The sequence below is a fragment of the Streptomyces sp. NPDC005574 genome (assembly GCF_040605435.1).
GTDB lineage: Bacteria > Actinomycetota > Actinomycetes > Streptomycetales > Streptomycetaceae > Streptomyces.
Genome location: NZ_JBEXCW010000027.1, coordinates 1 through 57,671 on the forward strand (window position 1 = coordinate 1; position 57,671 = coordinate 57,671).

Here is a 57,671-nt window from a genome sequence, read left to right on the forward strand (position 1 = left end):
TGTCCGCAGACGCCGGGGCCTCGGGCCGGCCCTGAACGGGCCTTGTCCTCAAACGCCGGACGGGCTGGATTTGGCGGGCCTTGTTCGCACGTGCCGACGGGTTGGGTTTGGCGCGGCCTTGTCTTCGAACGCCGGTCGGGCTGGGTTCGGCGGGTCTTGTCCGCAGACGCCGGGGCCTCGGGCCGGCCCTGAACGGGCCTTGTCCTCAAACGCCGGACGGGCTGGATTTGGCGGGCCTTGTTCGCACGTGCCCTGCGGGCTGGATTCGGCGGGCGTTGTTCGCACGCGCCGGACGGGCTGGATTTGGCGGGCCCTGTTCGCGCGTGCCCGGCGGGCTGGGTTCGGCGGGCCTTGTCCGCGCGTGCCCGGCGGGCTGGGCGTTGTCCGCGCGTGCCCGACGGGCCGGACGGTCGGCTCCGTGTGGGTTCTTGGCCACTTAGACTCTCCAGGTGACCGACCCCCTGCCTCCGGCCGAACGTCTGCGTGCCGCTCTCGCCGGTCTGCTCGACGGGCTACCGCCGCGGCAGGCCGCCGGGGCCGTGGAGCGGCTGATCGCCAGCTACCGGGGGAGCACGCCGACCGACGCCCCGATCCTGCGGGACCGCGCCGACGTCGCCGCCTATGCCGCCTACCGGATGCCCGCGACCTTCGAGGCCGTGCGGGCCGCGCTGGAGGCGTTCGCGGACGCCGTGCCGGAGTGGGTGCCCGCCGGGCATGTGGACGTCGGGGGCGGGACCGGGGCCGCGACCTGGGCGGTCAGCGCGACCTGGGCCGGCGACCGGCCGGTGACCGTGCTCGACTGGGCCGAACCGGCGCTCGCCCTCGGCAAGGAGATCGCCGCCGCCGACCCGGCGCTGCGCAACGTCCGCTGGCAGCGCTCCCGGATCGGGGCGGACCTCACTCTCGACCCCACCGACCTGGTCACCGTCTCCTACGTCCTCAACGAGCTGACCGCGCCCGACCGCGCCCGTCTCGTCGACACGGCCGCCACCGCCGCGCAGGCCGTGGTGATCGTCGAACCCGGCACCCCCGACGGGTACGCCCGCGTCATCGAGGCCCGCGACCGGCTGATCGCCGCCGGCTTCCACGTCGCCGCGCCCTGTCCGCACAGCGCCGCCTGCCCGATCGTGCCCGGCGAGGACTGGTGCCACTTCTCGGCGCGGGTCAGCCGTTCCTCCCTGCACCGGCAGGTCAAGGGCGGCTCCCTCGCCTACGAGGACGAGAAGTTCGCCTACGTCGCCGCCACCCGCCTCCCGGTCCGCCCCGCCGGCGCCCGCGTGGTCCGGCGCCCGCAGATCCGCAAGGGACAGGTCCTGCTCGACTTGTGCGAGGCCGACGAGCGGCTGCGGCGCACGACGGTCACCAAACGGCACGGCGAGCTCTACAAGGCCGCCCGGGACGCAGACTGGGGCGACCCCTGGCCGCCGTCCACCGAGCCGGCGTGAGCGGGGCCGGCCCGCGCCCGCCGTGCACCGAGCCGGCGTGAGCGGGGCCGGCCGGGCGCACGGCGGCCAGGGGCTCGCGCGCCGCCCGGGAGTTCTTCGTCTCACCCCTCGCACCCCGGTACGCACCCGCCGGACAGATCGGGAAACCGGGGCAAAGCGGCTGATCGCAGGCCGTCCCGTGCCCGGTACGCCCCGCCTCGCCCACCCCGGTTGCGGGCTCCGGCCCCCCGCGGCGCAGGATGGTGGGACGATGGAGCGAGCTGTTCGGCACGACAGCGAGGCGAGGAGATAGATGAGCGCGGAGTTCGACGGTCGGACCGGCCGGCAGGGCAAAATCTCCCAGTGGCTGCGCGGACGCCGCCCGAAGGAGGCCGCCGACGACAGCGGCCGGGAGGCTCTGCTGCTCGCCGCCGCCGGAGCGGGACTCCCACTGGCGCCCGCCGCGCACCCCGCTCCCGGCTACCGCTGCTCCTGCGACCGCGTGGGCTGTCCGACCCCAGCCCGGCACCCGGTGTCGTTCGCCTGGCAGACCCAGTCGACCACCGACCGCACCCAGATCGAGCGCTGGTCCCGGCATCAGCCGCAGGCCAACTTCATCACCGCGACCGGCATGGTGCACGACGTCCTGGACGTGCCGCTGGAGGCGGGCAGCGAGGCCATGGAGCGGCTTCTCGCCGCGGACATCGAGGTCGGCCCGGTCGCCGAGAGCGACGACGGGCGGCTGCTGTTCTTCACCCTCACCCGCGGCACCCCCGAGGACGAGGACGAGTGGTGGCCCTGCGAGCTGGACTGCCACCCCGAGACGATGGACGAGCACCCGGGCCTGCGCTGGCACTGCCGGGGCTCGTACGTCCTGGTGCCCCCGGCCCGGCTCCCCGGCGAGAACCAGTCGGTGCACTGGGTGCGCGGCCCCGAACACCCGCTGCCCGACCCGCTGACGCTGCTGGAGATCCTCACGGAGACCTGCGCCCGGCACGGCACGGAGCCGGACTACGAGGGCGCCGCCTGGCCCACGCGCCTGTGAGGCCCTGAACCGGCGGCGGCGCCCCGTGCCGTCTACGAGCCCTCGGCCGAGGTCAGCCCCTCGATGCGGCCCAGCACCGACACCTTGCCGCCGCCCGCGCCCCGGGGCGGGTCCAGCGCCACCTGGTTGGAGACGAACTCCATCGTCAGGGACTGCTTGATCTCGCCGGTCGTCAGGGCCCGCACGTTGTCGTTCTGGGCGGGGATCGCCGTGCCCGCCGCGGCGGTCTGCTTCTCGTAGCGGCGGGTGGTGAAGAAGACCAGCGCGCCGCCGTCCGCGGTGCGCAGCGCAAGCGGGGCGTAGTCGCCGCCGGTCAGCGGCTGGTCGATGTACTGCGTGGCGAGGCCGGGCTTGCTGCCCGCCGCCTCGCGCTGCGCGCGCCACGCGCTGGTGTGCGCGCCCGCGGCGAAGGACTTCCCGCCGCTCTTGAGGTAGCTCGCGTAGTCCTTGCTCAACGTGCCGGGGGCGAGGGCGAGTTGTGTGGAGTTGGCGGGCACGGCCTCGGCCCAGCCGTCCGCGTCGTGCTTGAACTTCGGTACGTCGGCCGGGGCGACCAGCGTCAGGTACGCCACCTGCCACGGGTCGCTCAGCTCGCCGCGGGTGAACACCAGCAGCCAGCGCAGGTCGCCGCCCTTGTTACCGTGCGCGTCGGCGACGAACCAGCGCGGCCAGCCGGCCTTCTTGGGGATCGTGAAGCGCGCGTCCGACAGCTTCAGCGGTGAATGCCCGGGATTCCCGGCCGGGTTGTTGATGTGCCCGGCCTTCAGACGGGCCGCGTCGATGTCGCTGAGGGCGCCCGTGACGTGGTCGGCGTCGAGGGAGGTGTCGTACTCCTCGTCCGCCTTGTTGTACGCGGCGGTGAACTGCCCGAGCGCCTTCGCGGCCTCGGCGCGGGTGGTGGCGGGGAGTACTTCCTTCTCTCCGTGCACCACGACGCAGCCGCTCGCCGTCAGCGACAGAGCGGTCAGCGAGGCCGCCGTCAGGGCGCGCCGGTCAAGCCTGCGAAGCCTTCGAGGGCTGCGATCCCTGCTCATCAGGTGCCTTCACCTTCCCCTTCCCGGAGGCGAACCCTACCGGGGCGAGGAAGACCGCGAGCGTCGGGACCAGGTACAGCAGCCACACCGTGACCTGGAGGACCGTCGGGTCGGGCTGGAAGTTGAAGACGCCCTTCAGGAGCGTGCCGTACCAGCTGTCCGGGGCGATGGTGTCGCTGATGTCGAAGGCGAGATGCTGAAGTCCCGGGATCCAGTCGGCCTCCTGGAGGTCGTGGACGCCGTACGCCAGCACGCCCGCCGCGACCACCACCAGCATGGCGCCGGTCCAGGTGAAGAACCTGGAAAGGTTGATCTTCAGGGCGCCGCGGTAGAACAGCCAGCCCAGGAGGACCGCGGACGCCAGGCCCAGCGCCGCGCCGATCAGCGGGCGCGGGGTGCCGTCACCGGCCGCGTGGACGGACGTCCACACGAACAGGGCCGTCTCCAGGCCCTCCCGGCCGACCGCCAGGAACGCGGTGGCCACCAGCGCGCCGGTGCCCATCGACAGGGCCGCGTCCAGCTTCCCGTGCAGCTCCGACTTCAGGTGCCGGGCGGTGCGCCGCATCCAGAACACCATCCACGTCACCAGGGCGACCGCCACGATGGACAGGCTGCCGCCGAGCGCCTCCTGCGCCTTGAACGTGAGCTCCTGGGAGCCGAATTCGAGGACGCAGCCGAAGCCCATCGCGATGAGCACGGCGATGCCCACGCCGGTCCAGATCGGCCGCAGGGCGTCCCGGCGGCCGGTCTTGACCAGGTAGGCGATCAGGATGCAGACGACGAGGCTGGCTTCCAGGCCCTCGCGCAGACCGATCAGGTAGTTGGAGAACACGGCTACGCCTCCTTGGAGAACAGCGTCCGGCCCCACCAGTCGTCCTTGTCGCGGACGCCCGGCGGGACGGCGAAGTGCGCCGAACCCACGTGCTGGATGTACTCGTTGAGCGCGTCGGCGCCCAGGCTGCGCTGGATGGGGATGAAACCCGTGCGGACGTCCCGCTGGTAGGCCAGGAAGAACAGGCCCGCCTCCAGCCGGCCGAGGCCGTCCGTACCGTCGGTGAAGGAGTAGCCGCGGCGCAGGATCGTCGCCCCGTGGTTGGAGTCGGGGTGCGCGAGCCGGACGTGCGCGTCGGGCTTCATCGCCTTCAGGAACGGCTTGTCGCGCTCCTTGGCGCGGCCCACGGGGGCACCCTCGCCCTTGTCACGGCCGAACACGTCCTCCTGCTCCTGCAGCGAGGTGCGGTCCCAGGTCTCGATGTTCATGCGGATACGGCGGGCGACGAGATAGGAGCCCCCGGCCATCCAGTCCGAGCCGTCCTTCGCGTCCGCCCACACGAACTTCTCCAGGCGGCCGGTCTCGGTGCCCGCGATGTTGCGGGTGCCGTCCTTGAATCCCATCAGGTTGCGCGGGGTCTGGGCGTCGGGGGTGGTGGAGGAGGTCTTGCCGAAGCCGAGCTGGGACCAGCGGATGGCGACCTTGCCGAAGCCGATGCGGGCCAGGTTGCGGATCGCGTGCACGGCGACCTGCGGATCGTCCGCGCAGGCCTGGACGCACAGGTCGCCGCCGCTGCGGTTGCGGTCGAGGTTCTCGCCGGGGAACTTCGGCAGGTCCACCAGCGCCTCGGGCCGCCGGTCGGCGAGGTCGAACTTCTCGAACAGGGACGGCCCGAACCCGATCGTCAGCGTCAGCCGTGAGGGCTTGAGGCCCAGCGCCTCGCCGGTGTCGTCCGGCGGCGCCTCGGCGAGCCCGCCGTAGGCGCCCTCGCCGACGGTGTGGCCGGCTGTCATCCGCCGGGCGGCCGCCGTCCAGTCCTTCAGCAGCTGGACGAACTCGGCGCGGTCGTCGGTCTTCACGTCGAACGCGGCGAAGTGCAGCCGGTCCTGCACCGGCGTGGCGATGCCCGCCTGGTGCGCGCCGTGGAAGGCGACGGCCGCGCCCGACCCGGCGGCCGTCGGGTCCGCGTCGTCACCGGTGCGGGCCATCGCCACGGTGCCGCCGGCCGCGGCGGCACCGAGCGCGAGCCCGGCACCGCCCCAGCCGATCAGCGAACGCCGGGAGGGGGCGGCCGGAGTGGCTTCCTGAGAGGTCGTGTCCGTCATGGTCGTCCCCCTACTTCGCGACGGCCGCGGCGAGCTTGGACAGCGGCTCGGCGAGCGCGTTCACCGCGTCCGAGAGCTCCTTGCGGTCGTCCTTGCCGACCTTGTCGTAGGACTCGAAGTCGTACGACGCCTTGTCCGTGCGGTACTTGTCCAGCAGCGTGTTCAGCGCGGCGAACTGCTTGTCGAGCTCGGTGGCCAGCGCCGCGTCGTTCTCCTTGGCGACCGGCTTCAGCAGCTCGTACGACTTCTGCGCGCCCTCCACGTTGGCCTTGAAGTCGACCAGGTCGGTGTGCGAGTAGCGCTCCTCCTCGCCGGTGACCTTGCCGGTGGCGACCTCGTCGAGGAGTTCCTTGGCGCCGTTGGCCATGGAGGTGGGGGTGATGTCGGCCTTGCCGACCCGCTTCTGCCAGTCCGTCAGGTCGGTGACCAGCCGGCCGGCGAGGGTCTTCTCCTCGGCGCCGATCTTCTTGTCCTGCCAGAGGGCCTTCTCCAGCCGGTGCCAGCCCGTCCACTTCTGGCCGTCCTCCAGGCCGTCCGCGCGGACGTCGACCTTCGGGTCGATGTCACCGAAGGACTCGGCGACCGGCTCGGTGCGCTCCCAGCCGATGCGCGAGGGCGCGTACGCGGCCTTGGCGGCCGCCAGGTCGCCGGCCTTGACGGCCTTCACGAAGGTCGCGACCTCGGGCAGCGTCGCGTCCGCCTGCTCCTGCGCGTACTCGCGGTAGGCGGCGACCGCCGCGTCGAGGCGCGGGTCACGCTTGACGGTCTTGCCGCCGGTGGCCTTGACCGCCTGGCGGATGCCCTTGCCCTTCATGCCGGGCTTGCAGGCGATCGTGTAGTCGCCGGCCTTCACCTCGGCGGTGACCGTCTGCCGGGTGCCGGGGCCGATGTTCTCGCGCTCGCTGACGATGCGGTCGTCGGGGAAGAGGATGTAGACCTCGGTGACCTTGGAGCCCTTGTTCTCGATGTCGAGCTCGACATGGCCGGCCGGGAAGTCCTTCTTCGACACCTCGCACGTGGAGTCGGTGGCCGTCACTTGGATGGCACCGGCGCCCTTCCCGTCGCTCTTCTCGGCACACCCCGTGACGGCGGTCAACGCCGCCGCGGTGGCGACGGCGGTGACGACGGAGAGTCTGGCGGCTCGCATTCGGGCTCCAAGAGGCTCAAGTGCTGGCGAAAAATCGCGTGTCGGGATTCACATCAGGATGGTGAGGCTCGCCTAACTTATCTAAGGCTTGCCTGCCTGATACCCACCCGCACGGTGATTCAGCTCTCATGGGCGGCGTAGGGGCACGGAACGATCACGAGAACCCAAAGCGGACCCCATGGAATGGTCAAAGGAAATTCAAGGACTCCGCTCCTGGCGGGAGGGGGAGCGCCGGTGCCGGGCTGCTGAAACACCTCCACCGGCTGGTCGGAGGCCCCCGGAGACGGCCGACCGGCGCCGGGTCCGATGGGCGGCCCCTCGGACGCGGCACGGTCGGCGCACAGGATCGCGGCCCGGTGCGCGCGGAGCGCGGCGGACGCCGGGCGCGGCCCGCCGGTGACGCTTTTCGGTCACCTCCACAACTTCAGTCCCAGGTCGCCGACTGCTTCAATGCCCGCGTGACTGATTACGACGTGCTCCGGGTCTTCTGCGGACCCGGCGGCGGATACGGCAACGAGCTCGGCGTGGTCCGCGAGGGCTCGGTGATGCCGGACCCCGAGGAGCGGCAGGAGTTCGCCGCGAAGCTCGGGTTCAGCGAGACCGTGTTCGTCGACGACCCCGAGCGCGGTGTCATCGACATCTACACGCCCACGCTGCGCCTCCCCTTCGCCGGCCACCCCTGCGTGGGCACCGCCTGGCTCCTGGACGTGCCCGAACTGGTCACCCCCGCCGGGGTGGTGGGCGTCCGCCTCGACGGCGAGTTCAGCTGGATCGAGGCGCTCGCCGAGTGGGTCCCGCCGCGCACGCTCCGCCGGCACGCCACCCCCGCCGAGGTCGACGACCTGGCGGTGCCGCCGACGGGGGAGTGGATCTACGCCTGGGCCTGGGAGGACGAGGCGGCCGGCCGGATCCGCGCCCGCGCCTTCCCCGGCCGCGACGACGGCATCGACGAGGACGAGGCGACCGGCGCGGCGGCCATCCTGCTGACGCAGCAGCTGGGGCGCGCCCTGAACATCACGCAGGGCGCGGGCTCCCAACTCCTGACGGCTCCCCAGCCGGGGGGCTGGGTGGAGGTCGGGGGACGCGTCCTCCTAGAGCGCTGAGCACGCCGGGCCCGCCCTCTGCCGAGGGCGGGCCCGGGCGGCGCGAGGGGCTGCGCTACGGCAGGGTCAGGATGTCCGCGCCCGTCTCCGTCACCACCAGCGTGTGCTCGAACTGGGCGGTGCGCCTGCGGTCCTTGGTCACGACCGTCCACCCGTCGTCCCACATGTCGTAGTCGTGCGTCCCCAGGGTCAGCATCGGCTCGATCGTGAACGTCATCCCGGGCTGGATGAGGGTCGTCGCGTGCGGGCTGTCGTAGTGCGGGATGATCAGGCCGGAGTGGAACGACGAGTTGATGCCGTGGCCCGTGAAGTCGCGGACCACGCCGTAACCGAAGCGCTTGGCGTAGGACTCGATGACCCGGCCGATGATGTTGATCTGGCGGCCCGGCCGGACCGCCCTGATCGCGCGGTCGAGGGACTCCCGGGTCCGCTCGACGAGCAGCCGGCTCTCCTCGTCCACGTTCCCGACCAGGTAGGTGGCGTTGTTGTCGCCGTGCACCCCGCCGATGTACGCCGTCACGTCCAGGTTGACGATGTCACCGTCCCGCAGGACCGTCGAGTCCGGGATGCCGTGGCAGATGACCTCGTTGACGCTCGTGCACAGCGACTTCGGGAAGCCGCGGTAGCCGAGCGTCGAGGGGTAGGCGCCGTGGTCGCACATGTACTCGTGCGCGACCCTGTCCAGTTCGTCGGTGGTGACGCCCGGCGCGATCAGCTTCGCGGCCTCCGCCATCGCCCGCGCGGCGATCCGGCCGGCGCGGCGCATCGCCTCGACGGTCTCGGGCGTCTGCACCTCCGGGCCGGTGTACGGCGTCGGCGCGGGCTTGCCGACGTACTCGGGGCGGCGGATGTTCCCGGGCACGGAACGGATGGGGGACAGCTCCCCTGGGACGAGCAGCGACTGGCCAGACATGCCAGCGAGTCTAACCAGCGGCGATGGGGGAACATGTCGGTGGCGAGAGGAGCTGGTCATGCCCCTGTTCAAGAAGCGGACGGTCGGTAAACCGGGCGAGTGGTTCTACTGCCTGGAGCACAAGAAGGTCGAGGAGGGTCCGGACTGCCCCGGCAAGGACCGTTTCGGCCCGTACGCCACCCGTGCGGAGGCCGAGCACGCGATGGAGAGCGCCCGGGAGCGCAACCTGGAGTGGGAGAACGACCCCAAGTGGCACGACGCGCCGGCGGGCGGCGCGGACGAGGGCTGAGCGGACCCCCTCCCGGGGGACGTCAGCCCCGCACCGGTGCGGCCGCCTTCCGCTGGTCGCGCAGCCGCACCGCGTGCTCGTTCGTCCGTACGTCGTACGTCATCAGCCCGGGCAGGCACAGGGCCAGCAGCCCCACCGCGCCCGCGCACAGCAGGCCGCCCGACCACACCGACGTCCGCACCCCGGCCCACGCGGCCGTACCGCCCGAGCGGACCTGGCCCAGCTGCGGGCCCACCGAGTAGGACAGCAGCTCGATCCCGGCGAGCCGGCCGCGCAGTTCGTCGGGGATCGTCTGGTTCCACATGGCGCCGCGGAAGACGCCGCTGACCATGTCGCAGCCGCCGCCGACGGCGAGGAACAGCAGCACCAGCCACACGTTCCCGCAGGCGCCGGCCGCCGCGATCGCCAGGCCCCACAGCGCGGCCGAGAGCACCACCATCCGCCCGTGCCGGTGCACCCGCGAGGTCCAGCCGCTGGTCAGGCTCACCACCAGGGCTCCGGCCGGGACGGACGCGTACATCAGGCCGAGCGACCACGGGGCGTGCAACTCGTCGGCGAGGAACGGCAGCACGGCGAGAGGCATCGCGAGGAACATCGCCGCGAGGTCGATGGCGTACGTGCCGAGGAGCTCCTTGCGGCCCCACGCGTACCGGGCGCCCTCGGCGATCGACCGCAGGGACGGCTTGGGCGAGGCGTGGGAGGCGGGCGCGGCGGCGATACGCAGCACGAAGGCGACCGAGACGACGAAGGTCAGCAGGTCCACGGCGTACGCCCAGCCCAGCCCGGCGAACGCGACGACCACGCCCGCCACCGCGGGACCCGCGACCCCACCGACCGTCCAGCGCAGCGAGTTGAGCGAGGCCGCGGCCGGCAGGTGCTCGTGGGCCACGATCCGCGGGGTCAGCGCGTCGAGCGCGGGCCGCTGCACGGAGCCGAGCGCCGAGGACAGCGCGGCGACCACGTACAGCGGCCAGACGGCGGGGCGCGGCATCAGCGCGTTCAGCAGCAGCGCCGCGCACAGCAGGCCCTGGCCGGCCTCCGTCCACACGATCAGCTTCCGCTTGTCCCAGGCGTCCGCGAGCGCGCCGCCGTACAGCCCGAACACGATCAGCGGCAGCAGCTCGACCGCGCCGATCGCTCCGACGGCCGCCGCGGAGTTCGTGAGGTCCTTCATCTGCACGGGCAGCGCGACGAAGGTCAGGAAGCTGCCGAAGTTGGTGATCAGCCCGGACAGCCACAGCCGTCGGAAGTCCACGGACGCCCGCCAGGGCGCCAGATCCGGCAGCAGGGCGCGCAGCCCGGAGGGAGGGGAAGCGTCGGAGGGGCCACCGGAAGGGCTGTCGCCGTCGTGCGTCACGACGGGCCATGCTCGGCCCGGACGACCGCGGGGGGCAACCGGTTTTCTCCGACGCTAGGTACCGGGGGCTGGTTCGGGCTACCGCCGGGTGACTGCCGGCGGATCGCCCCCCGGCTGCCGGCGGGCAGTCACCGGCGTGGCTACCAACGGGCAGGTGGGGGCGCCGTCAGGTGGTGGGCCAGGGCCGCGAGGTGGTCGCGGAGGCGGCGCCGGCCGCGTGGGGCCGGCAGGAAGTTCTCCCCGGCCGCCGCGGGGGGCTGGTTCGGGCTACCGCCGGGTGACTGCCGGCGGATCGCCCCCCCGGCTGCCGGCGGGCAGTCACCGGCGTGGCTACCAACGGGCCGGCGGGGGTGCCGTCAGGTGGTGGGCCAGGGCCGTGAGGTGGTCGCGGAGGCGGCGGCGGCCGCGTGGGGCCGGCAGGAAGTTCTCCCCGGCCGCCGCGCTCACCAGGTGCTGGACACTGTCCAGGTCCAGCTCGGATCCGTCGGTCACGGTCAGCGACTCGTGCGCCATGGCCGTCAGCTCGGCCCCGCCCGCTCCGAGCGCAAGCACCGTCGCGCCGGCCCGCCGGGCGTCGTGCACCCCCTCCAGCAGGTCCGCGTCGGGCCCCCGCTCCGCCACCACCAGCAGCGTCTCGCCCCGCCGCGCCGCCGCCAGCCGCCCCGGCCCGACCGCCAGATGCGCCGGGTCCGAGGGGCGGGCATCGTGCCGGACCAGCGTCGGTGCCAGCTCGGGCGTCCCGGACCAGGCGGCCTCGTCCACCAGGTGGGCCGCCAGATGCCACGGCTCGTAGCGCGGGGTGCCCACCAGTAACAGCCCGCCCCCGTGCGTCACCACCGACCCCCGCAGGACCCCCGCGAACCGGCGGGTGGCCCCCAGCAACTCGGTCCCGGCGAGCACCTCGCGCAACAGCGCCACCCGTACGGCATCCATGGCCCGGCATCCTGCCGCAACCGGCCACCCCGGACCGGCGGTTCACCGCGCGTTCCCCCGAACCGGGCAGTCCGGCAGGCATCGCGTCCGCCGAACCGGGCAGTCCGGCAGGCACCGCGTCCGCCGAACGGGGCAGTCCGGCAGGCATTGCGTCCGCCTGGACGGCCCCTGGCCTCCGATGCGGTCCGCGACCCTGAGCCGGGTTCCTGACTTCCGGTCCGGCCCTCGGCCGCCGGTCCGGTCCCCCGGAGCCGGGTTCCTGGCTTCAGCGTCGGGTCGACTCTCCGGCCCCTGGTCCGGTTCCCGGCCCGGAATCGGGCAACCAGCCTTCCCCGAGCCGGGCCCCGGCCCCCCGGTCCGGTCCTCGGTCTCGGGTCGGCTCTCCGGCCCCGGTCCGGTTCCTGGCCCCGGAACCGGGCTTCCGTCCTCCCCGAGCCGGGTCTCGACCCCCGTCCGGTCCTCGGCTTCCCGAACAGCCCCCCGCCTCCCCGAGCCGTCCCCCGCCTCCCCGAGCCGTCCCCCGCCTCCCCGAGCCGTCCCCCGCCTCCCCGAGCCGTCCCCCGCCTCCCCGAGCCGTCCCCCGACCCCCGAGCCCGCCCCTGATTCCCGAACGGGCCTGGTTCCCGAACGGGCCTGGTTCCCGAACCGGCCTGGTTCCCGAACCGGCCCCCGGCTCACGAACCGGCCCCCGGCTGACGCCGTCCGTCCGGATCCGGACACCTGCCCGACGGCTTCCCGGGCACCCTCACCGACAGGTCGCCGGGCCTGCCGCACAGCGACCCTCCGCACCTCCCGCACCCCCGCGCGGCCCGCGTTCGTGACGCGGCTCACCTCGCCGGTGAGGGGCGGTCGGGGGACCGTAAAGTCGGCCCATGACCTCTAGCGACAGTGCACAGCAGCCCGCCGGCGCCCCGGCGAAGGCCCCCGCCAAGGACCCCTGGGACCTCCCGGACGTCTCCGGGCTCGTCGTCGGCGTGCTCGGTGGCACCGGGCCGCAGGGCAAGGGCCTCGCCTACCGGCTCGCCCGCGCCGGGCAGAAGGTGATCATCGGCTCGCGGGCCGCCGACCGCGCGCGGTCCGCCGCCGAGGAGCTCGGGCACGGCGTCGAGGGCGCCGACAACGCCGAGACCGCGCACCGCAGCGACATCGTGATCGTCGCCGTGCCCTGGGACGGTCACGGCGCCACGCTGGAGTCGCTGCGCGAGCAACTGGCCGGAAAGCTCGTCGTCGACTGCGTCAACCCGCTCGGCTTCGACAAGCAGGGCGCCTACGCGCTCAAGCCGGAGGAGGGCAGCGCCGCCCAGCAGGCCGCCGCGCTGCTGCCGGACTCGCGCGTCACGGCCGCATTCCACCACCTGTCGGCGGTGCTGCTCCAGGACCCGGAGATCGCGGAGATCGACACCGACGTGATGGTCCTCGGCGAGGAGCGCGCGGACGTCGAGATCGTCCAGGCGCTGGCCGGCCGTATCCCCGGCATGCGGGGTGTCTTCGCCGGCCGGCTGCGCAACGCCCACCAGGTGGAGTCGCTGGTCGCGAACCTGATCTCGGTCAACCGCCGGTACAAGGCACACGCGGGACTGCGCGTCACGGACGTGTGAGCCGATGGGGGACACTGGTCGGCACGAGCTGTTCCAGCAGTGCCAGCAGTGTCCCCCGACAGGAGCCGACCAGATGCCCCGCCTCGCCCTCTACGCCCTCGTCGTCTGTCTGCTCGCGGTGACCGCGGCCGTCGTGTCGTTCGCCCGGGGCAGCTGGCTGGGCGTCGTGTGGGTCCTGCTGGCCGGCCTGTCGTCCAACATGTGCTGGTACTACCTCAAGCGGGGCACGGCCGGCCGGCGGGGACCGTCCGTCAGGGGCTGACCTGGCAGAACTCGTTGGTGCCCTGCCAGAAGCGGTAGAGCTCCTGGCCGCAGTACGAGTCGAAGCCGTCGATCCCCAGGGACCGCAGGATCGCGTCGATCACGTCGAAGAACACGGTGTTCACCGACGGGACCCACAGCAGGGCGAACACGAACAGCAGGCCGAACTGCGCGAACGGCTCCACCTGCCGCCGCACGCTGTACGACAGCCAGGGTTCGATGACGCCGTAGCCGTCCAGGCCCGGGACCGGCAGGAAGTTCAGCAGCGCCGCCGTGACCTGGAGCAGTGCCAGGAACGCCAGCGCGAAGCGGAAGTCCCGCGGCACCCCGTCCAGCGCGTGCAGCCAGAACGGCGCCGTGCACGCCACCGCGAACAGCACGTTCGTCAGCGGTCCGGCCGCCGAGATCAGGCTGTGCTTCCAGCGGCCCTGGATCCGGCCGCGCTCGATGAACACCGCCCCGCCCGGCAGACCGATCCCGCCCATGATCACGAAGATCACCGGCAGGACGATGCTCAGCAGGGCGTGGGTGTACTTGAGCGGGTTGAGCGTCAAGTAGCCTTTCCCGCCGACGGAGATGTCGCCGCTGTGCAGGGCGGTGCGCGCGTGCGCGTACTCGTGCAGGCACAGGGAGACGATCCAGGCAGCCGTCACGAACAGGAACACGGCGACGCCCGGCTGCGCGGCGAACCCGGTCCAGGTGGCCCAGCCGGTCACCGCCGTGACAGCCATGATCCCCAGGAAGACGGGGCTGACCCTCCGGTCGCTGTGGCGGGTGGTGGCGGTGGTCATGGGGCTCCCTGGACTCTCGGACACGCGGCGGGACTGCCCGACCGTACCGGGCGCGTCAGGAAAACGTCTCGCGGTGGCCCGGGGGTTCCGGGAAAGCTGGGAGGCTTCGGCCCGGCTGTGACCGGCTGCGGCAGCGCGGGGACCGGTCGCACCGCGTCCGGCACCACGCGGCTTCGTCCCGGCAGGACCCGCCGACCGCCCCAACCCCGTGACCGGTCCCGACGCCAACGGAGACAATGGACCCCGTGCGCTACCGCATCCTCGGCACCACCCAGGCACTTCGCCCCGACGGCACGGCCGTCCCGGTCGGCGGGGCGCGGCTGCGTGCGCTGCTGGCCGTGCTCGCCCTGCGGCCCGGCCGGACCGTGCCCGCGCGTCTCCTGGTCGACGAGGTGTGGCGGGACGAACCGCCCGCCGACGCCACCGGCGCGCTCCAGGCGCTGGTCGGCCGCTTGCGCAGGACCCTCGGCGCGGACGCCGTCGCCTCCGCGGACGGCGGCTACCGCCTGACCGCCCCGGCCGACGACATCGACCTGTACCGCTTCGAGCGCCTGGCCGGTGAGGGCACCCGCGCCCTGGCCGACGGCGACCCCGCGAAGGCGGCCGTCGTCCTCGACGACGCCCTCGCCCTGTGGCGCGGCCCGGTCCTCGCCGACCTGCCCGACCGTGCCTTTGAGGCGGCCCGCTGGGAGACCCGGCGCCTGGCAGCCCTGCGCACCCGTCACGCGGCCGCCCTCGCCCTCGGGCACGCCGACCAGTCCCTGCCCGAGCTGACCGCGCTGTGCGACGCCCACCCGCTGGACGAGCCCCTCCAGGCGCTCAGGCTGCGCGCGTTGCGCGACGCGGGCCGTGCGGCGGAGGCGCTGGCCGCCTACGAGGACGTACGCCGCTCGCTCGCCGACCGCCTCGGCTCCGACCCGGGACCCGAACTGCGGGAGCTGCACGGCCAGTTGCTCGGCTCGGGCGACGCGCCGGCAGGGCGACCGGCAGCACGGCCGGGACCCGGGACCGGAGGGGCGGGAGAGGCCGGGGCGGGGGGGCCGGAAGTCCCCGTTCCGCCGCCCGGCAACCTGCGTGCCCGCCTGACCTCCTTCGTGGGCCGGGAGGCCGACATCGAGGCCATCCGGGGGGATCTCACGGCCGCCCGGCTCGTCACCCTGCTCGGACCCGGCGGCGCCGGGAAGACGAGGTTGTCGCAGGAGGCCGCCGAGACCGCGGGGGACGCGGCCCGGGACGGGGTGTGGCTGGCCGAACTCGCGCCCGTGGACGATCCCGACGCCGTACCGGAGGCCGTGCTCACCGCCGTGGGCGCCCGCGAGACCGTCCTGTACGGCGCCGGCGCCGAGGCGATGCGCGCGGGGGCAGACCGCCACGACCGGCCCGTCGACCGGCTCGCCGAGCACTGCGGCAGACGCCGGATGCTGGTCGTCCTGGACAACTGCGAGCACGTCGTCGAGGCCGCCGCCCGGCTCGTCGAGGAACTCCTCGAACGCTGTCCCGGTCTGACCGTGCTGGCCACCAGCCGTGAACCCCTCGGTGTGCCGGGGGAGTTGCTGCGCCCGGTGGAGCCGCTGCCCGAGCCGGTCGCGCTGCGGCTGCTCGCCGACCGGGGAGCCGCCGCCCGGCCCGGTTTCCGCCTCGAGGACGATCCGGAGGCGGCCGCGGAGATCTGCCGCCGCCTCGACGGACTGCCCCTCGGCATCGAACTGGCCGCCGCCCGGCTGCGGATGCTCACACCGCGGCAGATCGCCGACCGGCTCGACGACCGCTTCCGGCTGCTCACCTCCGGCAGCCGTACCGTCCTGCCCCGCCAGCAGACGCTGCGGGCCGTCGTGGACTGGTCCTGGGAACTGCTCGACGAGGACGAACGCGACGTCCTGCGCAGGCTGTCGGTGTTCGCGGGCGGCTGCGACCTGGCCGCCGCCGAGGCCGTGTGCGGACCAGTCGCCCTGGAGGTGCTCGGTTCCCTGGTCGACAAGTCCCTTGTGGTGGCCGCCCCTTCGGCGGACCAGGGGCCCGAGGGCGAGATGCGCTACCGGCTCCTGGAGACCGTCGCGGAGTACGCGGGGGAGCGGCTGGACGAGGCCGGCCGGCGTGCCGACGCCGAACGCGCGCATCTGACGTACTACCGCGAACTCGCCCGCGTCACCGACCCGTTGCTGCGCGGCTCCGAGCAACTCGCCGCCATCGGGCGGCTGCAGCGCGAGTACGAGAACGTGCGCACCGCGCTGCGCCGCGCCGTCGCGCTGCGCGACGAACAGGAGGGCCTGTGCCTGGTGCTGTCCCTCGCCTGGTACTGGCAGATGCGCGACCTGCGCATCGAGGCCCGCAACTGGTCCCTGGAGGTGCAGGCCCTCGGCCCCGACCCCTTCACCCCGCCGGCCCGCCTCGCCCCGCCCGTGTGGGAGCGCTGCACGGAGGTGCCCTTCCCCTGGACCGGCGAGCTCCTCCAGGAGGCCCGGCGCGGTGTCCACCTGGTCCATCTCGCCTGCATGGACACCGACCTGGAGGCATGGCAGAACCCGCGGGCGCAGGAGAAGCTGAAGGTCATCGCGGGCACCTACGCGCCCGGGCTTCCGCAGGCCTGCCGCAGCCCGGGCTCCCTGTGGTTCTTCGCGGTGATCCTGACCGGCGACATGGACCGGCTCCGCGCCATCATCGACGGCAGCGTCGACACCACCCGCAGCGCCCCCGGCTACGAGTGGGAGCTCGCCGCGAGCCTGCACATGCGCGCCAACCTCCTCGCCAACCGCAGCGACTGGGCCGGGGACGCCGCCCGTGACGCGGACGAGTCACTGGAGATCTACCGGCGCATCGGAGACCTGTGGGGCACCGCCGAGGCCCTCTCCGCGCGCGGCGAGGCCCACGAACGCCAGGGCCGGTACGTTGCCGCCGCCGCCGACTACGAGGCCGCGCGGGAGTGCGCCGGACGGCTCGGCGCCCGCGCCCAGCAGGGCGTGCTCACCGCCCGGCTCGGCAGCGCCCTCCTGGAGGCCGGTGAGTTCGAGCGGGGCGAGGCGTTGCTGCGCGGGGTGATCGCCGAGCGGACCGGCCCGGCTAGCGAGGCGGTGTCCGCGGCCCGGCTGTTCCTCGCGGCCCGCCTCGGCATCACCGGCCGGATCGCCGAGGCCCGCGAGCAGGTGCGCCTGCTGCGGGAGGAGTTCTCGATCGCGATGTTCGTCCTCTTCGACTCGATCATCCTGGGCGCGGAAGCCGCGCTGGACGCGGCCGACGAATGCCACGAGGAGGCCCTCACCAAGATCCGGCAGGCGCTGGAGCGGGCCGCCGACCCGCTGTCGCGGGCGATAGCGCCCCATATGCGCCCCGGGTATCTCGCCATCGCCGCGCTGGCGCTGGCCGGTGCCGACGGCGGCAGCCGCGCCCGGGACGCCGCCCTGTGCGTGGGCGCGGCCGACGCGGACCTGCCGCCGTCGTACGTGTCCTCGGCGCTGGAGCGCGAGGTGCGCACCCGGGCCGAGGCCGCGGCCCGCGCGGTGCTCGGCGACCAGGCGTACGAGGCCGCGTACGCGGAGGGCGGCGGCCTCTCCGTGGAGGAGGCCACCGCCCTGGTCTGACGCCCGCCGGCGCACGGCACGCGCGTGCCGGTCAGCTCTTGGTGCGGAACTTGTGGATGGCGACCGGCGCCATCACCGCGGTGAGCGCCACCGACCAGCCGAGGGTCACCCACAGCCCGTGCGCGACCGGGCCGCCGACCATCAGTCCGCGCGCCGCGTCGGCGAGCGAGGACAGCGGGTTGTAGTCGGTGAAGTTCTGCAGCCAGCCGGGCATGGACCGGGTCGGCGCGAAGATGGAGGAGCCGAACTGGAGCGGCATCAGCACCAGGAAGCCCATCGCCTGCACGGACTGCGCGCTCTTCATGATCACGCCGAGGGTGAGGAACACCCACATCAGGGCGGAGCCGAACACCGCGGACAGGCCGACGGAGGCCAGCAGACCCGCCCAGTTGGTGATGTGGAAGCCGACCAGGACGCCGATGACCATCAGTACGGCGGTCGCGATGAGCATCCGCATCAGTTCCACGGCGATCTTCGCGAACAGCACGGAGCCGCGCCCGATCGGCAGGGACCGGAACCGGTCCATGACCCCGCTGTTGAAGTCCGTGTTGAAGCCCGTGCCCACGCCCTGGGCCATGTTCATGCCCATCATGGCCATCAGTCCGGGCACGACGTACTGGACGTAGGCCTCCTGGCCGCCGCCGAGTGACTGCCCGATGGAACCGCCGAAGACGTACACGAACAGCAGGGTGAAGATGACCGGGAACAGGATGGCGTCGAACATCGACTCCGGGTCCTGCCGGATCCACAGCAGGTTGCGGCGGATCAGCGCGCCGGTGTGCCGCAGATGGGCGCGCGGCGAGATGGGCGCGTCGGCCTGGGAGCCGGCGGGGGTGAGAGTGGCGGCGCTCATACGGCGACCTCCTCGCGGTCGAGAGCGGGCGTGGTGTCCTGCGGGGCCGAGGCGCGGTGGCCGGTGAGGGACAGGAACACCTCGTCCAGGCTGGGGAGTTCGGTGGTGATGGAGGCGAGGGTGATGCCCCGCGCGGTGACCGCGCCGACGACGGCGGTCAGCTGTTCGTCGCTGAGGATCGGCACGAGCACGTCCCCGCGTTCCACGTCCACGGTGGTGGTGGCGAGCCCGGTGATGCCGAGCGTGTCGAGGGCGGCGGCGAGCGGGCGCAGCTGGAGCGGGTCGGCCGGGCGGACCCGCAGGGCGCGGCCGCCGACCTTCGCCTTCAGGTCCTCGATGCGGCCGCCGGCGATGACCTTGCCGTGGTCGACGACGGTCAGCTCGGAGGCGAGCTGCTCGGCCTCCTCCATGTACTGGGTGGTCAGCAGCACGGTCACGCCGTCCCCGACCATGCGCTTGACCTCCTGCCACACCTCGTTGCGGGTGCGCGGGTCGAGGCCGGTGGTCGGCTCGTCGAGGTAGAGGACGGCGGGCCGCCCGATCATGGAGGCGGCCAGGTCGAGCCGGCGCCGCATACCGCCGGAGTACGTCGACGCCGGGCGCTTGGCGGCCTCGGTGAGGGAGAAGCGCTCCAGCAGCTCGTCGGCGCGGGCGCGGGCCTCCTTGCGGGGCAGGTCGAGCAGCCGCCCGATCATGTACAGGTTCTCCCAGCCGGGGAGCTTCTCGTCCACGGAGGCGTACTGTCCGGTCAGCCCGATCACCCGGCGCAGCTGCCGCGGCTGCCGCAGGACGTCGTAGCCGGCCACGGTGGCCTGCCCGGCGTCCGGGACCAGGAGGGTGGAGAGGATGCGCACCAGGGTGGTCTTGCCGGCCCCGTTCGGGCCGAGCACACCCATCACGGTGCCCTCACGGACGTCCAGGTCGACGCCGTCCAGCGCCTTGGTCTCGCCGTAGTGCTTGACCAGCCCCCGCACGGAGACGGCCACTCCGTCGGCGTTGTTGTCGATTCGCGTCATGCCGATGACGGTGCCAGGGCCCACCGACAACCCGCCGACAAACGACCGACAGGCCGCCTACGGCGCTCCGGGTCCACCGACAGGCCGCCGACACGGCCGACGAGCGGTGTCCCGCCGCGCGGGAGACGCGACAGCCCCGCCGACGGGGGAAGATCGGCGGGGCTGTGTGGTGCCGCGGTGGCTCAGTGGACGGAGTGCTCCTCCGACGGGAACGTACCGCCGACGACGTCCTGCGCGAACGCCTTCGCCGCGCCGCCCATCACCTCGCGCAGGTCGGCGTACTGCTTCACGAACTTCGGCACCCGCCCGCCGGTGAGGCCGAGCATGTCGGTCCAGACGAGGACCTGCGCGTCGGTCTCGGAGCCCGCGCCGATGCCGACCGTGGGGATGTGCAGCACGCGCGTGACCTCGGCGGCCAGCTCCGCGGGGACCAGCTCCAGGACGACGGCGAACGCGCCCGCGTCCTGCACGGCCTTCGCGTCCCGCAGCAGCTGCTGCGCGGCCTCCTCGCCACGCCCCTGGACGCGGTAGCCCATCGCGTTCACGGACTGGGGGGTCAGGCCGATGTGCGCCATCACCGGGATGCCGGACTCGACCAGCAGACGGATCTGCTCGTGCGAGCGCTCGCCGCCCTCCAGCTTCACCGCCCCGACACCGGCGTCCTTGACCAGCCGGGTCGCCGAGCGCAGCGCCTGCACCGGGCCCTCCTGGTAGGAACCGAAGGGGAGGTCGCCGACGATCAGGGCGCGCTGGGTGCCGCGGACGACCGCGGCGGACAGCATGGTCATCTCGTCCATGGTGACGGGCACGGTGGTCTCGTACCCGAGGTGACAGTTGCCCGCCGAGTCCCCGACCAGGAGCACCGGGATGCCGGCCTCGTCGAAGACGGACGCGGTCAGCGCGTCGTAGGCGGTGAGCATGGGCCACTTCTCGCCGCGTTCCTTGGCGAGGGCGATGTCGCGGACCGTGATGCGGCGTGTGCCCTTGCCCCCGTACAGCGCCTTGCTGCCGTCGGAGGGCTTGGTCTGGGCAGCCGAAAGCTGCGTCATTGCAACGGCTCCTTCGTCATCTCGAGGCGCCCTGACGGCGTCCCCGGATCACGTCCATGGTGGCACCTCGTGCCAGGGACGGCTAGGGGACCCCGGTGTGACGGATTTCCCGTCCCGCTGTGTAAGACCTCGGTAAAGGATTTCCGATACGGATCGGTCTCGTATCGTAATTGCCCTAAACTCGACGCCATGAGTACACCTGCCCCTGCCGCCTCCACGATCTCGGAAGCGGTGCACCGCCGTCGCTGGGCGATTCTCGGCGTCCTGATGCTGAGCCTGCTCATCGTGGTGCTCGACAACTCGATCCTGAACGTCGCGATCAAGACCATCTCGACGCCCGCGCCGACCGGTCTGGGCGCCACGCAGAGCGAGCTGGAGTGGGCGATCAACGCCTACACCCTCGTCTTCGCGGGCCTGCTCTTCACCGCCGGCCTGCTCGGCGACCGGCTGGGCCGCAAGAAGGTCCTGCTCGGCGGCCTCGCCGTGTTCGGGGTCGGCTCCGCCCTCGCCGCCTTCTCCGGCAGCCCCGACGAGCTCATCGCCTTCCGCGCGCTGATGGGCCTCGGCGCCGCCTTCGTGATGCCGGCCACCCTCGCCGTCCTCATGAACGTCTTCGAGCGCGACGAGCAGCCGAAGGCCATCGGCATCTGGGCCGGCGGGGTCGGGCTCGCCATCGCCATCGGCCCCATCACCGGCGGTCTGCTCCTCGGCCACTTCTGGTGGGGCTCGGTCTTCCTCATCAACGTGCCGATCGTGCTCCTGGCGCTCGGACTGATGGTGTGGCTGGTGCCCGACTCCCGTGACCCGAGGCCGGGCCGCGTCGACCCCGTCGGTGTCGTGCTGTCCGTAATCGGCCTGGTCCTGCTCGTCTACGGCATCATCAAGGGCGGCCAGCTCGCCGACTTCACCGACCCGAAGGTCATGGCGACCATCGGCGCGGGTCTCGCCGTGCTCGTCGGCTTCGTCGTCTTCGAGAAGCGCAGCGACCACCCCTCGATCGACGTCACCTACTTCAAGAACAAGGTGTTCTCGGCCGCGATCGCCGCCATCGCCCTGGTCTTCTTCGCGCTGATGGGCGTGACCTTCTTCTCGGTCTTCTACACCCAGAGCGTGCGCGGCTACTCGCCGCTGCAGACCGGTCTGCTGATGCTGCCGCTGGCCGCCGCCCAGATGATCTTCGCGCCGCGGGCCCGCCTGCTCGTCGACCGCTTCGGCAACCGGGCCACCACCACCGCGGGCATGGCGCTCATCGCCGCGATGCTCGCCGCGTTCGCCATCCTGGACGCGGACACCCCGATCTGGCTCCTGGAGGTCATCTTCTTCCTCATGGGCACCGGCATGGCGCACATCATGACGCCGACCAGCGTCGTCATCATGCAGGCCCTGCCCCGGGAGAAGGCCGGCTCCGCCTCCGCCCTCAGCAACACCTTCCGCCAGCTGGGCGGAGCGCTCGGCATCGCCGTCCTCGGCTCGGTCCTGTCGACCGCGTACCGCAACGGCATCGAGGGCAAGCTGGGCCCGGTCCCCGCGGGGCTGCGGCACACCGCCGGCGAGTCCATCGAGGCCACCCTCGGCGTCGCCGAGAAGCTCGGCCCGCGCGGCCAGGCCCTGGTCGGCCCGGCCAACGACGCGTTCCTGCACGCCATGCACGTCACGGCGCTGTGGGGAGCCGGCGTCGCCGTCGTCGGCACGGTGGTCGTCGCCCTCTTCCTGCCGGGCAAGCCGCCCGCCCCCCAGCAGGACAGCGACCAGGAGGAGTTGGTGGTCACCGCGGGGGAGTGAGGCCCGCCGGTCGTCCGGCGACGCCGGCGCCGGGGGAGAATCCTCCCCCGGCGTTCAACCGCGTCCTCCAGCGAAAGGAAGGGACGGAGCACAGTGAGCCCCGCCGAGAACCGGACCTCCCGAGTCGGCCCGAGCAAGGGACGGCCCCGCAGCGAGGCCGTGGAACGCGCCATCCTGGAAGGCGCGATGAAACTCATGGAGGACGGTGTGCCGCTCGCGGAACTCTCCATCGAGCGCATCGCCCGTACCGCCGGCGTCGGCAAGGCCACCATCTACCGCCGCTGGAACGGCAAGGAGGAGCTCCTCGTCGACCTCCTGCGCTCCGCCGAGCCCGACGACCCGCAGCTCACCGGCACGTCCATGCGCGCCGACCTGGTGGTCCTGCTGGAGTCGCTGCGGCAGCGCGGCGTGCTCAGCCGCCGGTCGGCCATCCTGCACGGCGTCTACGCCCAGATGAAGAGCAGCCCCAAGATCTGGGCCGCGTACCAGAACACCGTCGTCGCCCCCCGGCAGCGGCTCGGCCTCGAAGTCCTGCGCCGCGGACAGGCCAACGGCGAACTGCGCGACGACGTCAACGTCGAACTCCTCAACGACCTGTTCGTCGGGCCGATGCTCGTCCGCGCCGTCCTGCGCCCGGACGCCGAACTCCCGGACGGGCTCGCCGAACAGATCGTCGACACCCTGCTCGAAGGGCTACGGCCCGTCAGTCCGCCCGCGGGCGGACCCTCCCGGTAGCGGCCCCGGCCGGCGCACGCGCAACTCCCCGCGACACCCGGCAACTCCCGGTGCGAATGTGCGCGTTTCGTCACAGACGCCCGCAGGTGCCCGCGCCGACGGAACTCGAAGGCCCGACTTGTTCGTCCTGGTGCCCGTACGGCCGTCGAGGGGCGGCGAGAACGGAACCGATCATCCCCTAGGGTCGTAGGCACAGGGGGAGATCGGTGCGCAGGGCAAGCAGTGAGGCGACGGTATGGCGCAGCAGGCATTCATGGCGGAGACGGACAACGGCGGTTCAGGGCCCGAGCGTCCGGGAGCCCGGATCCGGAGCCTGCTGAGAAACCTGTTCGCCGGCTGGCGCGGTGACCGCCGGATCTGGCGCCGCGGCCTGGTCCTCGCCTCCTTCGCCGTCCTGATCGCGCTGGTGATGCTGCTGCACGCGCAGATCCCCAACCGGATCGGCAACCTCGGCAGCCTCATCGAGACGTTCCTGCCGTGGGTGGGCGTCGTCGTGCCGGTGCTGATCGTCCTCGCCTTCGTCCGCAAGTCCGCGACCGCGCTGATCGCGGTGCTGCTGCCGACGGTCGTGTGGCTGAACCTCTTCGGCGGCCTCCTCACCGACAAGGCGGGCGGCACCGGCGGCGACCTCACGGTGGCCACGCACAACGTCAACGCCGACAACACGGACCCCTCCGGGACCGCCCGGAGCGTCGCCGCGTCCGGTGCCGACGTGCTGGCCCTGGAGGAACTGACGGCTTCGGCGGTGCCGGTGTACGAGAAGGCGCTGGCGCCGACGTACAAGTACCACTCGGTGCAGGGCACGGTCGGCCTGTGGAGCAAGTACCCGATGACCGGTGTGCGGTCGGTGGACATCAAGCTGGGCTGGACCCGGGCGATGCGCGCCATGGTGACCACGCCCGCCGGGCAGGTCGCGGTGTACGTCGCCCACCTGCCGTCGGTGCGGGTGAAGCTGGAGGCCGGGTTCACGGCCCGGCAGCGCGACAAGAGCGCGGACGCCCTCGGCGAGGCGATCGCGCACGAGAAGGTCACGAGGGTCGTGCTGCTCGGCGACCTCAACGGCACGATGAACGACCGCTCGCTCAACGCCGTGACCGCGCAGATGCGCTCCACGCAGGGCGCGGCGGGCAGCGGCTTCGGGTTCAGCTGGCCGGCGTCGTTCCCGATGGCGCGCATCGACCAGATCATGGTGAAGGGCATCGAGCCGGTGAGTTCGTGGACCCTGCCGCAGACGGGCAGTGACCACCTGCCGGTCGCGGCCCGTGTGAACGTGGCCACATCCTCCTCGTAAAACCGCACCTCAGCGGCGTGCCGACACAGAGCGGCAACCCCTGGTCGACCTCACGGAATACTGGGCCTGAGAGGCTTTGTTCCGTACGTGAACATAAGCAACGGCTTCATGTACGGAACACCGCTCTCTTTCGAAAGGCAAAAGGCCCCCTCATGCCCCTGGCCCTGCTCGCCCTCGCCGTGGGCGCCTTCGGCATCGGTACGACCGAGTTCGTGATGATGGGCCTCCTGCCCGACGTCGCGGCCGACCTGCACATCTCGATCCCCGTCGCCGGCCACCTGGTGTCCGCGTACGCGCTGGGCGTGGTGATCGGCGCGCCGCTGCTCGCCGCGGTCACCTCGCGCATGTCCCGCCGTACGGTCCTCATCGCGCTGATGGTGCTGTTCGTGGTCGGCAACGCGCTCTCGGCCCTCGCGCCCGACTACCACTGGCTGCTGGCCGCGCGCTTCCTGAGTGGTCTGCCGCACGGCGCCTTCTTCGGCGTCGGCGCCGTGGTCGCCACCACGATGGTCGCGCCCGAGCGCAAGGCCCGCTCGGTGTCCCTGATGTTCCTCGGCCTCACCGTCGCCAACGTCGCGGGCGTCCCCGTCGCCACCCTCATGGGCCAGCACCTCGGCTGGCGCGCCACCTTCCTCGGCGTCGGCGCCATCGGCCTGGCCGCGATCGCGTCGCTGGCCCTGCTGATCCCGCACGACCACGCGCACGCCCCCGCCGCGGGGCTCCGCGGAGAGCTGGCCGCGCTGCGGTCGCTGCCCGTCTGGCTGGCGCTCGGTACGACCGTCGCGGGCTTCGGCGCGCTGTTCGCCGCGTACAGCTACATCACGCCCATGCTCACCGACGCCGCCGGGTACGCCGACGGCAGCGTCACCCTCCTGCTGGCCCTGTTCGGGGTCGGCGCCACCGCCGGCAACCTGCTGGGCGGACGCCTCGCCGACCACGCGATGCGGGCCACCCTGTTCGCCGGCCTGATCTCGCTGGCCGCCGTACTCGCCCTGTTCCCGGTCCTGATGGCCACCCAGTGGAGCGCGGCGCTCGGCGTCGTCCTGCTCGGCACGGCCGCGTTCGTCACCGGCTCGCCGCTGCAGCTGATGGTCATGGAGAAGGCCGCGGCGGGGCCGTCGCTGGCGTCCTCCGCCAACCAGGCCGCGTTCAACCTGGCCAACGCCGGGGGTGCGTGGATCGGCGGGCTCGCGCTCGCCGGGGGCTTCGGGGTGACGTCCCCCGCGGTGGCCGGGGCTGTGCTGGCCGTGCTCGGGCTCGCGGTCGCCGGGGCGGCGGCTGTCGTGGACCGGCGGCGGGTCGCTCCGCGGGTCGCTCCGCGGGGCGCGCGGGTGGTCGCGGGGCATGTCCCGCGGGCGTCTGAGGCGCTGCACCACTGAGGGGTCGGTGCGGGGGGCTCCGCCCTGGGGCCCGTTCGTCAGGCGCCGGGGGCTGGGTTTGGGGGCTCTGCCCCCCGGCCCCCGCTCCTCAACCGCCGGAGGGGCTGGATGTGGGGGCTCCGCCCCCTGGCCCCCGCTCCTCAACCGCCGGAGGGGCTGGATGTGGGGGCTCTGCCCCCTGGCCCCCGCTCCTCAAACGCCGGAGGGGCTGAAATGAGCACGCCGGAGGGGCTGAAATGAGCACACGCCGGACGGGGCTGAAGTGAGCCCCGCCGGAGGGGCTGAAGTGAGCCGCCGCCGGCGAGGCTGCGTCAGCCCCCTCGGCAGAGGCTGAGGCGCCCCGTCGAACGCGGAGGACGCCTACTGGATGATGCAGCAGGCCATCCAGAGCGACGACCCGGTGATCTTCTTCGAGCCCAAGCGGCGCTACTGGGACAAGGCCGAGGTCAACACGGAGGCCCTCACGCCGACTCCCGCCAGCCGTTCGTGATCGGCAGGCGGCGGTCCTTGCCGAAGCCCTTGGCGGAGATCTTGGTGCCCGGGGGGTACTGGCGGCGCTTGTACTCGGCGGTGTCGACCATGCGCAGGATCCTGGCGACGAGGGCGGCATCGAAGCCGGCGGCGACGATCTCGTCGGCGCCCTTGTCGTGGTCGACGTAGAGGTCGAGGATCGCGTCCAGGACCGGGTAGTCCGGCAGGGAGTCCGTGTCCACCTGGCCGGGGCGCAGTTCCGCGCTCGGTGGCTTCGTGATGGAGTTCTCGGGGATGGGCGGGGTGTGCCCACGCTCGGCCGCCGCCCGGTTGCGCCACTCGGCGAGCCGGAAGACCCACGTCTTGTACAGGTCCTTGATGGGGCCGTAGGCGCCCACCGAGTCGCCGTACAGCGTCGAATAGCCCACCGCCAGCTCCGACTTGTTGCCGGGCGCGAGGACGATGTGCCCCTCCTGGTTGGACAGGGCCATCAGCAGCGTGCCGCGCAGCCGGGACTGGAGGTTCTCCTCCGCCAGGCCGGACAGGCCCAGCGCGCCCATGTACGCGTCGAACATCGGCTCGATGGAGACGGTGCGGAAGTTGAGGCCGGTGCGGCGCGCCAGCTCCGCCGCGTCGCCCCGGGAGTGGTCCGAGGAGTACTTCGACGGCATCGACACGCCGTACACGTTCCGCGCGCCCACCGCGTCGCAGGCGATCGCGGCCACCAGCGCCGAGTCGATGCCCCCGGACAGGCCGATCAGCACCGACGTGAAGCCGTTCTTCGCGACGTACGCGCGCAGGCCCACGACCAGCGCCGAGTAGACCTCCTCGTCGTCGTCGAGGCGCTCCGCGTAGCCGCCCGCGACCTCCGCCTCGTACGGCGGCAGCGGGTCCTCGGACAGCACCACGCGGTCGATGCGCAGTCCGTCGGCGACCACGCCGGTGGGCGCCTCGGGCGAGGCGGCCGGCAGTTCCAGGTCGAGGACCACGCACCCCTCGGAGAACTGCGGGGCCCGCGCGATCACTTCGCCGTCCCGGTCCACCACGATCGAGTCGCCGTCGAAGACCAGCTCGTCCTGGCCGCCGATCATGGCGAGGTAGGCGGTGGTGCAGCCGGCCTCCTGGGCCCGCTTGCGGACCAGTTCCAGCCGGGTGTCGTCCTTGTCGCGCTCGTACGGCGAGGCGTTGACGGAGAGAAGCAGCCCGGCCCCGGTGGCGCGCGCCCCCGGCACCCGGCCGCCGTCCTGCCACAGGTCCTCGCAGATCGCGAGCGCCACGTCGACGCCGTGCACGCGGACGACCGGCAGCGTGTCGCCGGGCACGAAGTAGCGGAACTCGTCGAAGACGCCGTAGTTCGGCAGGTGGTGCTTGGCGAAGGTGAGGACCACCTCGCCGCGGTGCAGCACCGCCGCCGCGTTGCGCGGGGCGCCGGCCGGCTGGCCGTACTTCGGCTGGTCGGTCTCGGACCGGTCGAGGTAGCCGACGATCACCGGCAGCTCCCCGAAGCCCTCGTCGCGGAGGCGGCCGGCCAGGCCCCGCAGGGCCGTGCGGGACGCCGTCACGAAGGACGAGCGCAGGGCCAGGTCCTCCACGGGATACCCGGTCAGCGCCATCTCGGGGAACGCCACGAGGTGCGCTCCCTGCTCGGCGGAGTGCCGGGTCCAGCGGACGATCGTCTCGGTGTTCCCGGCGAGGTCGCCGACGCTCGAGTCGATCTGGTTCAGGGCGAGACGTAGTTGAGGCACGCCGCCCAGTGTAATCGTCAATACGACGCGATGGGGTGGCGTGAGGTCAGGACCTCACGCCACCCCGTTCGCGTCAGCGCCGGATCAGTGCTTGCGGAACGACTCGACGTAGCCGCCCGCGGGCGTGCCCACGCCGGTGACGTCGTCGTATCCCTTGACCGCCGACAGCGAGCTGTCCTTGCCCAGGCTGCGGACGGAGGTCAGCAGACCGTCGGCCGCGTCGAAGGCGTTGGCGAAGTCGACGCGCGCCACCGCGAGCGGGGAGCCCGTGGGGTTGTCCGTCACGTCGTGGTAGACCTTCGACCCGTACTTGGCGTAGATCGTCGGGTTGGCGAAACCGATCGCCTTGCCGCCGTGCGCCTCCTGGGCCAGGGCCTGCACCGCCGCGATCACCGGGGCGGCGAGCGAGGTGCCGCCGATCCGGTACTCGCTGTACTGCGCGGACCCGTCCGGGAAGGTCTGCGTCTGGCCGACCTTGAAGCCGGTGTTCGGGTCGGCGATCGCGGAGATGTCCGGGACCACGCGGTTGCCGGCGGCGCTGTTGGCCGTGGCGAGCGCGTTGGGGACGACACCCTTCTGGTAGAAGGGCTCGGCGACCGTCTTGCTGGTGCCGCCGCCCGCGCCCGAGGTGAAGGCGCCGGGGAAGTTGGTCCAGCTCTTGCCGTCGTCCGACAGGGCCGCCTTCTCGGTGCCCCAGCCGGTCTCCCACAGGTACTTGTCGCCCTTGCCGACCGCCAGCGAGGTACCGCCGACCGCCGTCACCCACGCCGAGTTGGCCGGGGTGTCGACCTGCTTCGTCTTGGTGTTGGCGACCTCGTCGCCGTTGTCACCGGAGGAGAAGTAGAAGCCGATGCCCTCGACCGCGCCGAACTGGAAGACCTGGTCGTAGGCGGCGGCGAGGTCCGGGGTCTGGTTGGCCTCGATGTCGCCCCACGAGTTGGACACGATGTCGGCGAGGTGGTCGTCGACCACCTTGCTGAGCGAGTCCAGCAGCGCGTCGTCGTAGCAGGAGGCGGCCCCGACGTACGTGACGTTCGCCGCGGGCGCGACCGCGTGCACGGCCTCGACGTCGAGGGTCTCCTCGCCGTACCAGCCGGCCGCCCCGCACTCCTCGGTCTTGGTGTAGCCGTCGGGCAGCACCTGGGTGAGCTGCTTGGTCTTCCAGCCGGCGTCACCGTGCTTCTTCGCGTACGTGGCCGCGTCGTAGGCGATGGTCGGCGAGGCGTACGCGTCGGTGATCGCGACCCGGACGCCCTTGCCCGTGTACGTGCCGGCGCCGTAGGCGGCCCGCAGCTGCTTGCCGGTGTAGCCCTTGACGGCGTACGGGATCTTCTTGCCGTACGCGTCCGGCAGCGTGGTCGCGGTCTTCGAGCCAAAGTACGAGGAGAACGGCCCGGAGTTCTTGAACACGGCGTCCGGCGGGGGCAGCGTGTCGCTGTGGGTCGCCTTGTGCGGCGCGTTGTCCAGGCCGGTGACCGTCAGGACGGCACCGTCCAGGGCGTCCGGCGCGGAGGCCGTCCTCGCCGGGGCGCGGTAGGTCTTCGAGCCCTTGGCGTAGTTGTGCAGCTGGGTGCCGAACGCCTTCTCGGCGGCGGCCACGTCACCGGTGACGGAGACGTAGTGCTCGGTGACACCGGTGACCTTCAGGCCGGCGGCCGCCAGCCAGGACTTCACCGCGGCGACCTGCGCCTTGGTCGCGCCGTAGCGCGCCTGCGCCTGTCCGGCGCTCAGGTACTTGCCGTACGCCGCCGAGTTCGGGTCCGACACGGCCTTCGCGTACGCGGCCAGGCCGGAGGCGTCCCGGCCGGCGAGGTAGACCCGGGCCGAGACCTGGGCACCGTTCGCGGTCGCACCCTTGTCCGCCTTGGCCGTGGCCCAGGCGGGCTTGGTGCCCGCGAGCGTGTCCCGGCCCGGGGTGTCCGCGGCGTGCGCGGCGGGTATGCCGAGCGCCAGCGCGCCGGCGAGCATCGGCAGTGTGGCCGCCATGCTCACCCCGGCGCGCATCGTGGCGCGGTTGGATCTCATGGAACCCCCTGTGTGCGGTTCGTCGCGCGAGTGGATCACTCGCCCGGGGTCACTCTGTCGATGAACCGTTCATGCCAGGGGAATGGAATGACCAAGAAGAGCCCAAGTGGCCGCAACCAGGGCGGATTTGGCGGTTACGGCAGCGAACTCTAGGGAAAACCCTATGGCCGCCCGGTGGCTCCCTACGGCCGGGCCGCCGCCCCGCGCTTCTTGAGCAGGTCCGCCATCAGGCCGATCTCCGACTGCTGCGCGTCCACCATGCCCTGCGCGAGCCGCTTCTCCACGCCGACCGTGCACCGCGCGACACAGCCCTCGGCCATGTGGATACCGCCCTTGTGATGGTCCGTCATGAGCTGGAGGTAGAACACCTCGGCCTGTTTGCCGTCGAGCGTGTCCAGCTTCTTCATCTCCGTGTTGGTCGCCATGCCGGGCATCAGCGAGCCGTCCTTGCCGGAGGCCATGCCGCCCATGTCCATCCACGTCATCGGTGCTTGCGCCGACACCTTCGGCAGGTCCCACAGGTCCAGCCAACCCAGCAGCATGCCCCGCTGGTTGGCCTGCGTCTGCGCGATGTCGTAGGCGAGCCGCCGCACTTCGGCGTTCTTCGTGCGGTCGCGCACGATGTACGACATCTCCACGGCCTGCTGGTGATGCACCGCCATGTCCCGCGCGAACCCGGCGTCCGCGGAGTCGGCCGACGGGGTGCCGCCCGAACCGTCGTCCTCGGCGACCGCGTAGGTCACCGCGCCGGCCGCGACGAGCGCCGCGGCCGCGGTGCCCGCGATCCAGCCGGCGTGCCTCACTGGGACAGCCCTCCCGTGCACGCGGCACCCGGCTCGGGCGTCTGCTTGCCCTGCACGAACTGCTCGAAGAACGCGTTCACGTTCGCGTCGCTCGCGCTCTTCACCGTGCGCTGGTGGCCCCACGCGGTCAGCATGATCGGGTCGGCCTGCTTGTCGTCCGGGCTCATCAGCGTGTACGGCGTCTTCTTCACCTTCGCCGCCAGCGCCTGGACGTCGGCCTTGGCCGCCTTGTCGGTGTACGTCACCCACACCGCGCCGTGTTCGAGGGAGTGCACGGCGTTCATGTTGTTGAGGGCCTTGGCGTAGACGTCCCCGTTGCAGTTCATCCAGACCTGGTTGTGGTCGCCGCCGACCGGGGGCTCGGTCGGGTACGTGACCTTCTTGGTGACGTGGGTGCGGCCCAGCGTGCCCTTCCAGGTCTTCACGCCGTCCTTGCCGGTGACGAAGTGGCCCGAGGTCTTCGCGTCGGACGCCGTGCCGTCGTCCTTCTGCGACCTGACGACGAGGACACCGCCGACGACGAGACCGGCGACGACCACCACGCTGGCCGCGACGACGAGGAGCCGGTTGCGGCGCTCGCGGGCCTGCTCGGCGCGGCGCATCTCCTCTATACGTGCCTTGCGTGCCGCGCTGGCGGTCTTCTTGGCGGAGCCCATGAGTGTGTCCTTCTGGGGAAAGGGACAGGACGGCGGTCGGGGCGATCTGGACGATCGGTCCGCTGATCGTAATGCGGGAGGGGTCCCTCTCGTAGGGAGGGCACGGGTAAAGCCGGGACTCGGGGGGGCCGCCCATTACGGATGTCGGTCCGAGCAGGCAAGATGGGCTGCGGAGCGGTCCACCAGCCGTACGTGAGGCGTTCACGCCGAGGTCGGCCGGACGATCAAGGTGCGCAACGCGCACGAAATGGTGTTGTGGTGGGATGCTCAGGTGCCCGACCGCCTCCCGTGGTGCGGGAGACCGGCGGCCTGACCAGCAAGGATGGGGAAGCGGAAGATGGACAAGCAGCAGGAGTTCGTGCTCCGGACACTGGAGGAGCGCGACATCCGGTTCGTACGGCTGTGGTTCACGGACGTGCTGGGCTTCCTCAAGTCCGTCGCCGTGGCCCCCGCCGAGCTCGAACAGGCGTTCGATGAGGGAATCGGCTTCGACGGCTCGGCGATCGAGGGCTTCGCCCGGGTCTACGAGTCCGACATGATCGCCAAGCCCGACCCGTCCACCTTCCAGGTCCTGCCGTGGCGCGCGGAGGCCCCCGGCACCGCCCGCATGTTCTGCGACATCCTCATGCCGGACGGCTCCCCGTCCTTCGCGGACCCCCGCTACGTCCTCAAGCGCGCCCTGGCCCGCACCTCCGACCTCGGCTTCACCTTCTACACCCACCCCGAGATCGAGTTCTTCCTGCTGAAGGACCGCCCGCTCGACGGCTCCCGGCCGACGCCCGCCGACAACTCCGGCTACTTCGACCACACCCCGCAGAACATCGGCATGGACTTCCGCCGCCAGGCGATCACCATGCTGGAGTCGATGGGCATCTCGGTCGAGTTCTCCCACCACGAGGGCGCCCCCGGCCAGCAGGAGATCGACCTCCGCTACGCCGACGCGCTCTCCACCGCCGACAACATCATGACGTTCCGCCTGGTCATGAAGCAGGTGGCGCTGGAGCAGGGCGTCCAGGCGACGTTCATGCCGAAGCCGTTCAGCGAGCACCCCGGCTCCGGTATGCACACCCACCTCTCCCTCTTCGAGGGCGACCGGAACGCGTTCTACGAGTCCGGCTCGGAGTACCAGCTCTCCAAGGTCGGCCGCTCCTTCATCGCGGGCCTGCTGAAGCACGCGGCGGAGATCTCCGCCGTCACCAACCAGTGGGTGAACTCCTACAAGCGCATCTGGGGCGGCTCCGAGCGCACCGCCGGCGCCGGCGGTGAGGCCCCCTCGTACATCTGCTGGGGCCACAACAACCGCTCCGCGCTGGTCCGCGTCCCGATGTACAAGCCCGGCAAGACCGGCTCGGCCCGCATCGAGGTCCGCTCCATCGACTCCGGCGCCAACCCGTACCTCGCCTACGCGATGCTCCTGGCCGCCGGCCTCAAGGGCGTCGAGGAGGGCTACGAACTCCCGCCGGGCGCCGAGGACGACGTCTGGGCCCTCTCCGACGCGGAGCGCCGCGCGATGGGCATCGAGCCCCTCCCGCAGAACCTGGGCGAGGCCCTGACCCTGATGGAACGCAGCGACCTGGTCGCCGAGACCCTCGGCGAGCACGTCTTCGACTTCTTCCTGCGCAACAAGAAGTCGGAATGGGAGGAGTACCGCAGCGAGGTCACCGCGTTCGAGCTGCGGAAGAATCTGCCGGTGCTGTAGGGGCGGGTCGGGAGACCTTTCCCGCGGATACGGCGCACGGGGCCGGCGGTCGTGGACCGTCGGCCCCGTGGTGTGCGGGGCGAACCGTGCGTCACTTCGGGCGGTGGCGTCCGGTGGTCGTGGTGAACCATGCGGTTCCGGCCAGGAGGAGGGTGAGTCCGGCCGTGAGCCAGAGCCAGGGGCTCCATTCCTCCACGCACGACTGGCCGGTCGCCGTCGTCGTGCAGACGTCGCCGGGGCCCCGGCGGTTGAGGTAGGCCACGTACAGCAGCGGCAGGCCGGCGCCGGCGAGCAGGCCGGGAAGGCCGGCCGCACCGCGGCGCAGCGCCACCGCGCAGGCGCCCGCGAGGGCGACGAGCAGCAGGTACACGCCGATGGTGGGGATGGTCAGCAGACCCAGACCGCCGGTCGCGCCGACACCCAGCCAGGCGAGGAACCAGGGCAGCCGTGAACCCTCTTCGGGGGTGCCGCTCACATCGCTTCCTTTCGGCGTACGGCGCAGGGGCAGCCGGGTCAGCGTCGGGACGCGTAGGTCACGAAATCGGCCCACGGGGCCCTGCCGAACGCGAGCTGGGACCCCGTCCGGTCCTTGGAGTCCCGGACGCGGACCATGCCGGGGGTCGGGGCTATCTCGACGCAGTCGGAACCGGGCTCGCCGCTGCTGTAGCTGCTCTTGAACCACCTCAGCGGCGTGCTGCCGTCGGCGGCGGACTCGACGCTCATGTCTCTCCCAGCACTTTCTCGACGAAGGTGAGTGACTCCCGTGGGGTGAGAGCCTGCGCCCGGATGCTCCCATAGTGCGTTTCCAGGAACTGCACCTCCCTCGGGTCCGAGAGGAGCCGGGTGATGTGCAGGACCTCGGTGTATCCGACGGTGGTCCCGCCGGGCAGCTTGAGGATGCGGAATCCGCCTGTCAGTCCCGCGTGGTCGTCGTGATCGCTGGGCAGCACCTGGATCTCCACGTTGCGCAACTGCCCCACTTCCAGCAGCCGTTCGAGCTGGCGTCGCCGGACCATCTTGCCTCCGACCTTGCGGCGGAGCGCCACCTCGTCCTGCACGAAGCTGAAGACCGGGACGGTCTTCGTCCGGTCGATGATCTCCTGGCGGGCCATCCGAGCGCTCACCTCACGCTCGATGACGTCCTCGCCGAGGAGCGGTCGCCTCGCGCGAAACAGTGCCCGCGCGTACTCCTCGGTCTGCAGCAGGCCGTGGATCACCGAGTCGTTGTACGCCCCCAACTCCACCGCCTCACCCTCCAGCTTGGCCAGATCCCGGAGTTTCCTCGGGTACCGCGCCTCCGCCACGTCCCGCTTCATCGCCGCGATGATGCCGCCCGCGTCCAGGACCTCGTCCGCCTTGTCGAGGAACTCCGGTCTCGGCACCCGGCGGCCGCGCTCGACCGACGACACCAGTTCCTCGCCGTAGCCGATCGCCGTGCCCAGCTCGCCCTGCGTCAGACCGGCCCGCTCGCGCCACGCCTTGAGCTGACGGCCGACCGCCTTGAGTACGGCCCCGGAGTCGTCCTCGGTCCCGCTGTCCCGGCCGGGATCGTTCGCGTGGTCCATGCAGCCCGCCTCCGCGCCAGACACGGGGTACGGGCCGGACAAAGGCCGGCCGGCACCCGGACAGTGACGCCGCGTCCCGGCGTCGTCACTGTTCAGCGTAGGTGCGGGTGGCCACGCTGAGTGACGTGAATCACGAAAACACCGATCTCGTCTTGGCCACCCGTCAGTTCACCGTGCTGCTCTCGTCCACACGCCGGGGTGCCCGGCTGGCCCGGTTGCTCACCGAGCGGCAACTGGCCGACTGGGGTCAGCCGTTCGACGCCGCCGCGCAGGTCGTCGCCGAGCTCGCCGGGAACGCCGTCCTCCACGGCCGTGTCCCCGGGCGCGACTTCCGTCTGACGCTCGCCCTGTCCGGTGCCGGCACCCTCCGGATCGCGGTGACCGACACCCGGGGCGAACGCCTGCCGCACGTCACTCAGGGCGACGCTCCGGACGCCGAGTCGGGCCGCGGTCTGCTCCTGGTGGAGGCGTACGCGGACCGCTGGGGTGTCGACCTCGGGCCCGTTCCCCGTAAGACGGTCTGGGCCGAACTCGAAGTCGGCCGGGAGCGGGCCTCCGGGGTTCGTCGCCACGGCCTCTGAGTCACCGGAGGAACGCGGGGGAGACGCCCGCCGTCAGGACGCGGTGGGGGCTTCCGGTGCCGTTCGCCGGGAGCGCGTACAGGTCCGCGCCGTAGTCGCCGGGGAGGGCGTAGACGAGGGTGTGCGCGTCCTGCCAGACCACCTGGTCGTCGACGCTGCGGGGCTCGGCGAGCGGGGTTTCGCGGCCGGTGCGCAGGTTCAGGACGTACAGGTGCCAGGGGGCGTCCTTCGGCAGGCCCGCGACGCGCTTCTTGTAGGCGACGCGGGTGCCGTCGGGGGACAGGGACGGGCATTCGACGTTCTCGTGGACGGTCGTCACCGTGCGGGTGCGCAGGTCGCCGCGGACCAGGTGGGTACGGCCCTTCGTCGACAGCGTCGCGTAGAACGTGCGGTCGTCCGGCGCGAACGTCACGCCCCAGAAGTTCACGTCCGCCGCGCGGTAGGGGTGACCGTCCTTGATGATCCGGAAGGACTCCAGGGACGGGATCAGCTTTCCCGTCCGCGTGTCCACGATCGCGGCCCGGGTCGAGAAGTCCGTGCCCGCGTACGAGTCGCCGCCGACGAACGCCGTCCACGCGGCGAGGTGGCCGGTCGGGGAGACGCGGGCCCGGGAGGGGATGCCGGGGACGGCGTAGCGGGCCCTGGTGTGCAGACGCGCGTCGAGGATCACCGCGCGGTAGGTGTCCGAGACCGTTCCGTGGACCGCCTGGAGGCACACTCCCGTGCCCGAGGCGGCGTAGAAGCGCAGGCACCTGACGCCGGACGCGGTGCGGGGGCCCGAGGGGCCGGACGCCGGGACGGTGGTCAGTTCGTCCCGGTGGGGTCCCCAGGCCATGTTGCGGAAGACCATGCGGCCGGGGGCGGTGAGGGTGACCGTGCCGGACGTGATCCGCGGGCCGCCCGGCACGGCCTGGTTACGGCGCTCCGCGCGCGCCGACGCGTGCAGCACCGAGGCCGCCGCGACCGCCGCGAGGGCGACGGCCGCCGAGAGCAGGATCAGGACGCGCGTGCGGACGGTCATGCCGGTGCCGTGCCTTTCGGGCAGAGGGTCGGGACGTCGCCTTCGGGCGAAGGGTCCAAGGGCCCGGGGTCAGGACGTCCAGATACCGGTGATGTCCTTCGCGGAGGCCGCGTTGCCCGCGTGGGTCGTGAGGCCCTGCGAGTCCTCCAGGGTGCGCAGCAGGTCGTAGTGGTTGTAGGTGGTGGAGGAGGACGAACCCGCCGTCACGGGCTGGCCGTAGAGGACCGTCGGGATGCGGTTGCCGCTGAGCCGGTTGTCCTCGTCGAAGGTGACGACGAGGAGGCTGTTGTGGGTCTTCGCCCAGGTGGCGTACGCGCCGAGGTTGTTCTTGAGCCAGGTGTCACCGGTCCCCACCGAGCAGTCGTGCATGTCGCTGCACAGGTTGGGGACGACGAAGGAGACGTCGGGCAGCGTGGTGTAGTCGGCCGGGAACTGCGTGAAGGTCTTCGCGGTCGACGTCGGTACGTTGCTGAACCCGAACCACGGGTTGTGCTTGCGGGCGTAGGTGCCGCTGCTGCACGTGGTCGAACCCTGGCTGGGCAGCGTCTCGTTGTAGCTCGCCCAGGTGTGGCCGGCGGCGATCAGTTCGGAGGCGAGGTTGGCGGCCGAGGAGAAGCCGGGGGTGTAGCAGCTGTCGTCCGTGATCCCCTGGGTGGAGCCGGAGAACAGGGCGAAGTAGTTCGGCTGGCTGGGGTGGGTCTCTGCGAACGCCTGGCTGAGGTTGGCGCCGCCGGTCTTCAGCGAGTTGATGTAGGGCGCGCTGGATGAGCCGATCACCTGGCTGTAGGCGTGGTTCTCGAAGACCACGACGACCACGTGGTCCGGGCTCGGTACGGCGGCCGCGGCCGCCTGGGCGGGCGAGAGGCCGCCGAGCCCGGTCCAGAGCCCGGCCGCGGCCGCGGTGAAGGCCAGGGTCGAGGCCACGAGGGCACGACTGCGTCGGTACACGTTTCTGCCGGACACTTCGGACCTCCGGTGGGGGTGGGGGGAGAGGCGGCGGTGGCGGTGCAGACAGAGCATGCACACGCCAATATTCCCCTGGCCGACCTCGCCCAACCGGTCGGATGAAGAGCGGGTGAACTACTCCCGCGGGGCCGCCAGGCCGGCGAGCACCTGGTGCAGGGGCTCCGTCGCCCGCCGCCGGTACTCCTGGATCGCCCAGCCGTTGCCGTCCGGGTCCTTGAAGTACATGAACGTGGCGCCGTCCTGCGGCGCCAACTGCTGCGGCTCGCTGACCTCGAGGCCGCGCGCGGTCAGCTCCTCGTGCGCCGCCTTCGCGTCCGTGACGCACAGCTGCATCCCGTGGTACGTCCCCGGCCGCGGTGTCCCGGTCGGCACCTGGAGCCCGTCCACCAGCGCGATCGAACAGCCGGAGCCGGGCGGGGTGAGCTGCACGATCCGTACGCCCTCCATCACCTCGCCGTCGAGATCGACGTGGAAGCCGACCTTGTCCCGGTAGAACTCCTTGGCCCGGTCCACGTCGGAGACCGGCAGCAGGATCACTTCGAGCGTCATGTCCATCGAACGACTCCTTCGTCGTACACCGGACCCACGTCACGAAATCGCCGCCGCGTCCGGCTGAACGGCTCCCTCTCACCGAAGCGGAAAACGCGGCATGGCGCCACCGAGAACGCGAAAGCGCCGTACGGACCGCCTCTGGACGCGAACCGCCCCGCGCCCGCCGGACGGCAGGTGACCCGCGGAAACCACGCGCCCGTCCCGGCGCTGATCCGCCGCTTCCCGGTTAGGCTCGACCGGGTACGACCTTGATCCGACGGCTCGTACGCACGTGATCCAGACGGGAGGCCCGGATGACGGCGCCGGGGCGCAGAAGCAGTACCTTCTCGCGGCTGCTGCGGCACGGCTTCACCGATCCCTCGGCCGCCGAACGCCTGCTGGACAGCGTGGAACTCGCCCCCGTGCGCGACGACCCGGTCCTGCTGGAGGCGCTCGGCGCGACCGCCGACCCCGACCTGGCCCTGCACGGTCTGGTCCGGCTGCTCGAAGCGCAGCCCGCCCCCACCGCCCGGCGGGAACTGCTCGACACACTGATAGCGGCCAAGCCGCTGCGCGACCGGCTGCTCGGCGTGCTCGGGGCGTCCACCGCCCTCGCCGACCACCTCGCCCGGCACCCCAGCGACTGGCAGGCACTGGTCACCTACGAGCCGCGCGACCTGCACCCCGGGGTGGAGGAGTTCGAGCGGGGCCTCGCCGGGGCGGCCGACCCCGTGTCGCTGCGCGTCGCCTACCGCCGCTGCCTGCTGTCCATCGCCGCCCGGGACGTCTGCGGCACCACCGACCTCGCCCAGACCGCCGCCGAACTCGCCGACCTCGCCACCGCCACGCTGCGCGCCGCCCTCCGCCTGGCCGTCGCCGCCGCGCCCGAGGACGCCGCGCTGTGCCGGCTCGCGGTGATCGCGATGGGCAAGTGCGGGGGCCACGAACTCAACTACGTGTCCGACGTGGACGTCATCTTCGTCGGCGAGGCCGTCGAGGGCGCCGACGAGGGCAAGGCGCTGCGCTCCGCGACCAAGCTGGCCTCGCACATGATGCGGATCTGCTCGGAGACCACCGTCGAGGGCTCGATCTGGCCAGTCGACGCCAACCTGCGGCCCGAGGGCAGGAACGGCCCGCTGGTGCGCACGCTCAGCAGCCACCTCGCCTACTACCAGCGCTGGGCCAAGACCTGGGAGTTCCAGGCCCTGCTCAAGGCGCGTCCGGTGGCGGGCGACGCCGGGCTCGGCGCGCAGTACCTCGCGGCGCTGGAACCGCTCGTGTGGAAGGCCGCGGAACGCGAGAACTTCGTCCCCGACGTGCAGAAGATGCGCCGCCGGGTCGTCGAGAACATCCCGGCCGCCGAGATCGAGCGCGAACTCAAACTCGGCCCTGGCGGCCTGCGGGACGTCGAGTTCGCCGTGCAGCTGCTGCAACTGGTGCACGGCAGGGCCGACGCCTCGCTGCGCAGCGGCACCACCCTGCACGCCCTGCACGCGCTGGCCACCGGCGGCTACGTCGGGCGCGCGGACGCCGTGCAGCTCGACGAGGCGTACCGCTTCCTGCGCTCCATGGAGCACCGCATCCAGCTCTACCGGCTGCGCCGCACCCACCTCGTCCCCGAGGGCGAGGCCGACCTGCGCCGCATCGGCCGCTCCCTCGGCCTGCGCGCGGACCCGGTCGCCGACCTGCGCCGCGAGTGGAAACGGCACACCGGTGTCGTACGGCGGCTGCACGAGAAGCTCTTCTACCGGCCGCTGCTCGACGCGGTCGCCCAGCTCGCCCCCGGCGAATCCCGGTTGAGCCCGCGCGCGGCCCGCGAGCGGCTGGTCGCCCTCGGGTACGCCGACCCCGCGTCCGCGCTGCGCCACCTGGAGGCGCTGGCCTCCGGCGTCAGCCGCAAGGCCGCCATCCAGCGCACCCTGCTGCCGGTCCTGCTCGGCTGGTTCGCGGACTCCGCCGACCCGGACGCGGGCCTGCTCAACTTCCGCAAGGTCTCGGACGCCCTCGGCAAGACCCCCTGGTACCTGCGGCTGCTGCGGGACGAGGGAGCGGCCGCCGAGAACCTGGCCCGCGTCCTGTCAGCCGGCCGGCTCGCCCCCGACCTGCTGCTGCGGGCCCCGGAGGCGGTGGCGCTGCTCGGCGACGGCGACGGCGGGTTCCTCGCGCCCCGCGGCCGCGACCACCTGGAGCAGGAGATCCTCGCCGCGGTCGGCCGCGCCGAGGGCGCCACCCAGGCGGTCACGGCGGCCCGCGGGGTGCGCCGCCGCGAACTCTTCCGTACGGCCGCCGCGGACATCGTCGGCTCCTACGGCACCGAGGCCCAGCCCGTCGAGGCCGACCAGGGCGCCCTGGTGGACCGGGTCGGCGCCGCGGTCTCCGACCTGACGGCCGCGACGCTGGCCGGCACGCTGCGCGCGGTCGTCCGCGACGGCTGGGGCGACAGCCTGCCCACCCGCTTCGCCGTCATCGGCATGGGCCGCTTCGGCGGCCACGAACTGGGCTACGGCTCCGACGCCGACGTCCTGTTCGTGCACGAGCCGTGCGAGGGCGTCGACGAGCGCAAGGCCGGCGAGGCCGCCAACCGGGTCGTCTCCGAGATGCGCCGGCTGCTCCAGATCCCCAGCGCCGACCCGCCGCTGCTCGTCGACGCCGACCTGCGCCCGGAGGGCAAGTCCGGGCCGCTCGTTCGCACCCTGAATTCGTACGCGGCCTACTACCGGCGCTGGTCGCTGGTCTGGGAGGCGCAGGCGCTGCTGCGGGCCGAGCCCGTCGCCGGGGACGAGGAACTGGGCCGCCGCTTCATCGAGTTGGCCGACCCGCTGAGGTATCCGTCGGACGGGCTCGGCGAGGACGCCGTACGCGAGATCAGGCGCCTCAAGGCCCGGATGGAGTCGGAGCGGATGCCGCGCGGCGCCGACCCCAAGCTGCACACCAAACTCGGGCCCGGCGGCCTGTCCGACGTCGAGTGGACCGTGCAGCTGATCCAGATGCGGCACGGCTCGCGGCACCCCGGGCTGCGCACCACCCGCACCCGTGAGGCCCTGGCCGCGGCGCTCGCCGGGGGGTTCATCGGCGCGGAGGAGGCCGCGATCCTCGACGAGGCGTGGGTGCTGGCCACCCGGGTCCGCAACGCGGTGATGCTGGTGCGCGGGCGCGCCGGGGACACGTTCCCCTCGGACCCCCGCGAACTGGGCGCGGTGGGCCGCTACCTGGGCTACGGCCCCGGCCACGTGGGCGACATGCTGGACGACTACCGGCGCACGACCCGCAGAGCCCGAAGCGTGGTGGACGAACTCTTCTACGGAGCGACGGAACGGTGACGCGCCGGCCGTGGTGAGGGCCGCGGCGCCGGCCGTATCGCCCCCGGTCAGCGGGCCGACCTCACGGCCCTGGCCGTCGACCCCGTGACGGCGCCGGCGGACGAGCTGACCAAGGCAGCGTTACGGCTGACGGTCACCGGCGGCCACGTCGTGCACCTGGGGACTGAGCCCCGGGCCGAGGGGGAGCGCGGCCCGGGTTCCTAGTTTCTGGCCGAGGGGGATCGCGGCCCGGGTTCCTAGTTTCTGGCCGAGGGGGATCGCGGCCCGGGTTCCTGGCTTCTGGCCGAGGGGGATCGCCCGGGTTTGCGGCTTCTGGCCGGTAGCAGCGGACCCACCGCGTCCCGCGCGGGCGGGTTCCGCGGCAGGGCGTGGGGCAGGGCCCCGTACCAGAGGCCCGCCACCGTGAAGCCGAAGGCCAGGCAGATCATGCCGCCCACCGCGTCCAGCCAGAAGTGGTTGGCGGTGGCCACGATGACCACCAGGGTCACCGCCGGGTAGAGCAGGCCCAGCACCCTCGCCCACGGCACCCTGGCCAGCGCGAAGATCGTCAGCCCGCACCACAGGGACCAGCCGATGTGCATCGAGGGCATCGCCGCGTACTGGTTCGACATGTTCTTCAGGTCGCCCGAGGCCATCGAACCCCAGGTCTCGTGCACCGCGACGGTGTCGACGAAGTGCCCGCCGTTCATCAGGCGGGGCGGCGCGAGCGGGTACAGGTAGTAACCGACCAGGGCGACGAGGGTGGTCGCGAAAAGCACCAGACGGGTCGCCGCGTACCGGCCGGGATGACTGCGGTACAGCCACACCAGGACCCCCAGCGTGATCACGAAGTGCAGCGTCGCGTAGTAGTAGTTCATCCCGACGATGAGCCAAGTCACCGAGTTGAGACCGTGGTTGACCGCCCCCTCGACGGCGATGCCGAGGTGGTGCTCCATCCGCCACAGCCAGTCGGCGTTGCGCAGCGCCTCCGCCCGCTGCTCCGGGACCGCGTTGCGGATCAGTGAGTACGTCCAGTAACTCACCGCGATCAGCAGGATCTCGAACCACAGCCGGGGACGGCGGGGGGTGCGCAGCCGGCGCAGGAGACCCCGCCCCGCCGCCTCGCTCGTGACGGGGTGCGGAACGGCCTGTGTACGGCCTTCCAGAGTCGTCACGGTGGTATCACCCATAGACACGAAGTCTGCCAGAAAAGCCCTCTCCACCGATCATCCCCGCGGTGGGTCCGCGTCGCATGTTCTACGGCGGAAAGAGGGGCGCTTCTCCTACCAGGGCACTGCGGGAAAGCGGGTCTCTCCGCCCTACGGACGATTCCGCGCCCCGGGTGCCGAAGCCGTGGAGCCGCGCACCACCAGCTCCGGCATGAACACGAACTCGCTGTGCGGCGCGGGCGTTCCGCCGATCTCCTCCAGCAGCGTGCGCACCGCGGCCTGTCCCATCGCGGGCACCGGCTTGCGGACCGTGGTCAGGGGCGGGTCGGTGAACGCGATCAGCGGGGAGTCGTCGAAGCCGACCACGGAGACGCCCTTGGGGACGTCGAGACCGCGCTGCCGGGCGGCCCGTATCGCACCCAGCGCCATCATGTCGCTGGCGCAGACCACCGCCGTGCAGTCCCGCTCGATGAGCGCGGCGGCCGCGGCCTGACCGCCCTCCAGGGTGTAGAGGGAGTGCTGGACGAGCTCCGACTCGACGGTCTGCGCGGTCAGGCCCAGCTGGTCCTGCATGGTGCGGACGAAGCCCTCGATCTTGCGCTGCACCGGCACGAACCGCTTCGGACCGAGCGCCAGGCCGATCCTGGTGTGCCCGAGCGACACCAGGTGCGTCACCGCGAGGCTCATCGCGGCCCGGTCGTCGGGGGAGATGAAGGGTGCCTGCACCTTCGGCGAGAAGCCGTCGACCAGCACGAACGGCACGCCCTGCGCGCGCAGCTGCTCGTAGCGCTGCATGTCGGCGGTGGTGTCGGCGTGCAGTCCGGAGACGTAGATGATGCCGGCGACGCCGCGGTCCACCAGCATCTCGGTCAGCTCGTCCTCGGTGGACCCGCCCGGGGTCTGGGTGGCGAGGACCGGCGTGTAGCCCTGCCGCGTCAGCGCCTGGCCGATGACCTGGGCCAGGGCCGGGAATATGGGGTTCTCCAGTTCCGGAGTTATCAGGCCCACCAGGCCCTCGCTGCGCTGCCGCAGCCGCACCGGGCGTTCGTAGCCGAGCACGTCGAGTGCGGCCAGGACGGACTGGCGCGTGGTGGCGGCGACGCCTGGCTTGCCGTTGAGGACGCGGCTGACGGTCGCTTCGCTCACCCCCGCCTGAGCTGCGATGTCGGCAAGCCGGGTGGTCACAGGGGTGGACTGTACCGGTCGACCTTCACCTTGCACACCAATCGGACGCCGGGCACGGGCGGTCGAACGGGCCTGTGCGGGTTGCTGCGTCATCGCGGTCCCTCGTGTTCTGGTCGGCGTCTGCTACGCACTACAGCAAGAGCTTGCAGAGCTTGCAGAGTCTTGCACAACCCGGCCCGTGCCCGCTCAGATACGGCGCCACACGGTTTCTACGGGATCGCGGGGAGGTCACGGCCGGGTAACTCCGAGGCCGTCTTGCACTTTTTTGCTGCAAGGTCTTTCGCGGCGCTTACATCGCTGTTACGTTCACGTCGCCCGGCGGCCGCAACGGCGCAGTCGGCAAGTCGACAGGAGTGGCGGACGGGACCGCCTCCTGCGAGCACACGGGCTTTTCACCCTCAAGGAGAACTCATGCGGCGTGGCATAGCGGCCACCGCGCTGGTGGCGTCCCTCGCCCTCGCGGCGACGGCCTGCGGCGGGAACGACAGCGGCAGCGACAAGGCGGACGGCCCGGTCACCATCACCTGGTGGGACACCTCCAACGCCACCAATGAGGCCCCGACGTACCAGGCGCTGGTCAAGGAGTTCGAGGCCGCCAACAAGGACGTCAAGGTCAAGTACGTCAACGTCCCCTTCGACCAGGCGCAGAACAAGTTCGACACGGCCGCCGGTTCCAAGGGCGCCCCGGACATCCTGCGTTCCGAGGTCGGCTGGACCCCCGCCTTCGCGAAGAAGGGCTTCTTCCTGCCGCTGGACGGCACCGAGGCCCTCGCGGACCAGGCCAAGTTCCAGCCCAGCCTGATCGAGCAGGCCAAGTACGAGGGCAAGACCTACGGCGTCCCGCTGGTCACCGACACCCTCGCGCTGGTCTACAACAAGGCGCTGTTCAAGAAGGCCGGCATCACCGAGGCCCCCAAGACCTGGGACGAGCTGAAGGCCGACGCCTCCAAGATCGACGCCAAGGAGAACGTCTACGGGTACTGGGGCTCCACCCAGGCCTACTACGCGCAGACCTTCCTCTACGGCGAGGGCACCGACACCGTCGACGCCGCCGCGAAGAAGATCACCGTGAACTCGGACGCGGCCAAGAAGGGCTACGGCACCTGGAAGAGCCTCTTCTCCGGCCAGGGCCTGCACAAGGCCGACACCACCGCCGACGCCTACGCCCACATCCAGGAGGCGTTCGTCACCGGCAAGGTCGCCTCGATCATCCAGGGCCCGTGGGAGATCACGAACTTCTACAAGGGTTCGGCGTTCAAGGACAAGGCCAACCTCGGCATCGCCACCGTCCCGGCCGGCTCCACCGGCAAGGCGGGCGCCCCGACCGGCGGCCACAACCTCTCGGTGTACGCCGGCTCGGACAAGGCCCACCAGCAGGCCTCGCTGAAGTTCCTGAAGTTCATGACCTCGGCGAAGTCCCAGGAGACGATCGCCCTCAAGAACTCCACGCTGCCGACGCGTGACGACGCCTACACCACCGCCGTCAAGGCCGACCCGGGCATCGCCGGCTACCAGGGGGTCCTGGCCGCCGCCCAGCCGCGCCCGGCCCTGCCCGAGTACAGCTCCCTGTGGGGTCCGCTGGACACCGAGCTGGTGAAGATAGCCGGCGGCAACGAGTCCCTGGACAAGGGCCTCGCCAACGCCGAGCTCGCGATCGGCAAGCTGGTCCCGGACTTCAGCAAGTAAGCCCGCGTGGCCGCCGTATCGCCCGCGAGCGATCCGGCGGCCACCGGCCTGTGCGCCGTACTCCCCGATCCCAGCTCCTCACGAAGGTTGTCGAACCATGACAGTCGCCATCGACCGCGCGACCGGAAAGACCCGGGGCGACCACGGGTCACGCCCCGGGCCGCTGCAGCGGCTCAGGCACGGATACCAGAAGCACTGGTACGCGTACGCGATGATCGCGCCGGTGGTCGTCGTGCTCGGCGTCCTCGTGATCTACCCCCTGGTGTACGGCCTCTACCTGACCCTCACCGACGCCAACAGCCTCAACACCGCCCGCACGATCGGCGTCAACCACATCGACGCCACCTACCAGTTCATCGGCCTCGACAACTACGCCGACATCCTGTGGGGTCCGACGGCCTACGACCGCTTCTGGTCGCACTTCGTCTGGACGGTCGTGTGGACCGCGCTCTGCGTCACCCTGCACTACTGCATCGGCCTGGGCCTGGCCCTGCTGCTCAACCAGAAGCTGCGCGGCCGCACCCTGTACCGGCTGATCCTGATCCTGCCGTGGGCCGTGCCGACCTTCGTCACCGTGTTCGGCTGGCGCTTCATGCTGGCCGACGGCGGCATCATCAACAACGCCCTCGACGCGCTGCACCTGCCGTCACCGCTGTGGCTGGAGGACACCTTCTGGCAGCGGTTCGCCGCGATCATGGTCAACACCTGGTGCGGTGTCCCCTTCATGATGCTGTCGCTGCTCGGCGGCCTGCAGTCCGTGGACGCCACGCTGTACGAGGCGGCCGAGATGGACGGCGCCAGTGCCTGGCAGCAGTTCCGGTACGTCACCCTGCCGGGCCTGAGGTCCGTCAGCTCCACCGTCGTACTGCTCGGCATCATCTGGACCTTCAACCAGTTCGCCATCATCTTCCTGCTGTTCGGCAACACCGCCCCCGACGCGCAGATCCTCGTCACCTGGGCCTACTACCTCGGCTTCGGACAGCAGCCGCGTGACTTCGCGCAGTCGGCGGCCTACGGCATCCTGCTGCTGGCCATCCTGATCGTCTTCACCTCCTTCTACCGACGCTGGCTGAACCGCAATGACCAGCAGCTCGCGATCTGAGGCAGGAGCCCCCATGAGCACCACCACCGTCGAGACCCCCGGCGCGGTCACCGGGCAGAGCCCCGCCGCCGCACCGCGCAGGGTCCGCCGCCGCGGCGAGAGCAGCCCCGCCGCCCGTCTCGTCTCCCACGGCCTGCTGATCGCGGCGAGCCTGATCGCGCTGTTCCCCGTGGCCTGGCTGGTCTACCTGTCCCTGGGCCCGGACAAGGACGACTACCTGCACCCCGGCGGCATCTGGCACAAGATGACGTTCGACAACTACTCGTTCGTCCTGCAGCACACGAAGTTCTTCGACTGGCTGCAGACCACGCTGATCGTCACGCTCGGCACCACGGCCATCGGTGTGATCATCTCCGCCACCACCGGCTACGCGGTGTCCCGGATGCGCTTCCCGGGCTACAAGAAGTTCATGTGGGTCCTGCTGGTCACCCAGATGTTCCCGGTCGCCGTCCTGATGGTGCCGATGTACCAGATCCTCTCGGACCTCCAGCTCATCGACACCTACCTCGGTCTCGTCCTCGTGTACTGCTCGACCGTCGTCCCGTACTGTGCGTGGCTGATGAAGGGCTACTTCGACACCATCCCGTTCGAGATCGACGAGGCGGGACGCGTCGACGGTCTGTCCCCCTTCGGCACGTTCGCGCGACTGATCCTGCCGCTCGCCAAGCCGGGCCTGGCGGTCGCCGCGTTCTACAGCTTCCTCACGGCGTTCGGTGAGGTCGCGTTCGCGTCGACGTTCATGCTGTCCGACACGAAGTACACCTTCGCCGTCGGCCTGCAGACCTTCGTCAGCGAGCACGACGCGCAGCGCAACCTCATGGCCGCCACCGCGGTACTGATCGCCATACCCGTCTCCGCGTTCTTCTACTTCGTGCAGAAGAACCTCGTGACCGGCCTGACCGCCGGCGGCACGAAGGGCTGACACCCCCCTTGCTCCCGCGCGCCTGACCGCGCGCGGGTGGCGGCCGCGGTGCCCATCCGACCCCGCAGCACCGCGGCCGCCTCGTCACCCGCCGCCGCACCCGACGCCACACGACCAGAAGGCCGACCCGCTGCCGCCTCCGCCCGAGCGGGGGCCCCATCGCTTCAAGGACGCCATGAGCCAGTACTCCGCCGACCCGGCACCGAACTCCGCCGTCGCCACCGTCGCCCAGCGCCGCGACTGGTGGCGGGACGCGGTGATCTACCAGGTCTACCCGCGCAGTTTCGCCGACAGCAACGGCGACGGCATGGGGGACCTGGAGGGCGTACGGTCCCGACTCCCGTACCTGCGCGACCTGGGCGTGGACGCCGTGTGGCTCAGCCCCTTCTACGCCTCGCCGCAGGCCGACGCCGGCTACGACGTCGCCGACTACCGGGCCGTGGACCCCATGTTCGGCAACCTCCTCGACGCCGACGCGCTGATCCGCGACGCCCACGAGCTGTCCCTGCGGATCATCGTCGACCTGGTGCCCAACCACTCCTCCGACCAGCACGAGTGGTTCAAGCGGGCGCTGCGCGAGGGTCCCGGATCGGCGCTGCGGGACCGCTACCACTTCCGTCCGGGCAAGGGCGCGAGCGGTGAACTCCCGCCCAACGACTGGGAGTCGATCTTCGGCGGCCCGGCCTGGACCCGGGTCACCGAGCCGGACGGCACACCGGGGGAGTGGTACCTGCACCTGTTCGCCCCCGAGCAGCCCGACTTCAACTGGGAACACCCGGCCGTCGGCGACGAGTTCCGATCCATCCTGCGCTTCTGGCTCGACATGGGCGTGGACGGCTTCCGGATCGACGTGGCGCACGGCCTGGTGAAGGCGGCGGGCCTGCCGGACCTGGGCTCCCACGACCAGGTGAAACTGCTGGGCAACGATGTCATGCCGTTCTTCGACCAGGACGGTGTGCACGAGGTCTACCGGCAGTGGCGCGTCATCCTTGACGAGTACTCGGGTGACCGCATCTTCGTGGCGGAGGCGTGGACGCCCACAATCGAGCGCACCGCCAACTACGTGCGCCCCGACGAGCTCCACCAGGCCTTCAACTTCCAGTACCTGGCGACCGCCTGGGACGCGCGTGAGCTGCGCGAGGTCGTCGACCGCACCCTGGAGGCGATGCGCCCGGTCGGTGCCCCCGCCACCTGGGTGCTGTCCAACCACGACGTCACCCGGCACGCCACCCGCTTCGCCAACCCGCCCGGTCTCGGCACCCAGATCCGCCTGGCCGGCGACCGCGAACTCGGCCTGCGCCGGGCCCGCGCGGCCTCCCTGCTGATGCTGGCGCTGCCCGGCTCGGCCTACGTCTACCAGGGCGAGGAGCTCGGCCTGCCGGACGTGGTCGACCTGGCGGACGAGGTGCGCCAGGACCCCGCCTACTTCCGGGGCGAGGGCCAGGACGGCTTCCGCGACGGCTGCCGGGTGCCGATCCCCTGGACGCGCACCGGCACGTCGTACGGCTTCGGCGGCGGGGGCAGCTGGCTGCCGCAGCCGGCGGGCTGGGGCGAGCTGAGCATCGAGGCGCAGACCGGAGCGCCGGACTCGACCCTGGAGCTGTACCGGGCCGCCCTGGCGATCCGCCGGGAGCGGCCCGACCTGGGCGCCGGCGACTCGGTGGAGTGGCTGCGGGCGCCCGAGGGCGTCCTGGCCTTCCGGCGCGGGGACTTCGTGTGCGTCGCCAACACCGGTGGCGAATCGGTGACGACCCCGGCGTACGGCCGGGTGCTGATCGCCAGCGGCGAGGTCACCGAGGCGGACGGCGAGGCGAAGGTGCCCGCCGACACGACGGTGTGGTTCGCCATCGCCTGACCCGGTTTCGGCGGGCCGTCCGACGGCCCCGCCAAAGTTCTTGCATCAACTTCCCTCGGCCCGCTGCCTTTTCAGGCAGCGGGCCTTTAACATCTGCGTCACCGCAAGTTTGCTGAAAGATTGCAGCAAGAGTCTTCAGCGGGAAGTCAGAACGCCTTCAACGACGAAGGAACCCCACATGGCACGCAGAACCCTCTCCGGGGCGCTCGCCCTCGCGGCCGCCGCCCTTGTCATGAACCCGACGATCGCGCACGCCTCCCCGCCCGGCACCAAGGACGTCACCGCCGTCCTCTTCGAGTGGAACTTCGCCTCGGTCGCGAAGGAGTGCACCACCACCCTCGGCCCCGCCGGCTACGGCTACGTGCAGGTCTCCCCGCCCGCCGAGCACATACAGGGCTCGCAGTGGTGGACCTCCTACCAGCCGGTGAGCTACCGGATAGCCGGCCGGCTCGGCGACCGGACCGCCTTCCAGAACATGGTGAACACCTGCCACGCGGCCGGTGTGAAGGTGGTCACGGACACCGTCATCAACCACATGGCGGCCGGCAGCGGCACCGGCACCGGCGGCTCGTCGTACACGAAGTACAACTACCCCGGTCTGTACTCGTCCTACGACTTCGACGACTGCACCTCCCAGATCACCAACTACGCCGACCGGTGGAACGTCCAGCACTGCGAACTGGTGGGCCTGGCCGACCTCGACACCGGCGAGAGCTACGTCCGCCAGGCCATCGCCGGCTACCTCAACGACCTGCTGTCGCTCGGTGTCGACGGCTTCCGCATCGACGCGGCCAAGCACATCGACACCGCCGACCTCGCCAACATCAAGTCACGGCTGACGAACCCGGGCGTGTACTGGAAGCAGGAGGTCATCTACGGCAGCGGCGAGGCCGTCCAGCCCACCGAGTACACCGGCAACGGCGACGTCCAGGAGTTCCGCTACGCCTTCGACCTCAAGCGGGTCTTCAACAACGAGAACCTCGCCTACCTGAAGAACTACGGCGAGGGCTGGGGCTATCTGAGCAGCTCGGTGGCGGGCGTCTTCGTCGACAACCACGACACCGAGCGCAACGGCAGCACCCTGAACTACAAGGACGGCGCCACCTACACCCTGGCCAACGTCTTCATGCTGGCGTACCCCTACGGCGCCCCGGACGTCAACTCCGGCTACGAGTGGTCCGACGCGGACGCCGGACCGCCCAGCGGCGGCACGGTGAACGCCTGCTGGCAGGACGGCTGGAAGTGCCAGCACGCCTGGCCGGAGATCAGGTCGATGGTCGCCTTCCGCAACAGCACCCGGGGTGCCGCGATGACCGACTGGTGGGACAACGGGAACGACGCCATCGCCTTCGGCCGCGGCGCCAAGGGCTATGTCGCCATCAACCACGAGTCGGGCTCGCTGACGCGGACGTACCAGACGTCGCTCGCGGCGGGCACGTACTGCAACGTGCAGAACAACACGACCGTGACCGTGAACGGTTCGGGCCAGTTCACCGCGACCCTCGGCGCCAACACCGCCCTGGCGGTCTACGCGGGCAAGTCGGGCTGCTGACCCCTCGCCCCGCCGCGTACCGCGCGTGGTGACAGCAGGCGACGCGCGGTACGCGAGGGGCCGGCCGACGGCCCGGGTCAACTCCCGTTCCTGAAACTTCTTTCCAATGGTTTCAGGACTCTTGCTGTAAACCTTTCGTCGGCGATACGGTCGCGCGGGGTCGGACCCAGGAGAGCCGCAATCGCAAGGAGTCCACGTCAGTGATACCGAGATGGCCGGTGCCGTCGAGGCGCCGCAGTGCCCATGCCGCGCGAGTCGCCGCGGTCACCGTGACCGCGCTGGCCGCGGCGCTCGTCCAGCCGCTCGCCGCCCGCGCCGCCACCCCGCCGCCGCCCCCGTCCGACGCGAGGCTCGCCGCCGAGCCCGCCCGGCACGACGACACGCGCGAGCAGTTCTACTTCGTCATGCCGGACCGTTTCGCCAACGGTGACGGTGCCAACGACCGCGGCGGCCTGACCGGTTCCCGCCTGTCCACCGGCTACGACCCCACCGACAAGGGCTTCTACCAGGGCGGCGACCTCAAGGGCCTGACCGGGAAGCTCGACTACATCAAGGGCCTCGGCACCACCGCCATCTGGATGGCGCCGATCTTCAAGAACCAGCCCGTGCAGGGCACCGGCAAGGACGCCTCCGCCGGCTACCACGGCTACTGGATCACCGACTTCACCCGGGTCGACCCGCACTTCGGCACCAACAAGGACCTGGAGAACCTCATCTCCAAGGCCCACGCCAAGGGCATGAAGGTCTTCTTCGACGTCATCACCAACCACACCGCCGACGTCGTCGACTACCAGGAGAAGTCCTACACCTACCTCTCCAAGGGCGCCTTCCCCTATCTCACCAAGGACGGGAAGCCGTTCGACGACGCGGACTACGCGAACGGCACCAAGGGCTTCCCGCCGGTGGACTCCGGCTCCTTCCCCCGCACGCCCACGGTCCCCGCCGCGAAGAAGAACGCCAAGGTCCCCGCCTGGCTCAACGACACGACGATGTACAGCAACCGCGGCGACTCCACCTACGCCGGTGAATCCACCACGTACGGCGACTTCTCCGGTCTCGACGACCTGTGGACCGAGCGTCCCGAGGTGGTCAGCGGCATGGAGAAGATCTACCAGCGGTGGGTCAGGGACTTCGGCATCGACGGCTTCCGGATCGACACCGTGAAGCACGTGAACACGGAGTTCTGGACGCAGTGGGCGACCGCCCTCGACGCGTACGCGGCCCGGCAGGGGCGCAAGAACTTCTTCATGTTCGGCGAGGTCTACTCCGCCGACACCTCCGTCACCTCGCCGTACGTCACCCAGGGCCGCCTCGACGCCACCCTCGACTTCCCCTTCCAGGACGCGGCCCGCTCCTACGCCTCCCAGGGCGGCAGCGCGAAGAAGCTGGCGTCGGTGTTCGGGGACGACTACAAGTACACGACCGACAAGGCCAACGCGTACGAGCAGGTCACCTTCCTCGGCAACCACGACATGGGCCGCATCGGGTACTTCCTGGACCAGGACAACCCGAAGGCGACCGACGCCGAACTGCTGAAGAAGGACAGGCTCGCCAACGAGCTGATGTTCCTCAGCCGCGGCAACCCCGTCGTCTACTACGGCGACGAGCAGGGCTTCACGGGCTCCGGCGGCGACAAGGACGCCCGCCAGACCATGTTCGCCTCCAAGGTCGCGGACTACCTCGACGACGACGAGATCGGCACCGACCGCACCCACGCGAGCGCCGCGTACGACACCGGCGCCCCGCTGTACCGCCGGATCGCCGCGCTCGCCGCGCTCCGCAAGGCCAACCCGGCCCTCACCGACGGCGTCCAGAGCGAGCGCTACGCCGCCGACGGCGCGGGCGTCTACGCCTTCTCCCGCAACGGCACCGGCAAGGACACCAGCGAGTACCTCGTCGCCTTCAACAACGCCGGCACGGCCCGGACCGCGACCTTCGCGGCCGGCTCGGCGAACACGCGCTACCGCGGGATCTACGGCACCGGCGCCACGCTCAGGACCGACGCCGACAGGAAGATCACCGTCACCGTTCCGGCCGGCTCGGCGATCGTGCTGAAGGCCGCGGGCCGGCCCGGCGCCCCCGCGTCGAAGCCGTCGCTGACGCTCAAGGCCCCCGCCGCCGGCGCCACCGGCACGGTCGAACTGACCGCCGACGTCGACGCGGACGGCCTCGCCCGGGTGGTCTTCGCCGCCCAGACCGGTGACGGTGCCTGGCGCACCCTCGGCTCCGCCGACCACGCCCCGTACAAGGTCACGCAGGTCATCGGCGCGGACGTACCGGCCGCAACGGCGCTGCGCTACAAGGCCGTCGTCATCGACCCGGCGGGTCGCACGGCGAGCGCCACGGCCACGTCCGTCACCGGCACCCCGCCCACCCCGGAGGTCCCGACGGCCTCCTCGCGCGACTACGCGATCGTCCACTACAAGCGCACCGACGGCGACTACACCGACTGGCGCCTGTACGCCTGGGGCGACCTCGCCGACGGCGAGTCGACGACCTGGCCGGCCGGCCACGACTTCGTCGGCCGGGACGCCTACGGCGCCTTCGCCTACGTGAAGCTGAAGCCCGGAGCCTCCACGGTGGGCTTCCTGGTCATCGACAAGGACGGCGACAAGGACGTCGCCGCCGACCGCACCATCGACGTCACCAGGACGGGTGAGGTCTGGGTCGAGCAGGGCAAGGACACCGTCCTCACCGAACGGCCCGGCGAGCCCGCGCAGGACAGGACCAAGGCGGTCCTGCACTACCACCGTGCCGACGGCGACTACTCGGGATGGGGCCTGCACACCTGGACCGGGGCCGCGACACCCACGGACTGGACCAAGCCCCTGGAGCCGGTGCGGACCGACAGCTACGGCGCCGTCTACGAGGTGCCGCTCGCCGAAGGCGCCACCAGCCTCAGCTACATCCTCCACAAGGGCGACGAGAAGGACCTGCCCACCGACCAGTCCCTCGACCTCACCGCCGACGGCCACGAGGTGTGGCTGCTCGGCGGCCAGGAGCAGTACCTGCTGCCGCAGCCGGCCGGGTCCGCCGCCGCGCTCGACCTCACCACCTCCAAGGCGGTCTGGATCGACCGGGACACCGTGGCCTGGAACGGCTCGGAGGCGGCCGCGTCCACCCAGCTGCTCTCCTCCCGGGACGGCTCGATCGCCGTCAAGGACGGCGCGCTGACCAGCGACGACGAGCGCTGGCTGCGCCTGTCGAAAACCACACTCACCGACGCCCAGAAGGCCGAGTTCCCGCACCTGAAGGACTACACCGCCTGGTCCGTCGACCCCCGCGACCGCGACCGGGTGCGTGCGGCCCTGCGCGGCCAGCTCGTCGCCTCCCAACGCGCCGCGAACGGCGCGGTGCTGGCCGCGACCGGCGTGCAGACCGCGGGCGTGCTGGACGACCTCTACGCCGGCGCGACCAGGGCCGCACTCGGCCCCACGTTCCGCGGCGGCCGGCCCACCCTGGCCGTCTGGGCCCCCACGGCACGCCGGGTCGCCCTGGAGATCGGCGGCTCCACCGTAGCCATGAAGCGCGACGCCACCACGGGCGTCTGGTCCGTCACCGGACCCGGATCCTGGAAGAACAAGCCGTACCGGTACGTCGTGACGGTGTGGGCGCCCAGCGTGCGCAAGGTCGTCACCAACAAGGTCACCGACCCCTACTCGGTCGCCCTCACCACCGACTCCCGGCGCAGTCTCGCCGTCGACCTGCACGACCGCTCCCTCGCCCCGGGCGGCTGGTCCACCCTGGCCAAGCCCCGGGCGGTACCGCTCAGGGACGCCCAGATCCAGGAACTGCACATCCGGGACTTCTCCGTCGCCGACCCGACCGTGCCGGCCCGCGACCGGGGCACCTACCTCGCCTTCACCGACCGCGGCAGCGACGGCTCGAAGCACCTGCGTGAGCTGGCCAGGTCGGGCACGTCGTACGTGCACCTGCTGCCCGCCTTCGACATCGCCACCATCGCCGAGAAGAAGACCGACCAGGCGAGCCCCCACTGCGACCTCGCCTCCTACCCGGCCGACTCCGACAAGCAGCAGGAGTGCGTGTCCGCGGTCGCCGCCAAGGACGCCTACAACTGGGGCTACGACCCCTTCCACTACACGGTCCCCGAGGGCTCCTACGCCACCGACCCGAACGGCACCGGCCGTACGGTCGAGTTCCGTGAAATGGTCAAGGCGCTCAACCAGGACGGCCTGCGGGTCGTCATGGACGTCGTCTACAACCACACCGCCGCCAGCGGCCAGGCCGACACCTCCGTGCTCGACCGGATCGTGCCCGGCTACTACCAGCGGCTCCTCGCCGACGGCTCCGTCGCCACCAGCACCTGCTGCGCGAACACCGCCACCGAGAACGCCATGATGGGCAAGCTCGTCGTCGACTCCCTCGTCACCTGGGCCCGGGAGTACAAGGTCGACGGCTTCCGCTTCGACCTCATGGGCCACCACCCGAAGGCCAACATCCTCGCCGTCCGCAAGGCCCTGGACGCGCTGACCCCCGCCAAGGACGGCGTCGACGGAAAGAAGATCATCCTCTACGGCGAGGGCTGGAACTTCGGGGAGGTCGCCGACGACGCCCGCTTCACGCAGGCCACGCAGAAGAACATGGCCGGCACCGGCATCGCCACCTTCTCCGACCGGGCACGGGACGCGGTGCGCGGCGGCGGCCCCTTCGACACGGACCCCGGCGTGCAGGGCTTCGCGTCCGGCCTCTACACCGACCCCAACTCCTCCACCGGCAACGGCACCCGGGCCGAGCAGAAGGCCCGCCTGCTGCACTACCAGGACCTCATCAAGGTCGGGCTGAGCGGCAACCTCGCCGCCTACGGCTTCACCGACACCGACGGCAAGCAGGTCACCGGCGCCGGCGTCGACTACAACGGCGCCCCGGCCGGCTACGCCGACGCGCCCGGCGACGCCCTCGCCTACACCGACGCCCACGACAACGAGTCGCTGTTCGACGCGCTGACGTACAAGCTGCCCCAGGACACCTCCGCGGCCGACCGGGCCCGCATGCAGGTCCTCGCCATGGCGACGGCCACCCTCTCGCAGGGCCCCTCGCTCTCCCAGGCCGGTTCCGACCTGCTGCGCTCCAAGTCCCTGGACCGCAACTCCTACGACAGCGGCGACTGGTTCAACGCCCTGCACTGGAACTGCGCGGACGGCAACGGCTTCGGCCGCGGACTGCCCCCGGCGGCCGACAACGCCTCCAAGTGGGACTACGCCAAGCCGCTGCTGCGCACGGTCAAGGTCGGCTGCGCACAGATCGAGGGCGCCTCGGCCGCGTACCGGGACCTGCTGCGCATCCGGAGCACCGAACGCCTCTTCTCCCTCGGCACGGCCGCTCAGGTCCAGTCGAAACTGTCCTTCCCGCTGTCCGGGAAGGACGAGACACCCGGCGTGATCACCATGCGACTCGGTGACCTCGTCGTCGTCTTCAACGCGACGCCCGAGGCGAGCGAGCAGCGGATCGGCGCACTGGCCGGGACCGGCTACCGCCTGCACCCGGTGCAGGCGGCGGGCGCCGACCCGGTCGTCAGGTCCGCGGCATACGACCGGGGATCGGGCACGTTCACCGTTCCCGGGCGGACTGTGGCGGTATTCTCCCCGTCCGAGTGACAGAGGCATTACCTTGGTGGGACAGGCCACGAACCTCGGCCTGTCCCACCGCTGTTGTCCGAGGGCTGAAGAAGAGTGGACGTCGACGGCAAGCTGACAGGCGCGATCGTGCTGGTCGTGGACGACGTCGAGGCCAGCCGGTTCGCCATCAGCACCGTGCTGCGACGCGCCGGCCACCGGGTCGTCCCGGTCGCCAGCGGCGGCGAGGCACTCGCCGAACTCGAGGTACGGCTGCGCAAGGGCACCCTGCCCGACGTGGCCCTCGTCGACGTGCACCTGCCGGACATGAGCGGCTTCGAACTGTGCGGACTGCTCAGGCGCCGGCCCCGCATGTCCGACCTGCCCGTCGTGCACTTCTCGGCCATGGCCGCCGCCCCCGTCGACCGCTGCCAGGCCCTCGACGAGGGCGCCGAGGCGTACCTCACGGTGCCCGCAGAGCCCGAGGAGATCGAGGCGGCCGTCCGGGCCGCGGTGCGCGCCGCCCGGGTACGGGCCGACGACCAGGCGCTGGTACGGCGGCTGACGCTGCTCTCGGAGACCATCGTCACCATCCAGGCGGCGCGCTCCCTGCCGGAACTCGTCGACGCCGCCGCCGACGGCACCGCGCGGATCACCGGCACACCCGCCGCCGTCTTCGTCCTCGACCAGGACGACGAGCTGTACCGCGGCCTCTCCCGGGACCGCGGCTTCGTCGCGCTGCCCGACGAGGGCGCCCACCGGACGGTGGCCGGGCTCCTGCGGCGCCTCAGCCGCGGCCACTCCGGGGTGCGGATCACCACGGTGCCCGCGCCGCTGTGGCCCACCGGGTTCTTCCGGCCCGGCGTGCAGCACGACGCCCGGCTGGCCCTGGCCCTCACCCAGGACGGTCAGGCCCCGGTGTGCCTGACCGCGCCCACCCGCGGGCTGCGCCGGGCGGGCCCCGAGGCCGAGGCCGTGCTGGCCCAGCTCGCCCAGGCCACCGCGTTCGCCGCCGAGCCCCTGCTGATGTACCAGGTCGAGCGGCACGTCGCCCTCACCCTCCAGCACAGCTTCCTGCCCCAGCCGCACCGGCTGCCCGAACTGCCGGGCGTGGACGTCGCGGTGCGCTACGTCCCGGCCTCCCGGCAGACCGAGATCGGCGGCGACTTCTACGCGGCCCTGCGCACCGACGAGGGCGTGCTCACCGCCGTCGGTGACGTCGTCGGGCACTCGCTGGAGGCGGCGACCGTCATGGTCGAGATGCGGCATGCGCTGCGCGCCCACTGCGTCGAGGAGAGCGACCCGGCGGTGCTCGCCGAGCGCCTCGACCGGATGCTCCAGCGCTACCACCCGAACGTCACGGCCACCGTCTGCCTGGTCCTGGTCGACCCGGCCACCGGACGCACCCGCGTCGGCAACGCGGGCCACATCCCGCCGCTCATCGTCCGGGAGACCGGCGGCGCCGACTACGTCAAGGCGGCCGGACCCCTGCTCGGCGTGGGCCTGCCCCACCCCGCCCCGACCGAGCTGTTCCTCGAACCCACCGACCGGCTCCTCATGGTCACCGACGGCCTGATCGAGACCCGGGGCACC

At 71.6% G+C, this 57,671-nt stretch carries 44 protein-coding genes and 2 pseudogenes (1 of these 46 running past the window's edge); 23 read left to right on the forward strand and 23 right to left on the reverse strand.

Annotated elements, in window-relative coordinates; all coding sequences use genetic code 11:
• The first annotated feature begins 449 nt into the window (after window positions 1–449).
• Complete coding sequence (locus tag ABZT03_RS19235) at window positions 450–1,445, forward strand: small ribosomal subunit Rsm22 family protein (protein WP_356040851.1); 996 nt, start codon at window positions 450–452, stop codon at window positions 1,443–1,445.
• A gap of 292 nt (window positions 1,446–1,737) precedes the next feature.
• The gene (locus tag ABZT03_RS19240; RefSeq protein WP_356040853.1) at window positions 1,738–2,469 is read left to right on the forward strand and encodes a bifunctional DNA primase/polymerase; all 732 of its coding nucleotides are present in this window, start codon (window positions 1,738–1,740) and stop codon (window positions 2,467–2,469) included.
• A gap of 32 nt (window positions 2,470–2,501) precedes the next feature.
• On the opposite strand, the gene ABZT03_RS19245 is transcribed toward ABZT03_RS19240, so the two are convergent.
• The 4 genes from ABZT03_RS19245 to efeO are packed head-to-tail and all read right to left on the reverse strand — an operon-like array spanning window position 2,502 to window position 6,747.
• A complete protein-coding gene (locus ABZT03_RS19245; RefSeq protein WP_356040855.1) occupies window positions 2,502–3,503 on the reverse strand; it encodes a hypothetical protein in 1,002 nt (333 codons plus the stop codon).
• On the reverse strand, window positions 3,463–4,335 hold the full coding sequence (gene efeU, locus ABZT03_RS19250) for an iron uptake transporter permease EfeU (protein ID WP_356040856.1): 873 nt from the start codon (window positions 4,333–4,335) through the stop codon (window positions 3,463–3,465). The genes ABZT03_RS19245 and efeU overlap by 41 nt, the downstream gene beginning before the upstream one ends.
• A 2-nt stretch (window positions 4,336–4,337) precedes the next feature.
• The gene (efeB, locus tag ABZT03_RS19255) at window positions 4,338–5,600 is read right to left on the reverse strand and encodes an iron uptake transporter deferrochelatase/peroxidase subunit (RefSeq protein WP_356040858.1); all 1,263 of its coding nucleotides are present in this window, start codon (window positions 5,598–5,600) and stop codon (window positions 4,338–4,340) included.
• A 10-nt stretch (window positions 5,601–5,610) separates the two neighbouring features.
• On the reverse strand, window positions 5,611–6,747 hold the full coding sequence (efeO, locus tag ABZT03_RS19260; protein WP_356040860.1) for an iron uptake system protein EfeO: 1,137 nt from the start codon (window positions 6,745–6,747) through the stop codon (window positions 5,611–5,613).
• A gap of 458 nt (window positions 6,748–7,205) precedes the next feature.
• Here efeO and ABZT03_RS19265 point away from each other — a divergent pair, with 458 nt between their 5' ends.
• Complete coding sequence (locus tag ABZT03_RS19265) at window positions 7,206–7,850, forward strand: PhzF family phenazine biosynthesis protein (protein WP_356040862.1); 645 nt, start codon at window positions 7,206–7,208, stop codon at window positions 7,848–7,850.
• 55 nt (window positions 7,851–7,905) lie between these two features.
• On the opposite strand, the gene map is transcribed toward ABZT03_RS19265, so the two are convergent.
• Window positions 7,906–8,763, reverse strand: coding sequence for a type I methionyl aminopeptidase (map, locus tag ABZT03_RS19270; protein ID WP_356040864.1), 858 nt, complete (start codon window positions 8,761–8,763; stop codon window positions 7,906–7,908).
• A gap of 58 nt (window positions 8,764–8,821) precedes the next feature.
• Here map and ABZT03_RS19275 point away from each other — a divergent pair, with 58 nt between their 5' ends.
• Window positions 8,822–9,052 (forward strand): hypothetical protein, encoded by a 231-nt coding sequence (locus tag ABZT03_RS19275; protein ID WP_356040865.1) that lies wholly within the window; start codon window positions 8,822–8,824, stop codon window positions 9,050–9,052.
• A 22-nt stretch (window positions 9,053–9,074) separates the two neighbouring features.
• Here ABZT03_RS19275 and ABZT03_RS19280 read toward each other — a convergent pair whose 3' ends face one another.
• A complete protein-coding gene (locus tag ABZT03_RS19280; RefSeq protein WP_356040867.1) occupies window positions 9,075–10,409 on the reverse strand; it encodes an MFS transporter in 1,335 nt (444 codons plus the stop codon).
• A gap of 330 nt (window positions 10,410–10,739) precedes the next feature.
• A complete protein-coding gene (locus ABZT03_RS19285) occupies window positions 10,740–11,342 on the reverse strand; it encodes a hypothetical protein (protein ID WP_356040868.1) in 603 nt (200 codons plus the stop codon).
• A gap of 872 nt (window positions 11,343–12,214) precedes the next feature.
• Here ABZT03_RS19285 and npdG point away from each other — a divergent pair.
• Both npdG and ABZT03_RS19295 read left to right on the forward strand, forming a co-directional pair.
• Window positions 12,215–12,940 carry an NADPH-dependent F420 reductase gene (gene npdG, locus ABZT03_RS19290; protein ID WP_356040870.1) on the forward strand — a complete coding sequence of 242 codons (726 nt, stop codon included), beginning with the start codon at window positions 12,215–12,217 and terminating at the stop codon, window positions 12,938–12,940.
• Window positions 12,941–13,013: 73 nt separating this feature from the next.
• The gene (locus tag ABZT03_RS19295) at window positions 13,014–13,202 is read left to right on the forward strand and encodes a hypothetical protein (protein WP_356040872.1); all 189 of its coding nucleotides are present in this window, start codon (window positions 13,014–13,016) and stop codon (window positions 13,200–13,202) included.
• Here ABZT03_RS19295 and ABZT03_RS19300 read toward each other — a convergent pair.
• Window positions 13,192–13,992 (reverse strand): site-2 protease family protein, encoded by an 801-nt coding sequence (locus tag ABZT03_RS19300; protein WP_356040874.1) that lies wholly within the window; start codon window positions 13,990–13,992, stop codon window positions 13,192–13,194. The two genes, ABZT03_RS19295 and ABZT03_RS19300, sit on opposite strands and share 11 nt — an antisense overlap.
• Before the next feature lie 236 nt (window positions 13,993–14,228).
• Here ABZT03_RS19300 and ABZT03_RS19305 point away from each other — a divergent pair, with 236 nt between their 5' ends.
• Window positions 14,229–17,567 carry a BTAD domain-containing putative transcriptional regulator gene (locus ABZT03_RS19305; RefSeq protein ID WP_356040875.1) on the forward strand — a complete coding sequence of 1,113 codons (3,339 nt, stop codon included), beginning with the start codon at window positions 14,229–14,231 and terminating at the stop codon, window positions 17,565–17,567.
• Window positions 17,568–17,598: 31 nt separating this feature from the next.
• Here ABZT03_RS19305 and ABZT03_RS19310 read toward each other — a convergent pair whose 3' ends face one another.
• The 3 genes from ABZT03_RS19310 to panB all read right to left on the reverse strand — a co-directional run bounded on the left by ABZT03_RS19310 (window position 17,599) and on the right by panB (window position 20,485).
• A complete protein-coding gene (locus tag ABZT03_RS19310) occupies window positions 17,599–18,420 on the reverse strand; it encodes an ABC transporter permease (protein ID WP_356040876.1) in 822 nt (273 codons plus the stop codon).
• Entirely contained in the window at window positions 18,417–19,436 is a 1,020-nt protein-coding gene (locus ABZT03_RS19315) for an ATP-binding cassette domain-containing protein (RefSeq protein WP_356040877.1), read from the reverse strand. The genes ABZT03_RS19310 and ABZT03_RS19315 overlap by 4 nt, the downstream gene beginning before the upstream one ends.
• Before the next feature lie 182 nt (window positions 19,437–19,618).
• Complete coding sequence (gene panB / locus ABZT03_RS19320) at window positions 19,619–20,485, reverse strand: 3-methyl-2-oxobutanoate hydroxymethyltransferase (protein WP_356040878.1); 867 nt, start codon at window positions 20,483–20,485, stop codon at window positions 19,619–19,621.
• Window positions 20,486–20,674: 189 nt separating this feature from the next.
• Between panB and ABZT03_RS19325 the strand changes: the two genes are divergently transcribed.
• From ABZT03_RS19325 to ABZT03_RS19345, 5 genes and pseudogenes are all read left to right on the forward strand, one after another.
• Window positions 20,675–22,267 carry a DHA2 family efflux MFS transporter permease subunit gene (locus ABZT03_RS19325; RefSeq protein WP_356040879.1) on the forward strand — a complete coding sequence of 531 codons (1,593 nt, stop codon included), beginning with the start codon at window positions 20,675–20,677 and terminating at the stop codon, window positions 22,265–22,267.
• A gap of 93 nt (window positions 22,268–22,360) precedes the next feature.
• Complete coding sequence (locus tag ABZT03_RS19330; protein ID WP_356040880.1) at window positions 22,361–23,002, forward strand: TetR/AcrR family transcriptional regulator; 642 nt, start codon at window positions 22,361–22,363, stop codon at window positions 23,000–23,002.
• 235 nt (window positions 23,003–23,237) lie between these two features.
• Window positions 23,238–24,293: an endonuclease/exonuclease/phosphatase family protein gene (locus tag ABZT03_RS19335; RefSeq protein WP_356040882.1), complete on the forward strand. Its 1,056-nt coding sequence runs from the start codon at window positions 23,238–23,240 to the stop codon at window positions 24,291–24,293.
• A gap of 152 nt (window positions 24,294–24,445) precedes the next feature.
• Window positions 24,446–25,672 carry an MFS transporter gene (locus ABZT03_RS19340; protein ID WP_356040884.1) on the forward strand — a complete coding sequence of 409 codons (1,227 nt, stop codon included), beginning with the start codon at window positions 24,446–24,448 and terminating at the stop codon, window positions 25,670–25,672.
• Between the two features lie 340 nt (window positions 25,673–26,012).
• A pseudogene (locus ABZT03_RS19345) lies at window positions 26,013–26,159 on the forward strand (alpha-ketoacid dehydrogenase subunit beta); the annotation flags it as partial.
• Here the strand turns inward: ABZT03_RS19345 and ABZT03_RS19350 are convergent.
• The 4 genes from ABZT03_RS19350 to ABZT03_RS19365 form a co-directional block, all read right to left on the reverse strand.
• The gene (locus ABZT03_RS19350; RefSeq protein WP_356040886.1) at window positions 26,134–27,888 is read right to left on the reverse strand and encodes an NAD+ synthase; all 1,755 of its coding nucleotides are present in this window, start codon (window positions 27,886–27,888) and stop codon (window positions 26,134–26,136) included. The pseudogene ABZT03_RS19345 and the gene ABZT03_RS19350 sit on opposite strands and share 26 nt — an antisense overlap.
• Window positions 27,889–27,972: 84 nt before the next feature.
• On the reverse strand, window positions 27,973–29,913 hold the full coding sequence (locus ABZT03_RS19355; RefSeq protein ID WP_356040888.1) for a S53 family peptidase: 1,941 nt from the start codon (window positions 29,911–29,913) through the stop codon (window positions 27,973–27,975).
• Between the two features lie 182 nt (window positions 29,914–30,095).
• On the reverse strand, window positions 30,096–30,716 hold the full coding sequence (locus ABZT03_RS19360; protein WP_356040890.1) for a DUF305 domain-containing protein: 621 nt from the start codon (window positions 30,714–30,716) through the stop codon (window positions 30,096–30,098).
• Window positions 30,713–31,372 (reverse strand): DUF3105 domain-containing protein, encoded by a 660-nt coding sequence (locus ABZT03_RS19365; protein WP_356040892.1) that lies wholly within the window; start codon window positions 31,370–31,372, stop codon window positions 30,713–30,715. The genes ABZT03_RS19360 and ABZT03_RS19365 overlap by 4 nt, the downstream gene beginning before the upstream one ends.
• A gap of 337 nt (window positions 31,373–31,709) precedes the next feature.
• Here ABZT03_RS19365 and glnA point away from each other — a divergent pair, with 337 nt between their 5' ends.
• Window positions 31,710–33,071 (forward strand): type I glutamate--ammonia ligase, encoded by a 1,362-nt coding sequence (gene glnA / locus ABZT03_RS19370; protein ID WP_328746770.1) that lies wholly within the window; start codon window positions 31,710–31,712, stop codon window positions 33,069–33,071.
• Between the two features lie 91 nt (window positions 33,072–33,162).
• Here glnA and ABZT03_RS19375 read toward each other — a convergent pair whose 3' ends face one another.
• From ABZT03_RS19375 to ABZT03_RS19385, 3 genes are read right to left on the reverse strand one after another with little or no spacing between them, the layout of a single operon-like run.
• Window positions 33,163–33,546, reverse strand: a complete 384-nt coding sequence (locus ABZT03_RS19375) for a hypothetical protein (RefSeq protein WP_356040893.1) — start codon at window positions 33,544–33,546, stop codon at window positions 33,163–33,165.
• Between the two features lie 38 nt (window positions 33,547–33,584).
• Entirely contained in the window at window positions 33,585–33,794 is a 210-nt protein-coding gene (locus ABZT03_RS19380) for a DUF397 domain-containing protein (protein WP_356040895.1), read from the reverse strand.
• Entirely contained in the window at window positions 33,791–34,636 is an 846-nt protein-coding gene (locus tag ABZT03_RS19385) for a helix-turn-helix transcriptional regulator (RefSeq protein WP_356040897.1), read from the reverse strand. The genes ABZT03_RS19380 and ABZT03_RS19385 overlap by 4 nt, the downstream gene beginning before the upstream one ends.
• Window positions 34,637–34,761: 125 nt before the next feature.
• On the opposite strand from ABZT03_RS19385, the gene ABZT03_RS19390 reads away from it, so the two are divergent.
• Entirely contained in the window at window positions 34,762–35,217 is a 456-nt protein-coding gene (locus tag ABZT03_RS19390) for an ATP-binding protein (RefSeq protein WP_356040899.1), read from the forward strand.
• A gap of 1 nt (window position 35,218) precedes the next feature.
• Here the strand turns inward: ABZT03_RS19390 and ABZT03_RS19395 are convergent, their stop codons facing one another.
• The 3 genes from ABZT03_RS19395 to ABZT03_RS19405 all read right to left on the reverse strand — a co-directional run bounded on the left by ABZT03_RS19395 (window position 35,219) and on the right by ABZT03_RS19405 (window position 37,759).
• Complete coding sequence (locus ABZT03_RS19395) at window positions 35,219–36,238, reverse strand: TolB-like translocation protein (RefSeq protein ID WP_356040900.1); 1,020 nt, start codon at window positions 36,236–36,238, stop codon at window positions 35,219–35,221.
• A 69-nt stretch (window positions 36,239–36,307) separates the two neighbouring features.
• Window positions 36,308–37,201 (reverse strand): alkaline phosphatase family protein, encoded by an 894-nt coding sequence (locus ABZT03_RS19400; RefSeq protein ID WP_356040902.1) that lies wholly within the window; start codon window positions 37,199–37,201, stop codon window positions 36,308–36,310.
• 117 nt (window positions 37,202–37,318) lie between these two features.
• Entirely contained in the window at window positions 37,319–37,759 is a 441-nt protein-coding gene (locus ABZT03_RS19405) for a VOC family protein (RefSeq protein ID WP_356040904.1), read from the reverse strand.
• Window positions 37,760–38,049: 290 nt separating this feature from the next.
• On the opposite strand from ABZT03_RS19405, the gene ABZT03_RS19410 reads away from it, so the two are divergent.
• Together ABZT03_RS19410 and ABZT03_RS19415 are read left to right on the forward strand one after the other, a co-directional pair.
• On the forward strand, window positions 38,050–41,055 hold the full coding sequence (locus ABZT03_RS19410; RefSeq protein WP_356040905.1) for a bifunctional [glutamine synthetase] adenylyltransferase/[glutamine synthetase]-adenylyl-L-tyrosine phosphorylase: 3,006 nt from the start codon (window positions 38,050–38,052) through the stop codon (window positions 41,053–41,055).
• A gap of 27 nt (window positions 41,056–41,082) precedes the next feature.
• Window positions 41,083–41,259: pseudogene (locus ABZT03_RS19415) on the forward strand (hypothetical protein); the annotation flags it as partial.
• Window positions 41,260–41,291: 32 nt separating this feature from the next.
• Here ABZT03_RS19415 and ABZT03_RS19420 read toward each other — a convergent pair.
• On the reverse strand, window positions 41,292–42,224 hold the full coding sequence (locus tag ABZT03_RS19420; protein ID WP_356040907.1) for a phosphatase PAP2 family protein: 933 nt from the start codon (window positions 42,222–42,224) through the stop codon (window positions 41,292–41,294).
• Between the two features lie 129 nt (window positions 42,225–42,353).
• Window positions 42,354–43,388 carry a LacI family DNA-binding transcriptional regulator gene (locus tag ABZT03_RS19425; protein WP_356040909.1) on the reverse strand — a complete coding sequence of 345 codons (1,035 nt, stop codon included), beginning with the start codon at window positions 43,386–43,388 and terminating at the stop codon, window positions 42,354–42,356.
• 411 nt (window positions 43,389–43,799) lie between these two features.
• Here ABZT03_RS19425 and ABZT03_RS19430 point away from each other — a divergent pair, with 411 nt between their 5' ends.
• The 7 genes from ABZT03_RS19430 to ABZT03_RS19460 all read left to right on the forward strand — a co-directional run.
• Complete coding sequence (locus ABZT03_RS19430) at window positions 43,800–45,074, forward strand: extracellular solute-binding protein (RefSeq protein ID WP_356040910.1); 1,275 nt, start codon at window positions 43,800–43,802, stop codon at window positions 45,072–45,074.
• A gap of 97 nt (window positions 45,075–45,171) precedes the next feature.
• Window positions 45,172–46,176, forward strand: coding sequence for a sugar ABC transporter permease (locus ABZT03_RS19435; protein ID WP_356040912.1), 1,005 nt, complete (start codon window positions 45,172–45,174; stop codon window positions 46,174–46,176).
• Window positions 46,177–46,189: 13 nt separating this feature from the next.
• A complete protein-coding gene (locus tag ABZT03_RS19440; RefSeq protein WP_356040914.1) occupies window positions 46,190–47,098 on the forward strand; it encodes an ABC transporter permease subunit in 909 nt (302 codons plus the stop codon).
• 175 nt (window positions 47,099–47,273) lie between these two features.
• Complete coding sequence (locus ABZT03_RS19445; protein WP_356040916.1) at window positions 47,274–48,953, forward strand: glycoside hydrolase family 13 protein; 1,680 nt, start codon at window positions 47,274–47,276, stop codon at window positions 48,951–48,953.
• Window positions 48,954–49,131: 178 nt separating this feature from the next.
• On the forward strand, window positions 49,132–50,505 hold the full coding sequence (locus ABZT03_RS19450; RefSeq protein WP_356040918.1) for an alpha-amylase family protein: 1,374 nt from the start codon (window positions 49,132–49,134) through the stop codon (window positions 50,503–50,505).
• Between the two features lie 200 nt (window positions 50,506–50,705).
• Window positions 50,706–56,120 (forward strand): pullulanase-type alpha-1,6-glucosidase, encoded by a 5,415-nt coding sequence (pulA, locus tag ABZT03_RS19455; protein WP_356040920.1) that lies wholly within the window; start codon window positions 50,706–50,708, stop codon window positions 56,118–56,120.
• 75 nt (window positions 56,121–56,195) lie between these two features.
• Window positions 56,196–57,671: the 5' portion of a fused response regulator/phosphatase gene (locus tag ABZT03_RS19460; RefSeq protein WP_356040922.1), read on the forward strand. 210 nt of this gene lie beyond the right edge of the window; the window shows 1,476 of its 1,686 coding nt (coding positions 1–1,476); it begins with the start codon at window positions 56,196–56,198; its stop codon lies off the right edge, out of view.

Excerpts from the sequence above, each read along its gene's own strand:
- efeO (WP_356040860.1), bottom strand. The coding sequence starts at position 6,747 with ATGCGAGCCGCCAGACTCTCCGTCGTCACCGCCGTCGCCACCGCGGCG.
- ABZT03_RS19380 (WP_356040895.1), bottom strand. The coding sequence starts at position 33,794 with ATGAGCGTCGAGTCCGCCGCCGACGGCAGCACGCCGCTGAGGTGGTTC.
- efeB (WP_356040858.1), bottom strand. The coding sequence starts at position 5,600 with ATGACGGACACGACCTCTCAGGAAGCCACTCCGGCCGCCCCCTCCCGG.
- ABZT03_RS19420 (WP_356040907.1), bottom strand. The coding sequence starts at position 42,224 with ATGGGTGATACCACCGTGACGACTCTGGAAGGCCGTACACAGGCCGTT.
- ABZT03_RS19410 (WP_356040905.1), top strand. The coding sequence starts at position 38,050 with ATGACGGCGCCGGGGCGCAGAAGCAGTACCTTCTCGCGGCTGCTGCGG.
- ABZT03_RS19355 (WP_356040888.1), bottom strand. The coding sequence starts at position 29,913 with ATGAGATCCAACCGCGCCACGATGCGCGCCGGGGTGAGCATGGCGGCC.
- ABZT03_RS19245 (WP_356040855.1), bottom strand. The coding sequence starts at position 3,503 with ATGAGCAGGGATCGCAGCCCTCGAAGGCTTCGCAGGCTTGACCGGCGC.
- ABZT03_RS19450 (WP_356040918.1), top strand. The coding sequence starts at position 49,132 with ATGGCACGCAGAACCCTCTCCGGGGCGCTCGCCCTCGCGGCCGCCGCC.
- ABZT03_RS19240 (WP_356040853.1), top strand. The coding sequence starts at position 1,738 with ATGAGCGCGGAGTTCGACGGTCGGACCGGCCGGCAGGGCAAAATCTCC.
- ABZT03_RS19405 (WP_356040904.1), bottom strand. The coding sequence starts at position 37,759 with ATGGACATGACGCTCGAAGTGATCCTGCTGCCGGTCTCCGACGTGGAC.
- ABZT03_RS19275 (WP_356040865.1), top strand. The coding sequence starts at position 8,822 with ATGCCCCTGTTCAAGAAGCGGACGGTCGGTAAACCGGGCGAGTGGTTC.
- glnA (WP_328746770.1), top strand. The coding sequence starts at position 31,710 with ATGGACAAGCAGCAGGAGTTCGTGCTCCGGACACTGGAGGAGCGCGAC.
- ABZT03_RS19340 (WP_356040884.1), top strand. The coding sequence starts at position 24,446 with ATGCCCCTGGCCCTGCTCGCCCTCGCCGTGGGCGCCTTCGGCATCGGT.
- ABZT03_RS19305 (WP_356040875.1), top strand. The coding sequence starts at position 14,229 with ATGGACCCCGTGCGCTACCGCATCCTCGGCACCACCCAGGCACTTCGC.
- ABZT03_RS19445 (WP_356040916.1), top strand. The coding sequence starts at position 47,274 with ATGAGCCAGTACTCCGCCGACCCGGCACCGAACTCCGCCGTCGCCACC.
- ABZT03_RS19300 (WP_356040874.1), bottom strand. The coding sequence starts at position 13,992 with ATGACCACCGCCACCACCCGCCACAGCGACCGGAGGGTCAGCCCCGTC.
- ABZT03_RS19365 (WP_356040892.1), bottom strand. The coding sequence starts at position 31,372 with ATGGGCTCCGCCAAGAAGACCGCCAGCGCGGCACGCAAGGCACGTATA.
- ABZT03_RS19395 (WP_356040900.1), bottom strand. The coding sequence starts at position 36,238 with ATGACCGTCCGCACGCGCGTCCTGATCCTGCTCTCGGCGGCCGTCGCC.
- ABZT03_RS19325 (WP_356040879.1), top strand. The coding sequence starts at position 20,675 with ATGAGTACACCTGCCCCTGCCGCCTCCACGATCTCGGAAGCGGTGCAC.
- ABZT03_RS19435 (WP_356040912.1), top strand. The coding sequence starts at position 45,172 with ATGACAGTCGCCATCGACCGCGCGACCGGAAAGACCCGGGGCGACCAC.
- ABZT03_RS19315 (WP_356040877.1), bottom strand. The coding sequence starts at position 19,436 with ATGACGCGAATCGACAACAACGCCGACGGAGTGGCCGTCTCCGTGCGG.
- ABZT03_RS19385 (WP_356040897.1), bottom strand. The coding sequence starts at position 34,636 with ATGGACCACGCGAACGATCCCGGCCGGGACAGCGGGACCGAGGACGAC.
- npdG (WP_356040870.1), top strand. The coding sequence starts at position 12,215 with ATGACCTCTAGCGACAGTGCACAGCAGCCCGCCGGCGCCCCGGCGAAG.
- ABZT03_RS19335 (WP_356040882.1), top strand. The coding sequence starts at position 23,238 with ATGGCGCAGCAGGCATTCATGGCGGAGACGGACAACGGCGGTTCAGGG.
- ABZT03_RS19285 (WP_356040868.1), bottom strand. The coding sequence starts at position 11,342 with ATGGATGCCGTACGGGTGGCGCTGTTGCGCGAGGTGCTCGCCGGGACC.
- ABZT03_RS19430 (WP_356040910.1), top strand. The coding sequence starts at position 43,800 with ATGCGGCGTGGCATAGCGGCCACCGCGCTGGTGGCGTCCCTCGCCCTC.
- ABZT03_RS19295 (WP_356040872.1), top strand. The coding sequence starts at position 13,014 with ATGCCCCGCCTCGCCCTCTACGCCCTCGTCGTCTGTCTGCTCGCGGTG.
- ABZT03_RS19310 (WP_356040876.1), bottom strand. The coding sequence starts at position 18,420 with ATGAGCGCCGCCACTCTCACCCCCGCCGGCTCCCAGGCCGACGCGCCC.
- ABZT03_RS19440 (WP_356040914.1), top strand. The coding sequence starts at position 46,190 with ATGAGCACCACCACCGTCGAGACCCCCGGCGCGGTCACCGGGCAGAGC.
- panB (WP_356040878.1), bottom strand. The coding sequence starts at position 20,485 with ATGACGCAGCTTTCGGCTGCCCAGACCAAGCCCTCCGACGGCAGCAAG.
- map (WP_356040864.1), bottom strand. The coding sequence starts at position 8,763 with ATGTCTGGCCAGTCGCTGCTCGTCCCAGGGGAGCTGTCCCCCATCCGT.